We start from the raw sequence: 55,964 nt of genomic DNA on the forward strand, positions 1-55,964 counted from the left end.
CGTCCTCGAACCACTTGATCGAGACCTGGCCCAGGGTGAAATCGGTGTTCTTGATCTTGGTCGGCGCCTTGATCCAGTCCAGACGCTGCGCCTGCTCGGCCCAGAACGCCTCAGGATCCGCAACCGAAGCCGCATACATCTGATCATAACGCGCCGCATCAACGTGGGCCTTGGCCGCGAGTTCGGGCGCGGGCGGATAAACGCGATCGCCGGTTTCGGGTTTGGTCTGTTCGGTCATGAAAGGATCTCCCACTCCACATTAAGCCCGGCGGCACGTTGTTCCCCAACGTCACCGCGTTCAAGAAGGACAATACCTGAAACGGAAAATAATGGAATAATGTTAGCGTTATGAGTGATTTAGCTGTAAATTATTTTCAGAGACAGGTTGAAAATCGTAAACTAATTTGCCTGCCGCACGCTAACCCCCTTGATTTCAATGCCGTATGGTCAATCCGCCGCAGGAGGCAAATCGGGACTTGCCATGGTTCCCGCTCAGATTGTGTTGGTCAAGGCCGGGTGTGACAAAAGGATGCGGTATGCCGTGGCATACAAGCTGTTAGCGCTCGCGTCGCGAATCCCCCGAATCCGTAAAACCCTTGAACCCCGGAGCCATTCCACTACGGTTCCGCCGAGGCGGAAGATACCGCTGCAAAAACAGGGGAGGATATTATGTCCAACATCACAGCAAAGCTGCTGGCGACCGCGGTTGCGGTCACCTTCGTCACCGAAGCCGCGGCAACCGAATGGAATGTGTCGACCTGGGGCTCGCGTCGTGCCTTCACCGAGCACCTCCACAAGATCGCGGAACTGGTCTCGGAAAAGACCGGCGGCGAGTTCACCATGAACATCTCTTATGGCGGTCTGTCGAAGAACCGTGAGAACCTTGACGGTATCTCGATCGGTGCCTTCGAGATGGCGCAGTTCTGCGCGGGCTACCATGCCGACAAGAACCGCGCGATCACGGTTCTGGAATTGCCGTTCCTCGGCGTGTCCACGCTGGAAGAAGAAGTGGCCGTCAGCCACGCGGTCTATGCCCATCCGGCCGTGGCCGAGGAAATGGCGCAGTGGAACGCCAAGATGCTGATGACCTCGCCCATGCCGCAGTACAACCTTGTGGGCACCGGCGATCCGCGTGACGAACTGGCCGAATTCGACGGCATGCGCGTGCGCGCGACCGGCGGTCTGGGCAAGGCCTTTGCCGCCGTCGGTGGTGTGCCGACCTCGGTCACCTCGTCCGAGGCCTATCAGGCGATGGAAAGCGGTGTCGTGGATACGGTGGCCTTTGCCCAGCACGCGCACCTGTCCTTTGGCACCATCAATCAGGCTGACTGGTGGACCGCGAACCTGAACCCCGGCACGGTGAATTGTCCCATCGTCGTGAACATCGACGCCTATGAGTCGCTGCCGGACGATCAGCGTCAGGCACTGGACGAGTCCGTGGACGAAGCGATCGCCTATTACCTCGAGAACTACGGCATGCTGCTGCAGCGCTGGGACGAGGTGCTGGCAGAGAAGAACGTGCAGAAGGTCATGATCTCGGACGAAGAGCTGTCGAAGTTCAGGGAAGTGGCGGGCAAGCCCATTCATGATGCATGGATCGCGGACATGAGCGCACAGGGCCTGCCGGCGCAGGAGCTCTATGATCTTGTCTTCTCGACGCTGGAGAAAGTGCGCGCCTCGAACTGAGGCGCCACGCGTCCCGGCCCGGTGCCGGGCTTTTGCCGGATGTGCGCGTGCGGGGAAACCCGCGCGCGCGACGGCGTACCAAAATCAATAGCGGAGTAAGCCGATGGCCGGACATGCCTCTGTCCTCGAAGACGACAGTCTGCTGTCCAGACTGGACCGATTGCTGTCACGTCTGGAATTGGGGATGGCTTTTGTCTCGGGTGTGTTCGCCTTCGGGCTTATGTGTCTGGCGGTGATCTCGGTCTCTGGCCGCAACCTGTTCAACGAACCGCTGCGCGGTTACGTCGACTGGATCGAGGCGGCGATGCCTTTCATCGCGATCTTCGGGATTTCCTTCGTGCAGCGCGCGGGTGGTCACATCCGGATGGACATCGTCGTGGGCGCTTTGAAGGGGCGGTTCCTGTGGCTGGCCGAGTTTATCACGACTTTCGCGATCCTGATTCTGATGGTGTTGCTGGTCTGGGGGACGTGGGCGCATTTCGACCGAAGCTTCGATTTCAGCGCCCCGAACTGGAGCCGCGACAGCTCTATCGATATCGGTCTGCCGATCTGGCCCGCCAAGCTGGTGGTGCCGGTGGCGTTTGCGGTGATCTGCCTGCGGCTGGTCCTGCAACTATGGGGCTACGGGCGGGCCTTTGTGCTGGGGTTGAGTGAGCCGGTGGCGGTGCCGCTGGTCCAGTCGGCCGCAGAAATGGCGGCGGCGGAAGCCGATCAGGTGCAGGGGCACGACACATGACAAGCATCGAGATCGGGCTTTGGGTGACTGGCGGTATGCTGGTCATGGTGGTTCTGGGCATGCGCGTCGCCTTTGCGGCGGCGATGGCGGGAATGGTCGGGCTGATCTGGATCTTCTGGTCCAAGAAGGGCTACGACCCGGAAGAATTTGGCTGGGCGCTGACCGTGGCGGTCAAGACGGCAGGGCAGGTGCCGCATGGCAAGGTGTCCTCTCAGGCGCTGTCGCTGATCCCAACCTTCATTCTGATCGGCTATCTGGCCTATTACGCCGGACTGACCCGCGCGCTGTTCGAGGCCGCAAAACGCTGGATCGCATGGGTTCCGGGCGGGCTGGCGGTTTCGACCGTCTTTGCCACCGCAGGCTTTGCCGCCGTGTCGGGGGCTAGCGTGGCGACAGCGGCGGTATTTGCCCGCATTGCCATCCCCGAGATGCTGAAGGTCGGCTATGACAAACGGTTCGCGGCGGGCGTTGTCGCGGCGGGCGGCACGCTGGCCTCCCTGATCCCGCCGTCGGCGATCCTTGTGATCTATGCGATCATCGTGGAACAGGACGTGGGCAAACTGCTGCTGGCGGGCTTCATCCCCGGCATGTTCTCGGCGCTGATCTATGGACTGCTGATCATCGGACTGGCCCTGACGATCAAGGGCTTTGGCCCGCCGGTGCGCGGTTTCACATGGCGTGAACGCTTTGTCAGTCTTCCGCCAGCGCTGCCCATCGTGGCGGTTGTCGTGATCATCATCTTCTTTGTCTACAACCCCTTTGGGGGCGACAGCTGGGGCACGCCGACAGAGGGGGGCGCTATCGGCGCGTTCATCGTCTTCCTGATGGCGTTGTTCCGGGGCATGCGCCTGCCAGAGTTGAAAGACGCGCTGGTGGAAACCGCCAAGCTGTCGATCATGATCTTCACGATCATCTGGGGCGTGCTGATCTACGTGCGGTTCCTGGGCTTCGCCGATCTGCCTAGCGCCTTTTCCGACTGGCTGACCGCGCTGCCCTATTCGCCGATGCTGATCCTTGTGTGCATCCTGCTGGCCTATGCGGTCCTGGGCATGTTCATGGATGCCATCGGGATGCTGCTGTTGACGCTGCCGGTGGTCTATCCCGCGATCATGGCGCTGAATGGGGGCGAGTTCGTGTCGGCCGAGGAAAGCGCGTTCGGCATGTCGGGTCCGATGTGCGCGATCTGGTTCGGGATCCTCGTGGTGAAGATGGCAGAGTTCTGCCTGATCACGCCCCCCATCGGGCTGAACTGCTTCGTGGTGGCTGGCGTGCGGCCTGAACTGTCCGTGCAGGATGTGTTCCGCGGGGTGACACCTTTCTTCCTCGCGGACGCGGTGACGATTGCCCTGTTGGTGATGTTCCCGTGGATCGTTCTCTGGCTGCCGTCGCTGGCGGGGTGACAAAAAAGAAAGGCCGCCTGCTGGCGGCCTTTCTCTGTTGAGCTTTGCTCTTAGCCTTTTCCGCCCTTGCCACCGGAGCCGGAACCGCCCTTGCCGCCGCCGCCTTTTCCGCCACCACTGCCGCCTGCGGCGCCACCGCCGGACCCGGCCTTGCCATCGCTGGCCGAGCCGCCCGTTTTGCCAAAGGCATTTCGGGTCAAGACGCCGCGCATTTCAGCCTCGCCGGGGGTGCCGGCGCTTTTGAGTTGATTGGCATCGTGGTTCTTTGACAGCACCGTATCCTCGGCCGTTGCCCAGGGGTTGCCATGGTCGGCCAATGCGGCGCCGCTGCCAAGGGCGAGCGCTGCCGCCGCCACCGTTGCGATCCATTTGTTCAATTCACTGCTCCTCACATCTAAGCCCAGTTGTTCGCGCCCGGGAAAGATATTCATGAAGCGATATATATCAAGGTTGGAATTTAAAGTCGCGGCGGGAAAGCGCCTAAAGTTGTTCCGGCCTCGTCCTGCCTTTGGAACGTCAGGGGCAAAGGCATAGCCAACGCGGCGCTGAGATCGCCGCAGGTCAATATTTCAAGCAGGCTGACAGCTCGGATGTCGAAGTCAGGCGGCGCGGGTCAATTGTGCCCTTGTGGCCGCCGCCAGCCGCCGGATGCCTTCCTCCAGCCGATCCGGCGGATTGAGGGTAAAGTTGATCCGCATGGCGCGGCGGTTCTGGCCCAAAGGGTCGAACACGCTGGAGGGCGAAATGCAGACGCCGTGTTCCAACCCCGTTTCCATCAGCAGGTTGGTGTCGAACGACGGGTCACGCGCCACAGCCCAGACGAACATGCCGCCAGTTGGCACATCCCAGTCAAAGTGATCCGACAGGTGTTCCGTCATCGCGGCGCAGAGCGCGTCGCGTCGGCTGCGATAAAGGGACAGCATGTCCGGCAGTATGCGCCCGGGCAAATCTGCCTCCATCGCGGCAAGGGCGATGCGCTGGGTCAGGCCGCTGGTGAACATGTCGCTGCTCTGCTTGGCCTTGGTCATGGCGGCGATGATCTCGGGGGCCGCGATGGCCCAGCCGACGCGCAGGCCGGGGGCCAGAATCTTGGACACGGTGCCAAGGTAGATCACCGGTCCGGTATAGGGCGCAGAACCATCGGCAGACAGATCAAGGATGCGGGGCAGGGGTGTGCCGTCATAGTAGAGATGGCCATAGGGATCATCTTCCACCAGCCAGGTGCCGGTTTCCTCGGCCGCCGCCAGCAGCGCCTGTCTTTGGTCCAGCGGAACGAGCCGCCCTGAAGGGTTGGAGAAATTCGGCACGGTATAGGCGAATTGCGCCCCGTCAAAGGCCGCGCGGGCGTCGAACCCGTTCTGCTCCAGCAGCATCGGACGGTAGGCCGGTTGCCGCGGTTTCCACGTGTCGATGGCACCGAGGTAGGCAGGCGATTGCGCCGCGATGGTGTCACCGGGGTTCAGCAGGATCTTGCCCGTCAGTTCCAGGGCATGAGAGCCGCCAGTCGTCACGATGACATTTTGCCGGGTCAGGCGGACGGTGTCGCTGCTGTGATCGGTGGCAATGCGGTCACGCAGTTCCGGCAGGCCGTCGATTGGCGAATAAGCCAGTGTATCGCCGGGGTGGTCTGCCACCGCGCGGGCGGCGAACTCCGACAACTCCGCCACCGGCCATGTGGAAGGATCCGGCAATCCGCCGCCCAGATTGACGAGGCCGGGAATGCGACCCGCAGCCAGGAAGGTCTGCGTCACGTCATTGGTGTCGTTCAGCCAATCGGCAAAGGCGCGGCGGTTGCTCATGGGGTCTCTCCAAGTGCCGAGGCGCCCCGGTGGGCGCTGTCACGGCTCCGTAACATGAAAAGGTTACCCAGTGCCAACGGCAGACTGGCTGATCGAAAAACGAATGCGCGATGCGAAAACCTCTTGTTGAAATCCGTTTGCTTCCGTATTTCCGGAAATATGAAAAATGCAGCTCTCACCGCCCTCTCGGCTCTTGCCCATCCCCGGCGTCTGGACGTTTTTCGCCTGCTCATGCGGCGCTACCCGGACAATGTCGCGGCGGGCGAGATTGCCGAGGCGCTGGACCTGCCGGCCTCCAGCCTTTCGGCGGCGCTGGCGCAATTGCGCGGGGCGGGGCTGATCACCCAGACGCGCAGCGGAACATCGCTGCGCTACGGTGCCGACACCCGGGGTGCCGGTTCCCTGATGGACTATCTCTGGGCGGATTGCTGCCGTGGCCGCCCGGAGTTCTGCCTGCCCAATTCTGCTCAGGAGCCCGAAATGGCTGACCGCAAATACAATGTGCTGTTCATCTGCACCGGCAATTCAGCCCGGTCGATTTTTGCCGAGACTCTGCTGCGCGAGATCGCGGGAGACCGCTTTGCGGTCCATTCCGCAGGCACGCGCCCGTTCAGCGAACTGAACCCCGTCGCCCTGCAGGTCCTGCGGGACAAGGGGCATGACATTTCCAACCTGCGGTCCAAGAACGTGGCCGAATTTCAGGGTCAGACCGCCCCGGCACTGGATTTTGTTTTCACCGTCTGTGACCGCGCCGCCAACGAGGAATGCCCGCCGTGGCCGGGCCAGCCGATGACCGGTCACTGGGGGCAGCCTGACCCGGTCAAGACCAGGGGCAATGACGCCGAAAGATTGCTGGCATTCCAGCAGGTCTATGGTGCACTGCGCAACCGTATCATGGCCTTCGCGGCCCTGCCCATCGACACGCTGGACCGCAACAGCTTGCAGGCGAAGATCGATGATATCGCCAAGACGAAGGACAACGCATGACCACCTACGCCATCAACGGCCTTGGCCGGATCGGGAAACTCATCGTCAAGCCGATGCTCGACGCCGGGGATTCCATCGCCTTTCTGAACGACGCTGTGGGGGATCCGGCGATGCATGCGCATCTGCTGGAATTCGACACGGTGCATGGCCGCTGGAACGCGGATTTTTCCGCCGATTCGGACAGCATCACCATCAACGGCACGCGCATCCCGGTCTACGGGAAGCGCAGCCTTGACGATCTGCCGCTGGACGGCGTCGACGTGGTCATCGACTGCACCGGCTACTACAAGACCGCAGACCGCATCGCCCCCTATTTCGAACGTGGCGTGAAAAAGGTCGTCGTCTCTGCCCCGGTCAAGGACGGCGGCGCGGTGAATATCGTCTACGGGGTCAACGACGACATCTACAAGGCGGATGAGCACAGGATCGTCACCGCCGCCTCCTGCACCACCAACTGCCTCGCGCCGGTGGTCAAGGTGATCCACGAAAACCTCGGCATCAAGCATGGCTCGATCACCACGATCCATGACGTGACCAACACCCAGACCATCGTGGACCGGCCCGCCAAGGACCTGCGTCGTGCCCGCTCGGCGCTGAATTCGCTGATTCCCACGACGACGGGCTCCGCCACTGCGATCACGCTGATCTACCCCGAACTCAAGGGCCGCCTGAACGGACACGCGGTGCGGGTGCCGCTGCTGAACGCCTCGCTCACCGATTGCGTCTTCGAGGTCGAACGCGAAACCACCGCCGAAGAGGTCAACGCCCTGTTCAAGGCCGCCGCCGAAGGCGCGCTGAAAGGCATCCTCGGCTATGAGGAGCGTCCGTTGGTTTCGACCGATTACACGAACGACCCGCGCAGCGCGATCGTGGATGCGCCGTCGACCATGGTGATCAACGGCACGCAAGTGAAGATCTATGCCTGGTATGACAATGAATGGGGCTACGCGCACCGCTTGGTCGATGTGGCGCACATGGTGGGCAAGAGCCTCTGACCTGCTTCTTTGGGTTGAAAATACCTCGGGGTGAATTTGTCCCGGACTTGTTCCGGGGCCAACAGGGGCCGCGCCCCTCAATCCCACCCACCCTCCAGACCGGAGCCCGGACATGACAGACTCCGTTTCGCAACGCCCCGAGGGGTTGGCCGCCTATGTTGCGGTCACCGCCGCCTACTGGGCCTTCATGCTGACCGACGGGGCGCTCAGGATGCTGGTGTTGTTGCACTTTCACACGCTGGGCTTTTCGCCTGTGCAACTGGCCTATCTGTTCCTGCTTTATGAATTCGCGGGCATCGTCACCAATCTCTCGGCAGGGTGGATCGCGGCGCGGTTCGGGCTCACCTCGACGCTCTATGCGGGGCTGTCGCTGCAGGTGGTGGCGTTGCTGGCGCTGTCGCAGCTGAATCCGGCCTGGGGTCTGGGGGCCTCGGTGATCTTTGTCATAGCGGTGCAGGGCCTGTCCGGGGTGGCCAAGGACCTGTCCAAGATGTCGGCCAAATCGGCCGTGAAACTGTTGGCGCCGTCGGGGCAGGGCGGATTGTTCCGATGGGTGGCGGTGCTGACCGGCTCCAAGAATGCGATCAAGGGACTCGGCTTTTTGTCCGGCGCGGCGATGCTGGCTCTGTTCGGCTTTGTCCCGGCGGTTCTGGGCATGGCGGCGGTTCTGGGCGCCGTGCTGCTGGTCGTCAGCCTGCGGATGCCGGGCGGCCTGCCCACCGGCAGGAAAGACGCCAAGTTCAAAGAGGTCTTTTCCAAGGACCCCAACGTGAACTGGCTGTCGCTGGCGCGGGTCTTTCTCTTCGGCGCGCGTGACGTCTGGTTCGTGGTCGGCATTCCGGTCTATTTCTACGCGGTGCTCTCGGACGGCTCAGAGGCGGGCAACCGCTTTGCCTTTTTCACCATCGGCAGCTTCATGGCGGTCTGGACGATCCTCTACGGTGCCGTGCAGGCCTATGCGCCCAAGGCGCTGCGCGCGGCCTCTCGGTCCGGGGCAGAGATCGTGGCCGCCGCGCGTGGCTGGGCGCTTTCGCTGACGGTGATACCGGCGGTGCTGGCGCTGCTGGTCTATGTCACCGGCGATCCGGCGACCTGGCTGACGGTGGTGATCATCGCGGGACTGCTGATCTTCGGCGCGCTTTTCGCGGTCAACTCCTCACTGCACAGCTACCTGATCCTTGCCTTTTCCAAGGGGGAGCGCGTGACCATGGACGTCGGCTTTTACTATATGGCAAACGCGGCAGGGCGCCTGTTGGGCACGCTTTTGTCCGGCCTCAGCTATCAGGTCGGCGGCTTGCCCCTTTGCCTTGCGACGGCGGCCGTCATGGTGGCGATCAGCGCCCTGGCGGCGTCCAGACTTCAGGCGGATGGGGCGTGAAGAAAAACCATGGTCGCGATGAGGATTGCCGAGCCGATCCATAGCAAATAGCTTGTAGCCTTAACCGCCGTTAAATGGTTGCCGCGATCTTGCAGACTTCCGGAATATTGTTGATCGGGCACAGCCATGTCGAAGCACTGCGCCTTGCCGAGCAGGAGGCGCCGTCCGGGCGTCTGACCATCCACAATCTCAGCCACCTCGGACGCCGCGGCCTCGTGATCGGGCGTCGCGTGCCAAGATTGCTGCGGGCAATCGCCTTGGGGCTTCGGCCTCACGCGGTGTGCCTGTGCTTGATGGGCAACCAGCACAACATTCACGGACTGTTCGAGCATCCGGTTCCGTGGAGCCTTGGTCCGTTGGGGACGGATACGCCGACGCCGGATGGGCAGTCACGAGTCGTCCTGCCCGAAAGCGTGATGCGTGATGTTCTGGATCGTGAAATCGCCCCTTTGAACAGCCTCGCGCAGATGCTGTTCCAAACCTGGCCGAAAGCGCGCCGCCTGATCCTTGCGCCACCGCCTCCGGTGGGGGCGCTGGGTCGGGAGATCGATCTGCCCAGACATTTCGAAGACCGGGCATCGGTCCGGCTTGCGCCGCGGTCGCTGCATCGTCGGCTCTACGAGCTACAAAACGACCTGTACGGCGAATACGCCAAGACCTGCGGAGCAGAGATCGTGGGCCCGCTGGATCACGTGAAGACGAAGGACGGTTTTCTGGCGCCCGCGTTCTGGGGGCGTGATCCGACACACGGCAATCTGGCCTATGGGCGTGTGATGCGGGACCGTCTTCTTGAAACCGTTAGGGAGGAACCATGACGCATCCGTACAAGGGGCTTCCCGATCATCAATTCTGGAAACGGGCGCCGGGGCTTGCGCAGCCAGAGTTGCTGGACCCCATGATTGCCGCACCTTTCGGGATTTCGCGCACGGACAAGATCGTGACGGCGGGCAGTTGTTTTGCTCAGCATGTGGCGCGGGCCCTGTCGGACGCAGGCTTTGACCACCATGTCACCGAAGCGGCACACCCGCTTGTTGATGAGGAAACCGCGCGCAAGCATCAGTTTGGCGTTTACTCTGCCAGATATGGAAACGTCTACACCGCCCGGCAGTTGCGGCAACTTCTGGAGCGGGCCTTCGGTCAGTTCGAACCGGAAGAAAAGGTTTGGGTGTCCCCTGAGCCCGGAACCGGTGTCGTCGATCCGTTCCGACCGCAGGTGCAGCCGAATGGCTTTACCGATGCGGAGGAATTGCAATTGGATCGCAGGCAACATCTGGCCTGTGTTCGCCGGGCGATCGAAGACATGGATGTCTTTGTCTTCACGATCGGCCTGACCGAGGCTTGGGAAGACCGGCGCGATGGTGCTGTGTTTCCACTCGCACCGGGTGTTGCCGGCGGATCCTATGCACCAGAGCGGTACGGCTTCGTCAACTTTGGGGTCGATGAGTGCCGAAGTGACCTCTTTGCCGCGATTTCCTTGATCCGAGAGCGCAATCCCAAGGTCCGCATCGTCCTGACGGTGTCACCGGTTTCGCTGAACGCGACTTACATGCCCAGGCATGTTCTCGTATCGACGACCTGGTCCAAGGCCGTTTTGCGGATCGTGGTCGAAGACGCGGTTCAGGCCTTTGCCGACACGGTCTACTTCCCCTCTTTCGAGATAATCACCAGCCCGCACTTGCGCGGGCGTTACATCGCGACAGATGGCAGAGAAGTCCTGCTGGAGGGCGTTGATCACGTGATGCGCGTGTTTCTGAAGCACTTTGGCGACGGTAGCAGCGATGCGATCCCGCAGCCCGCGCCGCGGGAGGAAAGACAGGAACAGGGCGACGAGGTCCGCAAATGGGCCGAAGCGCTTTGCGATGAAGAGGCGATTGACCGGAGGTAGCCGTTCGGGCTGGCCCCGGTACTAACGTTCGGAACGGCGACGTGCCCGCGGTCAGGTGTCGTCCAGCAGTTCCTGCAACCCTGCTTCGAAGGCCTCGAAGGCCGCGCCGATCCGGTCCTCGATCTGCTGCTGATAGGCCATGGCCAGGGGCAGCAGGTCCGTCATCAGGGCGCGCCCCTTGTCCGTCAGGGCCAGCCGCACCAGCCGCCGGTCGCCCGAATCCACCGTCTTGGCGATATACCCGGCGGCCTCCAGTCGCGAGGCCGCGCGGCTGACCTTGCTTTTCTCCATCGCGACTCGCGCTTCGATGTCCCGGACCGAAACGGTTGTCGCGCCGTCGATCGGCTGGGCAAGGTGCACCAGAACACGCCATTCCGGGATCGAGACGCCGAACCGCTCGCGATATTGGCGCGCCAGTTCCTCCGACGTCTTTTCGGCAGCAACGGCAAGCCGGTAGGGCGTGAAACGGCTCAGGTCGAAATCGGGCAGGGCAGTGCGGTCTTTCATGGCGGGGCCTCAAAGATCTACGGGCTTTACAACATTAGACTTGACTTCATTGCATTTGCAACGAATAACTGCCGCAACGACAGGACAGGCGATGGGAGGACATCACATGACCCGTTTTGACTTGCCTCAGGGCATGGTACGCGCTGCGAATTACGCTGGCACACAAGAGGGCTATATGCCCGGTTTCGGCAATGATTTCGAAACAGAGGCGCTGCCCGACGCGCTGCCGCAGGGCATGAACTCACCGCAGAAATGCAACTACGGTCTTTACGGCGAACAGTTGAGCGGCACCGCCTTTACCGCCAATCCGCCCGAACGGACGTGGTGCTATCGCATCCGGCCTTCCGTCAAACATTCGGCGCGCTATCAGAAGATTGATCTGCCCTACTGGAAATCCGCGCCCAACGTGGACCCGGACGTGATCTCGCTTGGCCAGTACCGCTGGGATCCGGTGCCGGTGCAGGACGGGCTGACATGGCTGACCGGTATGCGCACCATGACCACGGCAGGTGATGTGAACACGCAGGTGGGCATGGCAAGCCATATCTACCTTGTGACCGAGTCAATGAAGGATGCCTATTTCTTCTCGGCCGATTCCGAACTGCTGGTTGTCCCGCAAGACGGGCGACTGCGCTTTGCCACCGAACTGGGCATCATCGACGTCGAACCCAAGGAGATCGCCATTATCCCGCGCGGCCTAGTCTACCGGGTCGAGGTGCTGGAAGGGCCGTGCCGTGGTTTCGTCTGCGAGAACTACGGGCAGAAATATGAACTGCCCGGGCGTGGTCCGATCGGGGCCAACTGCATGGCCAACCCGCGTGATTTCAAGGCTCCGGTGGCGGCCTATGAGGATCGCGAGGTGCCATCGACCCTGACCGTCAAGTGGTGCGGCCAGTTCCATGAGACGCAGATCGGGCAATCGCCGCTGGATGTGGTTGCGTGGCACGGCAACTATGCGCCCTACAAGTATGATCTGCGCACCTATTGCCCGGTCGGCGCGATCCTGTTCGACCACCCCGATCCGTCGATCTTTACCGTGCTGACCGCGCCATCGGGCGTGCCGGGCACCGCGAACATCGACTTCGTGCTGTTCCGCGAACGCTGGATGGTGGCGGAAAACACCTTCCGCCCGCCATGGTATCACAAGAACATCATGTCCGAGCTGATGGGCAACATCTACGGCCAGTACGATGCCAAGCCGCAAGGCTTCGTGCCCGGCGGGATGTCGCTGCACAACATGATGCTGCCGCACGGGCCGGACAAGAATGCGTTCGAGGGCGCGTCGAACGCCAACCTTGGCCCCGACAAGCTGGACAACACCATGTCCTTCATGTTCGAGACCCGGTTCCCGCAGCATCTGACTGCCTTCGCAGCCAACGAGGCACCGCTGCAGGACGATTACATCGATTGCTGGGACAGCCTTGAGAAGAAGTTCGACGGCACGCCCGGAAAGAAATGAGCACCGCCGCCGCAACCGTTCTGATCCTGGCTGCCGTGGTCTTTTTGTGCCTCATCGGCTGGTTGATCTTCCGCGTTGAAAAGGCAACTCGCCCGGGGGACACCAAAGGACGCGGCGATGGCGGCGCCGTGACGCCCGTTCTTGGCGGGGACTCTCCGCGCAACGCCAATGATGACAAGGAACCCTCGTTCTGGTCGGGCCTGTTCGGCGGCGATGGCGGCGGCTCTGACGGTGGCGGGGGTGGCGGCGACGGTGGCGGCGGCTAAAGATTTATCGCCTGTGCGATCAAACAGACAGACAAGGACGACAGATGCCCCTTCAACGTTCCTGGGTGGAGAGCGCGAACTCCCCCGACACTGATTTTCCCCTGAACAACCTGCCCTATGGGGCGTTCCAGGATGAAAACGGCGAGGCGCATTGCGGCGTCGCCATCGGGGACATGATCCTCGACATCACCGCGCTGGAAAACGACGGGCTGATCCAGATGCAGGATGAGGAAGAGGTGTTCTTCTTCGGCGACTGGACCGAATTCATGGCGCTGGGCCCCGAAGCCTGGGCCGCGTTCCGCGAGACGATCACCGGCATGCTGGCCGAGGATGCACCAGATGCCGAGGCCCTGACCGCCTATATGGTCCCGCAGGCCGGGACCAAGATGCTGATGCCCTTCGCAGTGTCGGAATACACCGATTTCTATGCCTCGAAGAACCACGCCACCAATGTTGGCACCATGTTCCGTGGCCCGGAAAACGCGCTGCCGCCGAACTGGCTGTCGATCCCGATCGGCTACAACGGGCGGGCCTCTTCGGTCGTTGTCTCCGGCACCGACGTGCGCCGCCCCTGGGGGCAGTTGAAAGGGCCGAACGAGGATCTGCCCCGCTTTGCCCCCTGCGCGCGTTTCGATCTGGAACTGGAAATGGGTGCCATCGTCGGACAGGATTCCGAAGGTCCGGTGACCGTGGCCGAAGCGGACGAGATGATCTTTGGTTATGTGCTGCTGAACGACTGGTCCGCTCGTGACATTCAGGCGTGGGAGTATCAGCCGCTGGGGCCGTTTCAGTCCAAGGCGACGGCGACTTCCATCAGCCCGTGGATCGTGCCCAAGGCGGCGCTGGAACCCTTCCGCGTATCCACGCCGGATCGGGACCGGGTGCTTCTGGATTACCTGAAAGAGCCGGGCCCGATGCTGTACGACATTCAGCTTGAGGTTGGCCTTGCGCCCGAGGGCAAGGCAGAGACGGTGATCGCCCGGACCAACTATCGCGAGATGTATTACTCATCCGCCCAGCAACTGGCGCATCACACCACCAGCGGCTGCCCGATGTCGGTGGGCGATCTGCTGGGATCCGGCACCATTTCCGGCCCTGAAAAAGACGCCCGCGGAGCGCTGCTGGAACTCAGCTGGGGCGGCAAGGAGCCGGTCACTCTGGACACCGGAGAGACGCGCAGTTTTCTGGAGGACGGCGATCGGCTGACCCTGCGTGGCGCTGCCATGGGGGACGGCTATCGCGTCGGCTTTGGCGAATGTACCGGTACGGTTCTGCCTGCGCTGGATGATCCCTACGGGGGGCGGGGATGACGCTAGCCGCCCTGTTGCCACTGAAGGATGGACTCCACAGGCCAGAACAACATCAGCACGTTCAGAACCAGACCGTCCCGGATCAGGAAGGCGGTCAGGATCTCCATGCCGATCACGATGGCCACGCTGACCCAGACCGGCAGCACGCGCGCAAGGTAGAACCCGACCACCATCGCAAACAGGTCGAAGACGGAATTGATCACGCTGTCGCCGTTGTAATCCAGCGAGATCGTCACCGCGCGGTAACGATCGATGACCAGCGGCGTGTTTTCGACCACCTCCCAACCGGCCTCGACGATCAGGCTGAGCGCGAGGCGGATGTTCAGATCAAGGCGCCGCGCGACAAGCGCCAGCACGCCGAAAAAGACAAAGCCGTGGATCAGATGGCTGGGCGAATAAAGATCCAGCAGGTGCTGGCTACCCTCGACGGCGGGCGCGCCGGGACCGGCCCAGAAATCCACGCGACCACAGGGGCAGATCAGATCGCGCCCCATCATGAGCAGGATGACCGCCAGTATGATGGCGGTTGTCAGAGTTAATATCGCGGGTTTGGTGATCTTAGTCATGGCCCGCGATGCAACCACAACGGCGCTGTAGCGTCCAGAGACTTGAGAGGTTCGAAATGAACAAGGCCTTTGCCTCTGCCGGCGACATGGCAGAAAAGAAAACGTCTTTCACACAGGTGGGTGAGGGGCTCTATGCCTTCACCGCCGAGGGTGATCCCAATACCGGCGTCATCATCGGCGACGACAGCGTGATGATCGTCGAGGCGCAGGCCACGCCGCGCCTTGCCCGCAAGGTGATCGAGCATGTCCGTTCTGTGACGGACAAGCCGATCAGCCACCTTGTCCTGACTCATTACCACGCGGTGCGGGTGCTGGGCGCCTCGGCCTATGGAGCGCGGGAAATCATCATGTCCGACGTGGCGCGGTCGATGGTGGCCGAACGCGGGCAAGAGGACTGGGACAGCGAGTTCGACCGCTTCCCGCGCCTGTTCCAGGGCCATGAGGAAATCCCCGGCCTGACATGGCCGACCACGACATTCAGCGAGTCCATGACCGTCTACCTTGGCAACCGCCGCGTCGACATCATGCATCTGGGCCGCGCCCATACGGCCGGTGACGCGGTGGTCTGGGTGCCCGATCAAGAGGTCATGTTCACCGGCGACATCGTCGAATACCACTCGGCCTGCTATTGCGGCGACGGGCATTTCGGCGACTGGGAAGACACGCTGGCCAACATCGCCATGTTTGAACCCAAGAGCATCGCGCCGGGACGCGGAGATGCGCTTGTGGGCGAAGAGATGGTCGCCAATGCCATCGCCTCGACCGCCGATTTCGTGAATTCCACCTACAAGCCGGTGGCCAAGGTCGTCGCCCGGGGCGGCTCGCTGAAAGAGGCGTGGGATGCCTGCCGGGCGGAATGTGACCCCAAGTTCAGCGACTATGCGATCTACGAACACTGCCTGCCCTTCAACGTCGCCCGCGCCTATGACGAGGCCCGTGGCATCGACACGCCTCGGGTGTGGACGGCAGAGCGGGACAAGGAAATGTGGAACGCTTTGCAGGGGTGACAAATGGAACTCGGAGACGGCTTGAAGTTCTTGGGCGAGCATCTTGAGCCCAGCGTGGTTGCTCGAATTCTCGAAGCTTGCACCCTTTGGATTGACCCCAAGTGCTACGCTCTGTTGCCCACCTGGTCGCCGTACACCTACCGAAAAGCTCCTCTTTTCAAGGCGAACTGGATAGATCGGCAAACTAACAAGGAAGTTCCAAAGCACGAGGGAAATGTCGCAGCGAGCAAGGCTCAGAATAGGTATCTGGGAATCAAAGGGCGCAACGCGGATACCCGCCCAAACTGGGCATGCTGCCACGTCTGGGGAAATGATGACCCCCGATTTCAAAGTGCTCATGCTGAGGTAAACGACCCACGCTATTTCACTTGCCCAGCCAATATGGTTTTGGTGCCGTCGCCGCTAAAAACGTTTACCGATACGATTCCAGAGGTGAAGGCCGCCCTGAGATATGCAGCCTTCTTGTTGTATGGTTTTGTTCCAGAAGGGCGGGATCCGCCACATGAATTGGAGGCCGGAGACTTTTTGCCGGATGAGTGGCGGGAATTCAGGGAAATAAGGTACGTCCCGATGAGCGCAACTATCGAAGCGAGCATCCGCGCTCGGTACTCGGAGCTTCTGCGTCTTCAGGAGCTGGTCGGCACTCAATACCCCGGCGGGCAAGTGACTGATGTTGCCAATTACTGGAAATTGAAGACCCCTCAGAGCCTTTTCGCCTTGTGGCCCGGTGTTGGGTCAGCTCCTCAAGAACAGTAGTGAGGGAAAATCAGATGATCCACGACCGCTACCAACTGGCGTTCAAACTATACCCTTACGCACGCTCTTCGGATCAGGACGCAGCAAGCCCTGTCCGGCACCCGGTGGTCGTCATGGGCGGCGGCCCCATCGGCATCGCCACGGCGCTGGACCTTGGCCTTCAGGGCATCCCGGTCGTTGTGTGCGACGATCACGAGGGGATCGGGCAGGGCAGCCGTGCCATCTGTTTTGCCAAACGCAGCCTTGAGATCGCCGACCGCTATGGTGCTGGCAAACCTATGCTGGGCAAGGGCGTGGTTTGGAACCTCGGCAAGGTCTTTCACGATGACCGCAAGGTGTTCGAGTTCAACCTGCTGCCCGAGGACGGCCATAAATTCCCGGCTTTCATCAACCTGCAACAGCCCTATTTCGAACGCTTCCTTGTGGAACGCGTAAGGGAGGCGCAGGCGCAGGGTGCGCCCATCGAAATCCGCGGCAAGAACCGGGTCGACAATGTCACCGTGCATGACGACCATGCGGTGCTGGAGATCACCACACCCGAGGGGCCGTATACCGTCGAGGCAGACTGGCTGATCGGCTGTGATGGCGCCTCCAGCCCGCTGCGCAAGATGATGGGACTGGATTTCGAAGGTCGGGTATTCGAGGACAGCTTTCTCATCGCCGACATCAAGATGGTGAACGAGGAGTTCCCGACGGAACGCTGGTTCTGGTTCGAGCCGCACTTCAAATCCGGCGCCTCGACCCTCCTGCACAAGCAGCCCGATGGCGTCTGGCGAGTCGATTTCCAGATCGGCTGGCACGTGGATCGCAAGAAAGAACTGCAAGAGGAAAACGTCCGCGCACGGCTGGATGCGATGTTGCCGGGGGTCGAATACGAGATCGTCTGGACCTCGATCTATACCTTCCAATGCCGCCGGATGAAGAAATTCCGCCACGGGCGCGTGATTTTTGCCGGGGACGCGGCGCATCAGGTTTCGCCCTTTGGTGCACGCGGCGCGAATTCCGGGATGCAGGATGTGGACAACCTGGGCTGGAAGCTGGGGCTGGTGATCGGTGGCAAGGCTCCGGAGGCGCTGCTGGACAGCTATGATGCCGAACGCATCCATGGGGCCGATGAGAATATCCTGAATTCCACCCGCTCGACCGATTTCATCACCCCGAAATCCAAGATCAGCCATGTCTTCCGCAACGCGGTGCTGGATCTGGCCGAGCATTATGCCTTTGCCCGGCCTCTGGTAAACTCCGGTCGGCTGTCGGTGCCCTGCACATACGATGGCGGTCCCCTGAACGGCGAAGATGCGCTGCCCGGTGGACCGGCCCGGACGCGTCCCGGCAGCCCGTGCCCGGATGCCCCGGTGGCGGACGGTTTCCTGCTGGACCGGATTGGCGGTGACTTTGTGCTGCTGGCGATCGGGGCGGATGTTCCCGACAGCCTGCAAGAGGCTGGCTTGACCGTTCGTGGCCTGTCACTGAACGCTGAGGAGGGGCCTGAGGGGGCGTTGGCCGCGCGTTATCTGGGCGAGGCTGCAAGCGCGGTGTACCTGATCCGTCCGGATCAGCATGTTGTCGCCCGCTGGACCGGTTTTGATGAGGCCGCCGTGCGTTGCGCACTGCGCCACGCGATCGGAGTGGAGTGAGAGATGCCCGTGACCCTTGATCCCAATATCGTCGATGCCGACGGTTTCTATGCCCGGCTGATCGCGGCGCATGATGGCCTTTCGGATGAGGAAAGCGCGGCGCTGAATGCGCGGTTGATCCTGATCCTTGCCAATCAAGTGGGCGATGCCGAGGTGCTGGATGCGGCCATGAGCATGGCGAGAAATCCCGGCACGTGATCCTGCAATCCCGCATTCCCTACGACGTCGATGAGACACGGCCGTTGCCGGGCATCCGGCCCATGTCGCGCGACGATTGGCTATGGGTGGACGATGCCTATACCGGGCAGATGGCCGAGCGACGCAACCTGCTGTCGACGCGTCGCGCGGAGGTTCTGGCGCTTGATCTTGCGGCCTTGCCCGCAGCGCAGGAATTGCTTGAAGTTGCGTTGGAGCTGTTGCCGGACGGGCTTTTGCCAGAGGGTGAGGGCGTTCGCTGTGCCGATGGTGCATGGATCGCCACAGACAGGTCGGACCCGCTGGGCACCTTGGGGCGGATGTTCCAGCAGGATTTCTGCCTCATGGAAAAGCGCGGCGATCAGCACGTTCTGACGGGCGCGGTGTTGTGCTTTCCGGCCAGTTGGCGGCTGGATGAGAAATTCCTGCGTCCGCTGACGGGAATTCACGACCCCGTCGAAGACTATGATGCGGACATCGCCCGCCGTGTGCAGAGGCTGTTCGACGGCGTGCAGCCGGAGCGCCCGCTTTGGCGGTTCAACGCCTTGCCCTACGCTGATCCGGCCCTGCACCAACCACGGTCGGAACAGGCGCGCCGCGCCCCGGTGGGCGGCGAGGATGCGCCATTCCTGCGGTCAGAGCGGCAGTGCCTCGTGCGCCTGCCGCGGACAAGGGCGGTGGTCTTTTCGATCCACACCTTCGTGGTGGCGCGTCGCGATCAGGGGATGAAACGGTCGATCACATAGTGCATGTGGCCAGTCGAAGTCAGCACAACCAGCAGGCTGGTGACTGCTGCCATCTGGCTGACACGGCGCAGTCCCAAACCGCCCAGAAAGGCAAGCACGCCCGGTTTCGGTTTTGCTTCGAGGGGCTCTTGCAGTTTGGCGGGAATTTCGGGCTGGACGGGTTCCGGGTAGAGGGCATCGCAGATGTTCTGGGCGGCTTCGGCACTCTCGAATAGGGCATCCTCATCCGCGCTGCTCATCTGGTTGAAGCGGCGCGGGGAAACCAGAGCACGCAGCCGCAGAAAATCCTCCCGGTCGAGCAACACGTCCGGCGCATACCATTCAAGGATATCGGCAGAAGAGTGATTGAGCGCGGCGGCAACGGTTTCCGACAAAAGGCGCGCGGCGTCGTCTTCATCGGCGGCCATGCCGTCCACTGTGACGACTTCCAGCACAACCCGGGGTCCGAAATCGCTTTCCTCGTCGGGAATGACTGCAATGCCAAGGGTCTGGCCCATGACGCAGCCGCCGGTTTCCACCGTAGGGCTGTCCGGTTTGGCCCGTGGATCGAGGCGGGCAAGCACCTCTGCTGCAGTGGTTAGATATGGCGCGGGGTCAAGATCCTGCACGTCCGGCAGGATCAGACCAGCGTAAGGATAGTCAAATGTCATGTCACATTCCTCCGGCGGTTGTGTAGCCGCTGAAGGCAAGCTGCGCTGGAAAAATGTTTGCATTTGGGCGATTTCGCGAAAATACCGCGCAATCGCCCTCATTGTTTCCGTTCAGGAGGTCGAAATCCCCCTTAGCGGTGGATGCGCTCCGCCGCTGCTGCGATGGCCTGCTGATAGACCGTCGCCGCGTTCCATTCGTTCAGAACGCGGAAGTTATGCGTGCCGGGACCCCAGGGCTGACCCTTTTTCCAGCCTTTCTGGCGCAGGAAATTCGCGGTTGAGGCCAGCGCGTCAGATTGATTGTAGAAATCGACCCGACCGTCTCCATTGGCGTCGACGCCGTACTGCATCGCGTTTCCGGGCAGGAACTGGGTGTGGCCCAATTCGCCGTGGAAGGCGCCCTTTTGTCCGGGGGCCAGCATACCGCGATCCACCATCTTGAGCGCCGCGATGGCATGCGGGCGGAACAACTGCGGGCGGCGGCAGTCATAGGCAACCGTCAGGATCGAGTTGATTACAGGCTCTGTCCCCATGGTGCGGCCATAGCCGGTTTCCATGCCGTGAATGGACACGATGATGCCGGCGGGGACGCCGAACCGCTGTTCCAGCGAGTCGTAAAAGCCCTTGTTCTGGTTGATCCGTTTGCGCGCGCCATTTGCGAAGCTGTCCAGCGACCCAAGGCGGATCTTCACGAAGCGGTCAAAGCTGTATTTGACGCCCTTCTGGTTGCGGTCGGCGTTGATCGTCTTGGTCGAATACCGCGCGCCCATCAGCGCGTTGATCCCGCGATCACCGACTCCCGCAGCGCGGGCTTCCTTGGCGAATTCGCCTTTCCAGGCGTCAAAGCCGGATGCTGTGTTGCCACAACCCGCGGCAAAGGCGGGGGCGGCGGTCAGCAGGGCAAGGGCGAGTGCGGGCATGAGGCGGCGCATGAAAAAGACTCCCGAGTTTGATATACTTGACGCAGAGCGTAGCGGCAGCGCCAGAACGAGGAAAGGGGGAACTCGGCGCGACATGGCGCTGTCCCGGAACCCAGCAAGAGACCGCTTGCGAAGGGGCGGCAGCGCGACCCTCTATTGGATCATGATGTTGCTCGGTCGTTCACGCGTCGGTTGATGACTTAATTGTCACGGAGGCGGGGGTCCCAAGAACGGAAGCTGATGGGCCGGTATCAGCAGGCGTGCCTATTTCAAGCCGTTGAGTTTCAGGAGTTCTTCGGCAAAACGCCGTCGGCCGCCGCGCGCCGGTGAGCACCGTGTCCCCGGACGCACTGGCCAGCTTGGTCTCGGCATCGGAAAGCTACGGAGCGAGGAACGCCGCTCCGCCGATCAGCAGGAGGCCGACCGCAAATGTCAGGCCGAACATGGCAATCAGGCGGCCGGGGCCGGAGGCTTTGGTCCGGCCCAAAGTATCGCGTGACAGGTCGGATCCCGGGCCGGTGGACCCGGGCGTGTCCATCGACGGCATGCCCGCGGGCACGCTCCCGTTCTTGGCGTGTATCTTTGCGATCCGGTCTTCAAAGCTGGTGGCCATCTTCCTTGGTCCCTTGGAAATGCAGGCGGGTTTTGACCGCCGATAACGGGTTACGCGGGTTGGCTTCAGAGTGCTGAGCGCTTGGGACAATACCGTGGCAAGAGCGGGGCAATGCGATGGAACGTGACCATTGATTTTCCGCAAAAAGAAACGGGCGCCGCAGGGGCGCCCGTTCCACTGTCGATCCGAAAGGGATCAGCAGCTGTAGTACATCAGGAATTCGACCGGGTGCGGCGTGTGCTCGAACAGTTCGATCTCTTCCATTTTCAGGTCGATGTAGCCACCGATCTGGTCCTTGGTGAACACGTCACCGGCCAGCAGGAACTCGTGATCGGCCTTGAGCGCATCGATGGCTTCGCGCAGCGAGCCACAGACGGTCGGAATGCCTTCCAGCTCTTCCGGCGGCAGGTCGTAGAGGTTCTTGTCCATGGCGTCGCCGGGGTGGATCTTGTTCTTGATGCCGTCGAGGCCGGCCATCAGGAGTGCGGCGAAGCACAGGTAGGGGTTGGCGGACGGATCGGGGAAACGGGCCTCGACGCGCTTTGCCTTCGGGGATTCGGTCCACGGAATACGGACGCAGCCAGAGCGGTTGCGGGCCGAATACGCGCGCAGAACCGGGGCTTCGAAGCCGGGGATCAGACGCTTGTACGAGTTGGTGGACGGGTTGGTGAAAGCGTTCAGGGTCTTGGCGTGCTTCAGGATGCCGCCGATGAAGTAGAGCGCTTCCATCGACAGGTCAGCATACTGGTCGCCTGCGAAGAGCGGCTTGCCGTCCTTCCAGATCGACATGTTGCAGTGCATGCCGGTGCCGTTGTCGCCGTAGATCGGCTTGGGCATGAAGGTGGCCGACTTGCCGTAGGCCTGTGCCACGTTGTGGATGACGTACTTGTACTTCTGCAGTTCGTCTGCCTGCGTGGTCAGCGAACCGAAGATCAGGCCAAGCTCATGCTGGCAGGACGCCACTTCGTGGTGGTGCTTGTCGACCTTCATGCCGATGCGCTTCATGGTCGAGAGCATCTCGGAGCGGATGTCCTGACCGTCGTCGATCGGGTTGACCGGGAAATAGCCGCCTTTGACTCCCGGACGGTGGCCGGTGTTGCCGACTTCGTACTCTGTGTCGGTGTTCCACGAAGCGTCCAGTGCGTCGACTTCGTAGGAGACCTTGTTGATCGAGTTCGAAATGCGCACGTCGTCGAAGAGGAAGAATTCCGCTTCCGGACCCCAGTAGGAGACGTCACCGATACCCGAGGCCTTCAGGTAGGCTTCGGCCTTCTGGGCGGTGCCGCGCGGGTCGCGCTCATAGGGTTCGCCGGTGTCGGGCTCGACCACGGAGCAGTGGATGCAGAGCGTCTTTTCGGCGTAGAACGGGTCGATGTACACGCTTTCGGTGTCGGGCATCAGTTTCATGTCCGATGCTTCGATCGATTTCCAGCCTGCGATCGACGATCCGTCGAACATGAAGCCTTCGTCGAGGAAGTCTTCGTCGACCTGATCGGCCATCACGGTCACGTGCTGGAGTTTCCCGCGCGGATCGGTAAAGCGGATGTCAACGTAAGCGACGTCCTCTTCCTTCATAAGCGCCAGAACTGCGTCCTTGCTCATACTATTGTCCTTCTCTGTCAGGTATTACTTGTCTGCCGCCCGTGCGTTGGGGGCGGAGGCAGATTTGGATTACAGGGCGTCCGATCCGGTTTCGCCGGTGCGGATGCGGATGGCTTGCTCGACATGGCTGACGAAGATCTTGCCGTCGCCGATCTTGTCGGTCTTGGCCGCGCCGACGATGGCCTCGATGGCCGGGTCGACCTGATCGTCATCCAGAACGATTTCGATTTTCACCTTCGGCAGGAAGTCGACGACATATTCGGCACCGCGATACAGTTCCGTATGGCCTTTCTGACGGCCAAAGCCCTTCACTTCGACTACCGAGAGGCCCTGGATGCCCGCGTCCTGCAGGGCTTCCTTTACCTCGTCGAGCTTGAATGGCTTGATGATCGCTTCGATCTTTTTCATAGACCTCGCCTCTCCCTTGCGCTCTCTGTGGCCTTGGCAGATCACTTCTCCTTGTCGGCCACAATCGGATAGGCTGGACTCGGGAAGTTTGCCGCCTGCGAAATCTGACGTGCGATGATTTTTTACGCAAGTGGCATATTAAATGGGCAGTTTTGAATCGAGAGGAAAAATGACCGAACTCCTGACGTCGGCGCAGATGCGCAACATCGAACAGGCAGCGATTCAAAGCGGAAAGGTAACCGGGCTGGAACTGATGGATCACGCCGGCCGCGGTGTGGTCACGTCGATCTTCGAGGAGTGGCCGGAGCTTGAGGTGGCCGATGCGCCCACGGCCGTGGTTCTGTGTGGACCCGGAAACAACGGCGGTGACGGCTATGTCATTGCCCGGGAACTGCAGGCGAGGGGGTGGGGCGTTCGGCTCTGGGCCATGATGCCGCCGTCCGAAGCCAGCCCGGACGCGGTGGTCAGTGCCCGGTCATGGGGCGGGCAGGTCACGGACTGGGCCGAACTGAAGGACGGGCCGATTCCGGATCTGATCGTTGACGCCATTTTTGGAACCGGTCTGACCCGGTCGGTTCCGGAGGAGATCGCGGACATGTTTCGCCATCTGCGGGAGGATTGGCAGCGGCGCGCCGTAGGGGAGGGTAAAAGCCTGCACAGGGTGGCGGTGGACGTCCCGACGGGGCTGTCCTCTGACACCGGGCTGATCCTGCGGCCCGGGGAAGAGCCGCGCAAGGCGCTGTCCGAGGGGTGTCCGCCGTTCATGGACTGGGCCTTTGACGCTGATCTGACTGTCACGTTCCATGTCCCGAAACTTGGTCATTATCTGGACGTGGGGCCTGTGGAGGTGGGCAAGCTGCGGATCGTGCCCTTGCCCGGAGTTGTGCCCTGCGACAGCCCTTGGGAACTGCCGGTGTCGCAGGAGGGACATGTGCGGTTGGTGGCGCCGGAAATCTTCGGGCGTCCGCAAAACGCCGGGCAGTATTTCAACAGCGTGGGCAAGATCGGACAGCACAAATACGATCACGGTCACGCCCTGGTCCTGTCCGGTCCGCCGGGACGTGGCGGCGCGGCGCGGCTGGCGGCGCGCGGGGCGTTGCGTGTCGGGGCAGGGTTGGTCACCATCGGTTGTCCGATGCGGGGAATGGCGGAGCACGCCATGCACTTGAATGCGATCATGGTCCACGGACTTGACGGAACCCATGGCCTGTCAGAACTGCTGGAGGACAAGCGGATCAACGCGCTGTGCCTGGGTCCGGCTCTGGGTCTGGGGCCATCGACGGCCGATCTGGTGCTGGGTGCGCTGCAGGCCGGTCGTGGAACGGTTCTGGATGCCGACGCACTGTCACGCTTTCAGCGTCACCCTCAGGCCTTGTTCGGCGCGCTGCACGAAAACGTGGTGCTGACCCCGCATGGCGGAGAATTTGCACGCCTGTTCCCGGATATCATGGAAAAGCTGACTGCCTCCGAAGAAGGCGGCGCGCCTTTTTCCAAAGTCGATGCGGCGCGAGAGGCCGCCGCCCGCGCCGGGTGCACGGTGCTGTTCAAAGGAGCCGACACGGTGATCGCGGCCCCGGATGGGCAATGCAGCCTCAATGCCGCCGCCTATGACCGGCAGGTGCCTTGGCTGGCCACCGCCGGGGCAGGGGATGTGCTGGCCGGGATGATCACCGGACTTCTGGCGCGCGGGTTTAGCGCGTTCAAGGCCGCCGAGTTGGGCGCCTGGTTACATGTCGAGGCAGCGCGAGCCTTTGGCCCGGGCCTGATAGCCGAGGATTTGCCGGAAACCCTGCCGAGAGTGTTTCGCGAAATGGGCCTTTAGGCGGGAACGGGCGCGGCCGCGGCGAGCTCAAGCCCGTCGGCATAGAGGATCTGAGGTCCGTCGAAGACCAGTTCGACCAATGTCATCCGCTGCACGCCTTCCAGCGTGATGAAATTGCCGTCCACCAGCCGCGATATCGGGGCCAGCGCTTGCCGTGCGCCGAATAGGGTTTCCGCCCGCCAGTCCCGCACAAGAACCTCCTGCGCAGCGGGCAGGGTAATCACCCGATCCGGGCGCATATGGCCAAGCGAACCGGGACGGATCGATACCGTCGGCACACAGGCCGTGAAACTGCGGATGTGTCGCAACACGGCGGTTCCGCTGTTGCGCGTGATCACGCGGTCCCCGGGATTGAGAAACTCCACGGGCAGGATACCATCAAGGGTCATTACCTCGATTCCTGCCGGGAGAGCATTCAGTGGATCGCCATCAGTAACGTGGCGCGCGGGTTTCCCGTTCGCACCACGCGACGCCGCTTGATCGGTCATCGCGTCTTATCCTGTTTTGTACTGCCTCAGTTTTTTCACAGGATACGGCAAGATGAGGTTCATGTCGCGCAAAAATCCGGGCGATTTTATGACAAGTTTCCGCTCGCCTCCGCTCTTGCGCTTTGCTATGCAGCGCCTCGTTGCGGGTGTGGCGAAATTGGTAGACGCACCAGATTTAGGTTCTGGCGCCGCAAGGCGTGGGGGTTCAAGTCCCTCCACCCGCACCACATTGGAGCATCTCAGCAAAATACACGTCGGCTGCGCATCTATCGCAGTTGGACATTCCGATTGGCTGCGTCTGGCCCAGACGTGGTCGCAGGCCGGGCTGTCGTTTTTGCGGCGACCATCGCTCCGCCCAACGGAACGATGGTTAGGCTTCGATCAAACTTTCACCCCTCTTTTTCCGCCTTTGCGACGTTGGCCTTTACGGCCAGGAAACTGTCCGGCGTGACGGAAATCGTATCGATGCCGGCCTTGACCAGCAATCGGGCGAAATCGGGATCGTTGCTGGGCGCCTGGCCACAGAGGCCGATCTTGCGCCCGGCTTTACGCGCCTTGGCGATCGCGGTTTCGATCATCCAGAGCACCGCCGGATCGCGCTCGCTGAACAGCGGGGCCAAGGCTTCGGAATCCCGGTCTATTCCCAGCGTCAGCTGCGTCAGATCGTTGGATCCGATCGAGAACCCGTCGAACCGCTCTGCAAAGGCCTCGGCCTCGATGACGTTCGCGGGGATCTCGCACATCACGTAAACCTGCAGTCCGTTTTCACCCCTGCGCAGACCGTTCTCTGCCATCATCTCCAGGACGCGATCTGCCTCGCCCACCGTGCGACAGAACGGGATCATCACGATGACATTGTCAAAGCCCATCGTGGTGCGCAGGCGGTGAATGGCCTGGCATTCGAGGGCAAAGCCGTCTCTATAGGCGTCTGAATAATACCGCGAAGCGCCTCGAAAACCGATCATCGGGTTTTCCTCGGCGGGCTCGAACTGTCGCCCCCCCAGAAGCTCTGCATATTCGTTGGTCTTGAAGTCGCTCATCCGGACGATAGTGGGGTTCGGATACCAAGTGGCCGCGATCCGCGAGAGACCCATGGCGAGCGTCTCGACAAAATAGTCCGTCCGATCTGCATATCCCTTGGTCAGCCGGTCGATGGCCTCACGGTCCGAGTCCGAAGTCAGTTGGTCGTAACGCGTCAGCGCCAGCGGATGCACCTTGACCTCGTTGCTCACTACGAATTCCATCCGTGCAAGGCCAACGCCGTCGACCGGCAGGCGCCACCAATGCGCAGTTGCCGCCGGATTGGCCATGTTGAGCATCACCTTGGTCCGGGTCTGCGGGATCTGGTCCAGATGGGTTTCCTCGACAGACACCTCCGCCTTGCCAGCATAGATCGTGCCCTCGTCGCCCTCGGCGCAGGAAACGGTGATCAGCTGTCCGTCGTGCAGGATTTCCGTGGCATTGCCGGTGCCGACGATTGCCGGAACCCCGAGTTCGCGGCTGATGATTGCCGCATGTGAGGTGCGCCCTCCGTGATCCGTCACGATGGCGGCTGCGCGTTTCATGATCGGCACCCAATCCGGGTCCGTGGTCGAGGTGACAAGCACGGAGCCGTCAACAAACCGGTCAATATCGGCGGCGCTTTCGATCAGGCAAACTTCGCCCGTCGCCACCGCGCCGCCGACGCTGAGACCGTTGAGCAGTTTCTCACCTGTCGCGCCCAGCCTGTAGGTCTTGAAGGCCCCCACCTCGACCCGGGACTGCACCGTTTCGGGGCGCGCCTGAACGATGTACATCAGTCCGGTCTCACCGTCCTTTGCCCATTCCATGTCCATTGGCTGACCATAGTGCTGCTCGATCAGTGCGGCGGCGCGGGCAAGTTCGAGGATCTCATCGTCCGACAAAACGAATTTCGCGCGTTCCGCCCGAGAGGTCGGCACATTGCGCGTCGCCGCGTTTGTACCGGTGCCGTAGACCATCTTGATTTCCTTGGCGCCCAGCGACTTGTGCAAGATGGGCAGCAAGTCCTTGCGGCTGAGGAACGGTTTGTAGACCTGATATTCATCCGGGTCGACGGCGCCCTGAACCACGTTTTCACCCAGGCCCCAGGCCGCGTTGATCAGGACCAGATCCTCAAACCCGCTTTCCGTATCGAGCGAGAACATGACACCTGATCCGCCCACATCAGAGCGCACCATCAACTGCACGCCGATGGAGAGCGCCACCTGAAGATGGTCAAACCCCTTGAGTTGGCGATAGGTGATTGCCCGGTCAGTGAACAGCGACGCGAAGCAGCGCCTGCACGCGGCCAGCAGCGCCTCTTCGCCGCGCACGTTCAGGAATGTCTCTTGCTGACCCGCAAAGCTGGCGTCCGGCAGATCCTCGGCGGTTGCAGAGGAGCGGACGGCGACAGCAGGCTCGGATTGGCCAACGCGCTCTCCCAACTGCCGGTAGGCCTCGCGAATTTCGGTTTCGATTTCGATTGGCCAAGTTCCGTCAACGATATGGGCGCGCATTTCGCGACCTGCCTCGGCCAATGTCAGGCGATGAGTGTCGAGCCGTCCGAGAATATCGCGAAGCCTGTCGCCCAGATCGTTGGCTGCTATGTAGCGGCGATAGGCGGATGCTGTTGTTGCAAAGCCGGGCGGGACGCGTATCCCGCGTGCCGCAAGCGCCTGCAACATCTCGCCGAGCGAGGCGTTCTTGCCGCCCACTTTGGGCACGTCATCGCGCCTCAATTCCTCAAGCCAGATCAGGTCCCTTTGGTCTTCGTCCCGTTGCAGTTCCATGAATTCCTCCCCTGCGTGCAGAGGCAGGATAACCCAAAAAATCGGCCTGACGTTGATCGGGGTCAACGTCGCGAACGCGACGTGTGGCGATAGGGGCGGTCAGGTTGACCTGAGGTGTCACCCTGTCACAGCTTCCAGAATTCAGCGGGAATGACCGCGGTCGGTGCGCCCTCATCCTCCCCAAAATGCGGAGAGACAACCGGGACGTTTCCCTTGTCCGCTTTGATCCTTGTCATGGTGCGAAGCTTTGTCTCCTCCAACACTGTTCGCGGGGAGGGCCCAACAATGGCCTTGGAGATCATCGAAAAGTCGCCGCAGGAACGCGGTCAGGCCGTCCTTGGCAATCCGGATGCGGTCCGAAACACTTTTAGCTGGGACGAGGCGCGCGAAAAGCTCGACGGCACGCCGGGCGGTGGCTTGAACATCGCGTTCGAAGCGCTTGATCGCCATGTTCTGCACGGGGACGGAGACAAGCTGGCGCTGCGCTGGTTCGGCAAGTCTGGAGAGGCACGCGAGTTCACCTATGCCGACCTGACCAGAGCGACGGCGCAGTTCGCCAATGTGCTGTTGGAACAGGGATTGTCACCCGGCGACCGGGTCTATTCGCTCATGGGGCGCGTGCCCGAACTGTACATTGCGGCCCTCGGCACGTTGAAGGCCGGGCTGGTCTTTTCGCCGCTCTTTTCGGCCTTCGGACCAGAGCCGATCAGGACGCGCATGGAGATCGGCGAAGCCAATGCCGTTGTGACCACCGCATCCATTTACCGGCGCAAGCTTGCCGCATGGCGTCACGAATTGCCGTCGCTGCGGACCGTGTTCATCGTGGACGCGGATGACGCGCCCGAAGGCTGCGTGGCGCTTGGGCCTGCTCTTTCCGGGGCGTCGGACCGGTTCGATACCGCGCCAACGGACCCCGAGGACATGGCCCTGATCCACTTCACATCCGGGACGACAGGCCGGCCAAAAGGCGCGGTCCACGTTCATGGGGCCGTGGTTGCACATGCTGCGACGGGCCAGTTCGCCCTCAACATGCGGCCGGGTGCGATCTACTGGTGCACGGCGGATCCCGGATGGGTCACGGGCACGTCCTACGGGATCATCTCTCCACTGGTGAACGGGGTGACCATGCTGGTCGACGAGGCCGAGTTCGACCTTGAACGGTGGTACGGGATGCTCGAACGGGAGCGGGTGGAAATCTGGTATACGGCCCCGACGGCGATCCGGATGATGATGCGGGCGGGCAAGGAGGTGGCGCGCGGCTACGACTTTTCCAATCTCCGGTTCCTTGCCAGCGTCGGCGAACCGCTCAATCCGGAAGGTGTCGTCTGGGGCAAGGAGGTCTTTGGTCATCCGTTCCACGACAATTGGTGGCAGACCGAAACCGGCGGCATCATGATCGCCAACACGGCGGCGATGGACATCCGGCCCGGTTCGATGGGCAAACCCCTGCCGGGTATTCAGGCAGGTGTGGTCGATACCGAAGGCGACGTCCTTCGGGAATGCGCTGACGGCGAGGTCGGGGAACTGGCGCTGCGTCCGGGCTGGCCGTCCATGATGCGCGCCTACCTGCATGAGGACGCCCGCTACGCAAAGGCGTTCCGCGACGGTTGGTACCTGTCGGGCGACCTCGCGATGCGCGATGGTGATGGTTATTTCTGGTTCGTGGGGCGCGCCGACGACCTCATCAAATCCTCCGGCCACCTGATCGGGCCTTTCGAAGTGGAAAGCGCGTTGATCGAACATGACGCGGTGGCCGAAGCCGGTGTCATCGGGCTTCCGGATGAAACGGCGGGCGAGGTGGTCAAGGCCTTTGTCGCGTTAAACCCGGGGTTCGAGCCTTCGGAAGAGCTTGAACGGGACATCCGGGGACATGCGCGCAAGACGCTTGGTCCCGCCGTTGCCCCGCGCGAGATCGTGTTTCGCAAGACCCTGCCGAAAACCCGCTCGGGCAAGATCATGCGGCGCTTGTTGAAAGCGCGCGAACTGGGGCTGCCCGAAGGTGACATTTCCACGCTGGAGACGGATGAATCATGACGGACGCTGGACGTATCCGACTGTCGCGCGAGCATGTGCTCGACCTTCTTGGCGCCATGCTGCGCATCCGCAAATTCGAGGATAAATGCGCCGAACTCTACACGCAGGAAAAGATACGCGGGTTCCTGCATCTCTATGATGGGGAAGAGGCCATCGCCGCCGGCGTCATTCGGCACCTGAACCCCGAGGACCGGGTCGTGGCGACCTATCGCGAACACGGGCATGCGTTGATCCGCGGCGTGCCGATGAAGACGGTCATGGCCGAGATGTTCGGCAAGGTCACAGGCTGTTCGGGGGGGCGCGGCGGTTCGATGCACCTGTTCGACCGCGACACCAATTTCTATGGCGGCAATGCAATCGTCGGGGGCGGGTTGCCGCTGGCTGGCGGGTTGGGGCTTGCCGATGCGCTGCAACGGACCGGTGCCGTGACCGCCTGCTTTTTCGGCGAGGGTGCCGTGGCAGAGGGCGAATTCCACGAGACGATGAACCTTGCCCAGCTGTGGCAGGTGCCGGTGTTGTTCGTCTGTGAAAACAACGGCTACGCCATGGGCACGGCGCTGGGGCGATCCGAGTCCGAAACCGATATCCGGGCAAAGGCCGCCTGTTATGGCATACCCGCCGAAACCGTCGACGGCATGGATGTTATCGCCGTCGAGACAGCCGCGCGACGGGCCCTGGCCGCGATCCGCGAAAGCGCGAGTCCCTATTTCCTTGAGTGCCGCACCTATCGATTCCGCGCGCATTCCATGTTCGACGCTCAGCTGTATCGCGACAAGCAGGAGGTCGAGACCTGGCGCAAGAAGGGCCCGATCATCCGGCTGCGCGATTGGGCCCTTGGCGCTGGGTTCGTGCATGACAAAGACCTTGATGATCTGGAGAAACGGCTGGACGCAGAAATCGCCGAGGCCGTGGCCTTTGCCGAACAGTCGGATTGGGAACCGGCCACTGATCTGTTGAAGCATGTCGTATCGGAGGATCGACCGGATCCGCCCGCCTCGGCCACGCCGTCAGGCGAAACCGAAGAGACTACCTATCGCGAAGCGATCAAGCAGGGCATCCGTGACGCGATGCAGCGCGATGAGCGCGTGTTCCTTATGGGCGAGGACGTGGGGACCTACGGCGGCTGCTACGCCGTTTCAAAGGGCCTGATGGCCGAGTTCGGAGAGGAGCGCATCCGCGACACGCCGCTGTCCGAGTCCGGCTTCACCGGTTTCGGCATCGGGGCGGCCGCGGCGGGGATGCGTCCGATCGTCGAACTCATGACGGTGAATTTCAGCCTGCTGGCGCTTGACCAGATCATGAACACCGCCGCCACGATCCGGCACATGTCCGGCGATCAATTCGGCGTCCCGCTTGTGATCCGCATGGCCACTGGGGCGGGCAAGCAACTGGCCGCGCAGCATTCGCATTCGTTGGAGGGCTGGTACGCGCATATCCCCGGTCTTCGGGTTCTTGCTCCCGCGACGCTTGAGGATGCACGCGGTATGCTGTGGACGGCGCTTGAGGATCCCGATCCGGTGCTCATTTTCGAGAACGTCATGCTCTACAACCACAGCGGTTCAATGGACAAGGCGGCGGGGCCTGTCGATATCGACAAAGCGGCGGTGCGTCGGCCCGGGCGCGATGTCACGCTGATCACCTACGGAGGCTCCCTGTTCAAGACGCTGGAGGCCGCAGAAACACTCTCTGCCGAGGGGATTGAGGCGGAGGTGATTGACCTTCGCGTGCTGAGGCCGCTCGACGATGCGACGGTCATGGCCTCTGTCGCGCGCACGCGCCGCGCGGTCGTGGTGGACGAGGGCTGGCGCTCAGGCTCGCTTTCGGCAGAGGTCGCGGCGCGGATCGGTGAACAGGTCTTCTGGCGTATGGATGCGCCGGTTGGCCGGGTCTGCTCGGCCGAAGTACCCATCCCCTATCCCCAGCACTTGGAACAGGCGGCAATCCCGCAGGCTGCGGCGATTGTCGCCGCGGCGCGCGCCGCGATGGGGAAGGGCTGAACAATGTCGGTCTTTCGGATGCCATCGCTCGGCGCGGACATGGAAGAAGCCAAACTGGTCGAATGGCTGATCCATCCGGGAGACACAGTAAAACGTGGCGACGTGGTGGCGGTGGTCGAGACGCAAAAGGGGGCCATAGAGATCGAGGTTTTCGAGGACGGGGTCGTTGAACGGATCGATGCCGCCCTTGGGCAGACGCTGCCTGTCGGGGCTGATTTGGCCGTGATCCGGAGCGCGGAGGAGGGCGCTAATAACCTCCAAGAAATCGAACCCCCAATGCCTCTCGACTCTCCAAAGCCTGCCGCCAAGCCGGAAACTGTCAAACCTGAACGCGTGGAGACCACGGATCGGCCTTTGATGGTGAGCTCCGACGATGTGGTGGCGGCCTCTCCGGCGGCTCGGTCACTAGCGCTCAAGACCGGGATCGACCTTGCCACGCTGACCGGCAGTGGACCGCAGGGGGCGGTTCTGTTGAAGGATGTCGAGGAACGAAGCAAATCGCTGCCGGAAAAGCCTACCGTCAAAGCGGTCGACTTCGGGGCCATGCGGGAAGCCATCGCCGTCGCGATGTCACGATCGAAACGCGAAATCCCGCACTACTACCTCGAACATGAAATCGACCTGCAGAGCACCAGCGACTGGCTGGCGGAGCGCAATGACCAGCACCCCCCTGACGAACGTATCCTGATGGGCGCGCTGTTTGTCCGCTCGGTCGTGTTAGCGGCCGAAAGCGTCAAGGGCTTGAACGGCATCTATATGGATGGCGCTTTCACGGAAACAGGCGGGGTCAATCCCGGCGTGGCCATTTCCATGCGGGGCGGCGGTCTGATTTCTCCCGCCATCTTGGGGGCAGAGACGCTTGATCTGGCCGGGACGATGAAAGCCATGCGCGACCTGGTCGCCCGGGCGCGAAGTGGTCGCCTCCGGGGGTCAGAAATGACCCAAGGCACGATCACCATCTCCAGTCTGGGTGAGGGTGGCGTCGATGGCATGACCGGCGTAATCAATCCTCCGCAGGTCGCTCTCGTCGCCTTTGGCACCCCAAGGGCGCTGCCACGGGTTGTCGATGGATCGGTTGTCGCCCGGCACTGTGTGCGCGTCACCCTCGCGGCGGACCACCGGGTGAGCGACGGCAAGCGGGGCGCGCGCTTCCTCGGCAAGATCGAAACACTTCTGAACAGCCCGGAGAGTTTATGACACAGGACGAAATCAGGCGCGCATTCCTCGATGCGATCACGCGTGTCGCACCGGATCTTGATGCGGCGGACATTGGTGAAAACGATCATATCCAGGACGATCTGGAACTGGATTCCATGGATGTCCTCAACCTCGTCACGGCTCTGCACGACAGGTTGCAGATCGACATTCCTGAACGCGACTATGTTCGCATCGAGACCTTGGGCAAGGCCATTGCATATCTAGCAGAGCGGACGGCCTGACAGCCGGTTGCCGGACCCGGACGCCAGTCGGGGCATATGACCCGCAGTGTTGGCGGGCGTCGCCAGATAACAAGAGCGATGCGATTGCCGCGCGCTAAGGCGTGGCGTTGAAATGGTCATGCCGTCGGAAACCCTTTGCGGTGGTCTGACACCTCTTCGCCTTTGGTCGATGTGGTCACAGTTCAACTTGCCGGCGTGGTTGGCTGCACATCCACAGCACGCTTTGCCCGGTACATTTCTCAAGCCAAACGTAGGAAGTTGGTCATTCCCGACGCACCGGAACGGTCCTTGGCCGTAACCGGACAGGTGACCTGTTCTTTCGGATAGGCGGCGGTCCCGAGAGTGGGGGGGGGCTATCCACAGAGGACGCCGACTATCCGGTCACGGGGATGCGGACCCTTGTATTCCCCATGATAGCTCGACCTTGGGTGCTTAATTCACTCTCAGTGATGAACGGGACCCAAAAGACTCGGGGGCGTTGTACAAAGGACGGAACAACTATGGCGACAGCAAAAAGAGTTTTGGTAATTGGTGGCGATGGGTTCTGTGGTTGGCCGACGGCCCTGCACCTGTCCGAGCAAGGACATCAGGTGGTAATCGCGGACAACCTGTCACGGCGCGCCATCGATGCCGAGTTGGGGGCGGAAAGCCTGACCCCCATTGCCTCGATCGAAGAGCGGATTGCGGCGTGGAAAGAGGTCTCCGGCAAGACCATCGGCTTTTCCCAGATCGACGTTGCCAAGGATGTCACCGCCTTGCGTGCCTTACTGGAGGACTTGCGCCCTGATACCGTCATCCACTTTGGTGAACAGCGCGCCGCGCCCTATTCGATGAAGGGGCTGGAGCAGAAACTATACACCGTCGACAACAACATCAGCGCCACGCACAACTTGCTGGCCGTGATCTCGGAGACAGGGATCGACCCGCATGTGATCCATCTCGGGACGATGGGTGTCTATGGCTATGACGGCGACGGTCTGGAAATCCCCGAGGGATATCTGTCGGTCTATGTTCCGGGCAAGGATGTGATGTTCAAGCGGGACATCCTGTATCCGACGAACCCGGGCAGCGTGTACCACATGACCAAGTCGATGGATCAGTTGCTGTTCCAGTTCTACGCCAAGAACGACCTGATGCGTATCACGGACCTGCATCAGGGCATCGTCTGGGGTACGCAGACAGAGGAAACCCGCCGCGATGAGCGCCTGATCAACCGGTTCGACTATGACGGTGATTATGGCACCGTTCTCAACCGCTTTCTGATGCAGGCTGCCGTGGGTCATCCGTTGACCGTGCATGGCACCGGCGGCCAGACCCGCGCCTTTATCCATATTCAGGATACGGTGCGCTGTATTGCGCTGGCCGTGGCCAACCCTGCGGAACGGACCGGCAAGGTGAAAATCCTGAACCAGATGACGGAAACCCACCGGGTGCGTAATCTGGCCTACATGGTTGCCGACATTGCCGATGCCGAGGTCGCGCTGGTGGACAATCCTCGCAAGGAAGCCGCCGAAAACGAGCTGAAGGTGTCCAATGCCACCTTCATCGACCTCGGGCTGAAGCCGATCACGCTGGCCGACGGCCTGCTGCAGGAAACCGTCGAGATCGCGACCAAGTATGCCCACCGCTACAAGCGGGAAACCGTGGCCTGCGTGTCCACATGGACCGACCAGCAGCAGCCGGGTGTTCTTCGTGAAAACGACGTTTTGCCTTTTCCGGGCAAGGTGGCCTGACCACAGGTCTGAAACGACGGGGGCAGGGCGGGCAGATACCCGCCCTGCCGCGAACCATTTCAGGGGGAAAGACATATGCGTCTCGTCGGAGTTCTTGCGACCTGCTTTATCCTTCTTGCGGCACTGATCTACGGATTTCAGCACCGCAAGGAATTCGGGCTACGGATTGCTGACCGTGTTGAGGAAATGCTGCCTCCAGATGTGGCGGAGGTGGATGCATTCCGCTTGCCCGTCGCCTCCAGTGTCAATCAGGCCATCATCCCCATGCGCGAAGCGGGGCGCCTGAATGCACTTGCCGGGTTCCCCGGCTTTGCAAAGGCGACATTCGCCCTTCCGCGCGTCGCCAGCGTCCGATCGGGAATTCTGATCCTTGAACTGAGCGGCGAGGTGGACAATGGCGCCAAGGGCGTTTTGCGTATCGCGGTCAATGGTGTCCGCCGTACCGAAATTGTCGTGGATGAGGGGCGTCTGCGCCGCCGTATCATGGTTCCGTTGAACACGCGCGACCTGTCCGGCAAGGATTTGGTAGTCAACCTTGTCTCCGAAGGCCGTGTTCCCCAGGTGGTGTGTACCGAGGAATGGAGCGGCGGTATCGTCGCGCAAATCATGCCGATTTCGCATCTCAAACTCGAACTGGCGAGCCCGATTACCGATCCGGTGGATGTTCTGCTGAGCAAAACGGCCCCGCTCAAGCTGGACTGGCCCGAGGATGCCACTTTGCAAGCCGCGACGCTGAAGGCCGCGCACGTCTGGCCGGTAGAGAACGGCGACGTGATCTTTGCACACGACGGTCAAGGCGGTCTGGCGATCGATCATGCCATCCTTGCCGCGATGGAAGCGCAGGGGGTCGCCTTGAAAATGCCGGAAGCGTTTGACCTCGATCTAGTTGCGGACATCGGTCGCAAAAGATCGCTGACGTTCCATGACGAGGCGCAATGGCGTTTCGGTTTCGATCGTCGACACTTTGCGTCGGGCAGCGTTGCATCCGAACTGGACCTGCGGATGAAATATGCCACCGCCGGTGACGATGCCGGCTGGCTTTTGTCCGTGCGATTGAATGACCGCCTGGTGCATGCCGAGGAACTTGACGCGGCCTCGGGCGAGATTGCGCGAAAACTGGCCCTGCCCGTGGACGATCAGCCTTTGCTCAACGACCTGCGCGTAACGCTGACGAGCGCACAAAAGCTCCCTGGCGGCTGCGAGTCCGGAATGAGCCCTCGCCCTGCGACCGCTGACATCGAACTTGCACATCTGACGTTGGAAGTTCCGGTGGCGTCCTCGGAATGGCCGAAGGTCCTGGAAGTACTGGCAGGCGACATTCACCTGGCGGTCCATCACGGGCTGGATGCGAATGGTGCGCAGATCGCCCATGATCTGCTCAATTCCATCGACGGCGGCAAGGGCCTGTCATTGAACACCGGCATGTCGGACTCCGCAAAGCTGCCTTTGATGACCGTGGTGGCGGGCCATGAACTGGATCAGTTTCTGACCCAGGTCCGGGAAACCGACACCTGGATCTTTGCGGCGAGCGAGTCCTCCAACGACGGAGTTCATCTTGTCCGGGTGGCGGATCTTGAAGGGCCGGTTGGCGCCTCTGCCCCGCGCGCAGTTCTGGTGATCGAGGCCCGTCCTCACTATAGCAGTGTGGACGCCCGGCAATGACCGATCCGTCGGGCACGCCAGAACAGGCGGCGCAGGACGGGCGCGCGGACGTTCAGTTCTGGTCGGTGGACAGCGCCCCGCGCCGTTTTGCCAGCCCGGTGCCGCAATACGTGGCGCCGGTGATGTTGGTTCTGTTTTCGGCGGTCAGCTTTGGCCTGCTCTGGGCCATCAATCAGATCCCGGTGCTGAACGCGGCCTTTCCGTACAACGATTTCATCCTTGCCCCAGCGCATGGCAGTCACGCCGTTGCGGTACGGATTTTTGTTATTTCTTTCCTGACAGCCTTTGCGCTGACCTGTGACCGCTCTGTACTGCGTCGGGCGGGGGTGTTCCTGGACATGGTCGGCACGTACGTCGCCCTATGTCTGTTGATGGATTTGATGGCGCAGCTCTTGCTGTGGCAGACGAATATCGTCCTGTCGCTGCACGTGATCGAGATCGCCTCTGGTCTGATCGGCTTTGCAGTCTTTTCCTTCAAGCTGCTGGAGCGGGGCGAAATGCCCTCTCGCATCCGTCTTCAGATCAACACGCGCAAGACCAACCGCATCGCGATGCGCCTGATCGTTGCGGCGCAGGTTGCGGCCGGGATCGCGTGGTACGTCTCCTCGCTGGATCTCTGGCTGGAACAGGCGCTGCGCAGCATGACCCTGTTGGGCGGGATTGGACCGGGCGTCTTTCTGTTTCTGCCCACTTTTTTCATGCTTCTCTACTTGGGTGCCTGGGTCGAGGCGCGCATGGCGCCCTTGGCAGAGTTCTCGCCCGACCTGACGGTTTTTGTGCCCGCCCATAACGAGGAATACATCATCGCCGACACGATCCGCGCGATGGATATTGCCACCGTGCGCTATGGCGGGCGGGTCAGGCTGCTGGTGATGAACAACAATTCATCGGATGATACGGCGCGTGTCGCAACAGAGGCGCTGGCCTCCTGCTGCGCGCTTCGGGGCGAAGTCATCGACGTGCCGAAGCCGGGCAAGGCCAACGCGCTGAATGCCGGGCTGGATGCGGTCCAGACCGAGTACTGTGTGCGCCTGGATGCCGATACACAGCTAGGGCCAGACGCCCTGCGGCAAGCGATGCGCCACTTTACCGACAAGAAGGTGGGCGTCGTCGGGGGTGTGCCGCTGCCACCCGGCGGCGGGCTGTTCGACCGGGCGCGGTTTCTGGAGGTGGCGGTCAAACACGCCTTTTATTCGGTGGCGTTCAGCACCATCGACTCTGTCGTTGGCATTCCGGGCATGTTTTCTGTCTACCGCACCGAATTGCCACGGCATCTGGGCGGTTTCGTCGAAGGCATGAACGGCGAGGATACGGATATTTCACTGCGCGCAGGCGAGATGGGGTATCGTTTGGTTGTCGACCCCAAGGTGCAGTATATTTCCGAGGTTCCGGCCACCTACAGGCATATGCGCGAACAGCGGACGCGCTGGTTCCGGTCGACCTTTCATATCTCGTCGCGCTGCCGGGATCTGATCTTCTCGCGCCATGCCACCGTGCGGGGCAAGATCGTGCTGCCCTACATGCTGATCAATTCGGCGCGACGTTCGATGATGCTGCCGCTGTTGCTGTTCGGCGTCATCGAATTTGCCACAGATTTCGCCAGCTTCAACACCTTGCTCTGGCAATCCGTCATCGCCCTGACAGTTGGCGCACCGGCACTGATGGCGATATTCTGTGCGCTTCTGATGAAGTCGCCCAAAGCCATCCTGTACCTGCCCGAATATCTGGTTTTCAGGGTGATGCGCGCCTATTTCACGCTGGAGTCGATGCTGTCGATCAACATCCGTGCGTTTGGCGAACATCCCTATTCACGCAGGGCTCTGTCGCGTCCGGTGCCGGATTCTGTCCGGGTTGCCTGACGCACTTCACTTCCCGATTTCCGGCTGTGCGGCCAGCGCCTCGGTCACTGCGCGGATCGTGTCGGTCTTGCGAGGGCCTTCGCGGCACTGATCCAGAATGCCCTGATCGCGGCAAAACCGTTGATGAGCGGCGATTGTCGAAGAGGTCAGCCAACCGTTGACCCGTCCGCGGTAATAGCCCTGTGCGCGAAGCTCCCTTTGCAGGATGCGCACATAGGCGTTGGGGGAGATGCGATAGGCCGTCAGGGCGGCGCGCGGAAATTCTTCGCGTGGCGTGGTGGCGATGATGCGGTCCGCCTCGCGAAAGAATTGGGTTGGCAAGGTATCGGCAGCCAGAAGCATGCGTTCCGAGGCAAGGATGCTTTCGCGAATGCCCTCCACGGCAATCAGCGCCTGCCGCCGGTCGAGGCTGCCACGGGTAAATCGTTCTGCCTTGGTCAGGTAGACCAGTGCCGCCTCGGCAGAGGGGCCGTCCCCGGCCAAGCCGTCTGCCTCGACCATTTGCACCAGACGCGTGGGCGCGGGCAGAGGCAGGCGGTTCCAGGTGTAGCGCAGGAGCAGCGGGCGCGCCGCGACGCGGTCGCCGCCATCGATCAAACCCATCAGGATGTTCAGGCCGCGCGACGGGTCGGAGCGGCGTCCAAGCTGTTTGTCGATATGGGCAAAGCCCAATTGCCGTTCGGCACCGGGCATGCCCTTTTCAATCGCGCTGTGCAGCAAGGCATAGGCTGCCTCGCCATTGCCAAGCGCGGCCTCGGTCCGGGCGAGCGGGGCTAGCGCATAGTCCCGTCCCCCCGCAACCGCCCGTTCGTACCAAAGTTTTGCCAACGGCAGGTCAACCGATGTTCCTGTCCCTTGTCGGTAGAAGGTGCCCACCTGTTGCTGCGCCTTGGGGTCTCCGGTTTCGGCCAGGGCAATCATTTGCGTCAGCGCTTGGTCCGGGGCGGTCCCTGACAGCGCCATGATCGCCTGAAACCCCGCATCCCGCTGGTCCGGCGACTGGGGGCGCGCCGGTGTTTGCTGTGCCGGCTGGATCTGGGGATCAGGCGCGTCGTTGTCCTGTGCCCGCGCGGGAGCGGGGCAAACGCAAAGGAACAGGGCAGTCGCGCGGAGAGCGGGAAACAAGGCGATGGTCATCGCGGAACTTGAACCTGTGCTATTCGGACAATGGAGAGCCATTTGGATAATGGCAGACTGCCGCAAGACATCAAGCCAAGGGGCGTGACGTCAGCCTCCGGTTCTTGCAGTTTCAGCGGGTGGCAATTGTCCTGCCTCGGCTGCTCTCACAGATCGACGACGCAACGTCACGTGCCGGGCGGTGCGCGGGCCGAGAATGGCTCAAGGCATTGATTTTGTGGACAGGGCAAGGGCGTGCCAGGCGGGACGTCTGCCTCGGTTTGACTGCCGTGCAACCCTGCCATCCGATTCTGGCTGATCCCGGTGTCTTGCCCTTTTCCGCAGGCTCTGAAAGGGTTTTCGACCAAGAGGGGGCTTCATGACCATTCGGTTGCGCGACATCTTCTGGCTCGGTTTTTTCGCGCTGGTGCTGCTGGCGTGGGGCTGGCTGTACCTCATGAACCTGAACGCCGGGGTCAGCCTGACCGGGCGGCCCGGCTTGTGGATGGAAACGCTGCGCACCCTGTGCAACGGGCCGGGGGCGGGGGCCGCCGGATTTGCCGCCATCTGGGCGATGTGGGCGGGCATGAGCGTGGCGATGATGCTGCCGACCTTTCTGCCGGTGCTGACCGCGCATCAGAAACTGTCGAACCAACTGCCTGCGCCGATGGAATCGCGGCTGGGGCTGGTGGGCGGATACCTGTCGGTCTGGCTGGCGGTCTCCGTAGTGGCCGCCCTTGCGCAGATTTCACTGTCCCGCGCGGGACTGCTGGATCAGCTGGGTGCGGTGCAGAGCGCGCTGTTGCAAGGCGGGTTGCTGTTGCTTGCGGGTCTCTGGCAGTTCACGGACGCCAAGTCCCGCTGCCAGAGCGTCTGCCTTACGCCCATGTCGTATTTCCTCGGTCGTTTCCGGCCCGGTCTGACCGGAGGCCTGCGCATGGGCGCCGAACTGGGGCTGGCCTGTGTGGGATGCTGCTGGGCGATCATGGCGCTGGGCTTTGTCGGCGGGGTGATGAACCTTGTCTGGATGGGGCTGGCGACATTGTTCATGGTGTTCGAGAAATTGCCCGCGGTCGGAGGCATGCTGCGCCTGCCCGCGGGGATCGCATTAACATTTGCGGGGTTGGCCGTTTGGCTGGCCGCCGTGGTCTGAAGGAGGAGACATGGCCTTGAACCGACGCCCAGAGGCAGACCGCCTGCCGGTCAGTCAACGCATCGACCAGCGGATGCCCAACCCCAAACGTCGCCAGATGCGCCCGACAAACTGGGCCATCAAGGGGGAGTTGTTCCTCAACTGCAATTGCGAGGTTTTCTGCCCCTGCGTCGTCAGCCTGGGCCAGCATCCGCCAACTTATGGAAGCTGCAAGACATGGATGGCCATTGCCATCGACGAGGGCCATTTCGAAGGTGAAAGCCTGTCCGGGATCAACGTGGGCCTGATGGTCGAAATCCCCGGCAAGATGGCCGAGGGCGACTGGAAGGTGGCCGTCTACATCGATGACAGTGCGACGCCCGCCGCGTACAACGGCTTGCTCAAGATCCTGTCCGGCGAGGCCGGCGGAACAACCGGGCTGTTTACATTGCTGGTCTCCGAAATCATCGGGCACGAACGTGAAAAGGTGGTGATCAAACGCGAAGGTCGCCGCCGCAGCCTGCAGATCGGGCGCAAGATCCAGGGTGAAATCGAGATGGTCGAGGGCGGATCGCCGGATGAGCCCATCGTGATGAAGAACACCAAGTATTGGATGGGGCCGGACATCATCGTCGCGCGCGGGTTGAAGAGCAAGGTGCGCGACTACGGCCGCATCTGGGACAACTCAGGCAAGTCGGCAGAGATCTGCGCGATCGACTGGAAAGGATCGGCCAAGTGATCGTGACGCCGGACTACTGCGTGATGATGGCGCGTTACAACGGCTGGCAGAACCGGCAGTTGAAGGCGGCCTTTGCCAAGCTGGACACGGCGGAACCGAAACAGGATCGCGGTGCCTTTTTCGGCTCTATCCTTGCAACGGCGAACCATTTGCTGTGGGGGGACCGGATATGGATGTCGCGGTTTGCGGGCTCTGCACCGCCTGCGGGCGGGATCACCGAAACCACCGACCTGACCGCCAGCGGCCCGGCGTGGGAAGTGGAGCGGTTCCGCACCGATGGCGAGATCATGCTCTGGGCGGAACGTCTGCGCGCCGTGGACCTTGCCGGGGATCTGACGTGGTATTCGGGCGCCGCAGGGCGCGAGATGGCTGCCCCCTTGGCGATGTGCGTCGTCCACATGTTCAACCACCAGACCCATCATCGCGGACAGATCCATGCGATGCTGACCGCCGCCGGGGTCAAAGCCCCGGTGAGCGATCTGGCCTTCATGCCCACTGAAGGGCCCTGGATCTGACGGCCAAGGGACGGAGGGACGCTGTCGGCTGCGCCGAGGCGCCCCGCCCACCGTCCCTTGGCCGTGCCGCAGGACGAAACAGGAATACAAGGAGATTACCATGTTCAAGGCACTGATCGTCGACAAGGACGAGGAAAGCGGCAAGACCTCTGCTGCGGTCAAGGAGATCGGACTTGATGATCTGCCCGACGCCGAAGTGACGGTCGCCATCGATTATTCGACGGTGAACTACAAGGACGGGCTCTGCATCGGTCCGGGCGGTGGTCTTGTGCGCAAGTACCCGCATGTGCCCGGTATCGATTTTGCCGGAACGGTCGAGACCTCGTCCGATGACCGCTACAAGCCGGGCGACAAGGTCGTATTGACCGGCTGGCGCGTGGGTGAGGCGCATTGGGGCGGCTATGCGCAAAAGGCGCGGGTCAAGGCGGATTGGCTGGTGCCGCTGCCTGATGGGTTGGACGCGCGGCAGGCCATGGCGGTCGGCACGGCGGGTTTGACGGCGATGCTGGCGGTCATGGCGCTGGAGGATCACGGTCTGAAACCCGGCCACGGCCCGGTGCTGGTGACGGGTGCCGCAGGTGGCGTGGGATCGGTCGCCACGGCGATCCTTGCCAATCTGGGACATGAGGTTGCCGCCGTGACCGGGCGTCCGGAGCAGGGGGATTACCTGCGCGGCCTTGGCGCGACTGAGATCGTCGCGCGCGAAGACCTGACCGAGGTGACGCGCAAGCCGCTGGAAGGCGAACGCTGGGCCGGGTGCATCGACGCGGTGGCGGGGGCCATGCTGGGCCGCGTGCTCAAGCAGATGAAATACGGCACTTCCGTTGCGGCCATTGGCCTGGCGGGCGGGGCGGCCATCGAAGGCGCGCTGATCACTCCCTTCATCCTGCGCGGCGTGAACCTGCTCGGCATCGACAGCGTCATGCAGCCCTATGACAACCGCCTGCGTGCGTGGCAGCGCATCGCGCAGGATTTGCCGATGGACAAGTTGGAGGCCATGGTACAGCCCGCAACCCTTTCCGACCTGCCGCAACTGGGCAAGGATATCCTGAAAGGGCAGGTCAAGGGCCGCGTAGTGGTGGATGTGAACGCATGAGCTATGACGATCAGAACATCTTTGCCAAGATTCTGCGCGGCGAAATCCCCGCGACGAAGATCTACGAGGATGACGATACGTTCTGCTTCATGGACATCTTTCCGCGTGCGGATGGCCACAGCCTGATCATCCCCAAGACACCGTGCCGCAATCTACTGGATGCCTCGGCCGATCAGCTTTCTTCCGTTGTCGCAACCACGCAGAAGGTGGCGCAGGCCGCAATGCGGGCGCTGCAGGCCGATGGCGTCACGGTGCAGCAGTTCAACGAGGGACCGGGCGGGCAGGAGGTGTTTCACCTGCATTTCCACGTTCTGCCGCGCTGGGAGGGGGTAAGCCTGCGCCGACCGGGGCAGCCCGGCGATATGGCGCAAATCTCAGAGATTGCCGACAAACTGCGCACTGCGCTGAACTGACCGCCAGACCGTTAAAAAACTATGGCCCCGCCGATGGAACAATCGGCGGGGTTTTCTGTTGTCTCGTCAAAGGTTTTGCGACAGGTGATGTCGGTTTCGGATGATGATGCGTCCTGCGGGCGTGTTCATTCGGGCAATTTCAGGTTAGGCTTGCGGGGATCAGAGGGGCGCGAACAGCCCCCTGCAATCGAAAGCGCCGGGAAGACGGATCCCCTTGGATGCGCGGACCCGGCCAATAATCGAAAGGAGTGGGACGTGTTCAAACGGATCATGGTGCCGGTTGACCTTCGGCATGCCGATCGCCTTGAAAAGGCGCTTGGCTGTGCGGCGGACCTGGCACGAAATTACAAGGCGACGCTGGTCTATGTCGGCGTTTCTGCGGCGGCGCCGAGTTCCATCGCACATACGCCAGCGGAATTCGCAGACAAGCTCAAGGCCTTCGCCGACGCGCATGGCGCGGACTACGGCATATCTGTCGAGGCACATGCGGTGACCAGTCATGACCCATCTACCGATCTGGACCCGGCGCTGCTCAAGGCGGTGGATGAGACCGGTGCCGACTTGGTGGTCATGGCCAGCCATGTGCCCAACATCACCGATTACATCTGGCCATCGAACGGCGGCACGATTGCCGGTCACGCCAAGGTCTCCGTCATGGTGGTGCGCTAGCGGTTGGCCACGGCCCGGAACAGGGACCGGACAAAGGAAACGCTGAAATACAAGGAGGCCTGACATGGCTGACAACACAAACGATCAGGGGATACGCGAGCCGGAAGGCGCCGCGGACCTGATCGAAACCGATTACGAGATCGGTCAGGACAACATCGAAACACAGATCGGCCCGTTCGGATTGGACATTCACAACCCGGTCTTCATGATCTCGGGTCTGTCGATTGTCGCCTTCGTTTTTGGGGCGCTGATCTTTCCGGAATCTGCCGAAACCTTTTTCGGATGGCTGCGACCGGCGCTAACCAGCACCTTTGACTGGTTCTTCTTGATGGCGGCCAACATCTTTGTCCTATTTTGCCTGCTTCTGATCGTGTCGCCTATGGGCAGCGTGCGTCTGGGCGGGGCGGACGCGCAGCCCGATTACGGTTACGCAGGCTGGTTCGCGATGCTCTTTGCCGCGGGCATGGGGATCGGCCTCATGTTTTTTGGCGTCCTTGAGCCCGCGTATTACTTTGGCACGCCTTGGGGCGATGAACCTCTGGGTGTGGTACGCCCCTTTGCCGAAGACGGCAGCCTGATTGAAGCGAACGTGCAGGAAGCGCGCCGCATGGCGCTGGCCGCCACATCCTATCACTGGGCGCTGCACCCGTGGGCCATCTACGCCATCGTCGCTCTGGCGTTGGCCTTGTTCTCCTACAACAAGGGGCTGCCGCTTTCGATCCGCTCTGCCTTTTACCCGATCCTGGGCGATCGCGTCTGGGGCTGGTGGGGTCACATCATCGATACGCTGGCGGTTTTTGCGACGCTCTTCGGCCTTGCCACATCTCTTGGGGTCGGCGCGCAACAGGCCAATGCCGGGCTGGATTACATCTATGGCATTCCGTCCAGCGTCACGGTGCAGGTCATCCTCATCATCGGGATCACCGCCATCGCGCTGATTTCGGTGCTTCGCGGACTCGATGGCGGGGTCAAGATCCTGTCCGAAATCAACATGGTGATTGCAGCGGCGCTGTTGTTGTTCGTGTTGTTTGCGGCCGGAGCGGGAACGATCATAACTGAATTCGTTGCGGGTCTTGGCGCCTACGGACAGGAAATCTTTGCTCTGTCCAACCCCTTCGGACGCGAAGACACGGGATACATGCAGGGCTGGACGGCCTTCTACTGGGCGTGGTGGATTTCCTGGTCGCCCTTTGTGGGCATGTTCATCGCGCGCGTCAGCCGGGGGCGGACGGTCCGGGAATTCGTGATCTGCGTTCTGATCATCCCGTCCTTTGTCTGCGTCTTCTGGATGGCGACCTTCGGAGGCTCGGCAATCAGCGACATGATCGCCAACCCGGAAACGAGCTCGGTCAAGGCCAATGTGATCGATGCCTACAAACCCGAATTGTCGCTCTTTGCGATGCTCGACGGTTTGCCGCTGTCGGGGATCACCTCGACCATCGGTATCGTGCTGGTGATCGTATTCTTTGTGACCTCGTCGGATTCCGGTTCACTGGTCATCGATACGATCACCGCCGGCGGCAAGATCGACGCGCCGGTCCCGCAGCGGGTGTTCTGGTGCACATTCGAGGGGCTTGTCGCCATTGCGCTCTTGCTGGGCGGCGGGCTGACCTCTCTGCAGGCCATGGTGATCTCTACCGGGTTGCCGTTCACCTTGATCCTTCTGGTCATGTGCGTCGCGATCTGGAAAGGGCTGCGGTCCGAACAGGCCAATACCTGATCGGGCTCCGACCCTCTTCAAAGGCCCCGGCACAGCGCCGGGGCCTTTCGCGTTTTCGGGGTCAATCGCCGGGTTGACGCCGCCGGTCCGGCGGGCATTGTCGCAGGATCATCAGTGCAAAGGGGCCATCATGCTGGATGTCGATTTCGTGCGGGCGCAGTTTCCGGCCTTTGCCGAGCCTTCCTTGCAGGGGCAGGCCTTCTTCGAGAACGCGGGCGGCTCTTACGCTTGCGCGCCCGTGGTCGATCGGCTGAGCCGCTTCTACCGCGAACGCAAGGTGCAGCCCTATGCGCCCTTCGCGGCCAGTCAGGCCGCCGGTGCGGAGATGGATGAGGCGCGGGCGCGCATGTCCGCGCTGCTGGGGGTGGCGCGGGATGAACTCAGCTTTGGGCCCTCGACGACGCAGAACACCTATGTGCTCGCGCAGGCCTTTCGTCAGTTCATGCAACCGGGAGAGGCCATCGTCGTCACCAATCAGGATCATGAGGCCAATTCCGGCCCGTGGCGGCGGCTGGTGGCGGACGGCATCGAAATCCGCGAGTGGATGATCGACCCGCATACGGGCCATCTTGACCCCGAAGAGCTTGAACCGCTTCTGGACGAAAAGGTGCGGCTGGTCTGTTTCCCCCATTGTTCCAACGTGGTCGGAGAGATCAACCCGGTGACGGAAATCACCGCGCTGGCCCATGCTGCCGGGGCCTTTGTCTGTGTCGATGGCGTCAGCTATGCGCCGCATGGCTTCCCCAATGTCGGAGAGCTTGGCCCCGATATTTACCTCTTCAGCAGCTACAAGACCTTCGGCCCCCATCAGGGGCTGATGGTGGTGCGCCGGGCACTGGCAGAGGTGCTGCCCAATCAGGGGCATGTCTTCAACGCCGGGTCGCTGACCAAGCGGTTTACGCCCGCTGGGCCGGATCATGCGCAGGTCGCGGCCTGCGCCGGGATGGCCGATTATGTCGATCAATTGGCCGCGCATCACGCCGTCGAGGCGCATGAGGTCCATGACCTGATGCGCGCGCATGAGATTTCCTTGTTGCAGCCATTGCTGGATGCGGTGGCAAACCGTGATGGAGTGCGTCTGCTGGGCCCGGATGAGGCATCGCGCCGCGCGCCGACGGTGGCTCTGGCCCTGAACAGAAACGCCGAACAGGTCGCGGCGCGGCTGGCCCAGCATGGCGTCATGGCGGGCGGTGGCGATTTCTACGCGGTGCGCCCCTTGCAGGCCATGGGCATCGACCCAGCAATGGGTGTGCTGCGGCTGTCCTTTGTCCATTACACGACCGCGGAAGAGGTCGCGCAGGTCATCGATGCGCTGGACGCCGTGCTCTGACCCTTGTCCTATGCCCGAACGCGCTATCTGCTTGACGGGCAACACAAAGGCAGGAGAGCCCCTTGTCCGAGACCTCCCCGATCCTCGTCTGGTTCCGGCGCGACCTGCGCCTGTCCGACCATGCCGCGCTCAGCGCTGCCGTAAAAACCGGACGGCCGGTGATTCCGGTGGTGATCCGCGACGGGCTGGTCGACGGACTGGGAGCCGCGCCCAAGTGGCGCTGGGGCTTTGGGGTTGGCCATCTGGCCGAGCGTCTGGCCAAGCGCGGCTCAAAGCTGATCCTGCGGTCGGGCAAGGCGGTGGATGTCCTGACACAGCTTGCCCAAGACACGGGGGCAGGGGCCGTCTACTGGATGCGGGCCTATGACCCCGACAGCGTTTCGCGTGATACGGATGTGAAATCTGCACTGAAAGAGGCGGGGCGCGACGTGCAGAGCTTTGCCGGGCACCTGATGTTCGAACCCTGGACGGTGGAGACCAAGCAAGGCCAGTACTACAAAGTCTACACGCCGTTCTGGAAATCGGTCCGGGACCGCGAGGTGGCAGAGCCGTTGCCGATCCCAGGCAAATTGCCCGCGCCGGCGGCTTGGCCCGCAAGTGAGGACCTTGACGATTGGGCGCTGGGCCGCGCCATGGATCGCGGTGCCGCCGTCGTGCGCCCCTATGTCCGGCTGGGCGAAGAGGCCGCACAGGACCGGCTGGCCGAGTTCATCGACAACAGCGTCGGGCAATACGACGAAAGGCGCGACCTGCCGTGGACCGACGGCACCTCTTGCCTGAGCGAAAACCTGGCGGTGGGGGAAATCACACCCGCCCAGTGCTGGCACGCGGGGCGGCGCAAGATGGAAGAGGGCAGCAAGGGGGCCGAAACCTTTCTCAAGGAGTTGGTCTGGCGCGAGTTTGCATATCACCTGCTGTGGCACACCCCCCGCATCGCCACCGACAACTGGCGCGAGGAATGGGACGCCTTTCCGTGGAACACGGACGAGCGCCTGAAAGAAGTGCGCGACTGGAAGCGCGGTTGCACGGGGATCCGCTTTGTCGATGCGGGCATGCGCGAAATGTACGTTACGGGCCGCATGCACAACCGGGTGCGCATGGTCGTGGCGTCATACCTGACCAAGCACCTGCTGACCCATTGGAAGGTGGGGATGAAGTGGTTCGAGGATTGCCTGATCGACTGGGACCCGGCCTCGAATGCGATGGGATGGCAATGGTCGGCCGGGTCCGGGCCGGACGCGACACCCTATTTCCGGGTGTTCAACCCGGTCACCCAGCGCGAGAAATTCGATCCGAAACGCCGCTACGTCGACCGTTGGATCGCGGAGGGGCAAAAATCCCCGTCCGACGAGGCGCTCAGCTATTTCGACGCCATTCCCCAAAGCTGGACCATGCAGCCGGGGGATGACTACCCCGACCCGATTGTCAGCGCCGACGAAGGCCGCAAGCGGGCGCTTTCGGCCTATGAGAACCGTGGGTTCTGATCTGCGGGCGCGGTCAGTTGGAAACGCCGCCCATGCGATCCATCTTGACCCAGCCGCTGGAAGAGCCCGCATAGGCGATCTTGCACACCGGCTTGGCATCCGAGCAGGTTTCGACAAAGCCGCCCGAACCGGGGGCGAGCGTGGCGACCTTCTGGGTCAGTTCCATGTCGCTGTAGATCGCGACCGGCAGGGCCGACATGTTGTAATAGGGAATGTCGCGCGCCACGTTGCGCTCCCACGAACCACCGGTTACCTGCGGCGCGGGCTGAACCTGACGTACGGGTTCGGAAAGCGACAGCGGCGCCGGAGAAGGAGCGGCGGACGCTGCGGGGGCCTGCGTTTCGGCCTTCTGGAGCCCCACGAAGCTCATCATCTTGCCGCAGCCGGACGTTGCAATCGCCAGCAGGCATACTGCCGTGAAATGTATTTTCATCTGTCCTCTCCCGTTTCAAGGGAATGTTTCGTCCCGGACTACCTACAGGAAACACCATGTTTGCCGGATTCCAAAGCACAAATCCTTGTCAACAAGACCTCGCGCCATAAACTTTCCACGAATTGATCCAAGGCAGGGATGCTCATGCTCCTCACTGATACGCACGGCCAAGCCAATCTTCCGCGATACTTCGCGCGGGTCTTCGAGATGGCGAACAGAATGGAGCGCGGGACACTGGACTTTGTCCTGGACGACGGGCGGGTGTTTCGCGCCCGTGGGCGCGCTGCCGGACCGGTCGCCGAGCTTCGTCTGCACGACGACGACGTGTTTGCCCGCCTGATCCGCGAGGGCGACCTTGGGTTCTGTGAGGCTTACCTCGATCAATGGTGGTCAACGCCGGATCTGATCGGTTTTCTGGACCTTGTGCATGCCAACGAAGAGATGTTCGACGGCTATCCCGGCGGCGGTCTGGTGCGTGCCTTTGAACGCTTTCGCTTCTGGTTGCAGTCCAACAGCAAGCGGCAGGCGCGCAAGAACATCTCGCACCACTACGATCTGGGAAATGATTTCTACCGGCTTTGGCTGGATGACACGATGACCTATTCCTCGGCTCTGTTCATGACCGGTCAGGAGAGCCTCGAAAAGGCGCAGGAGGCGAAATACGCCTCTATGGTGGACCAGATGGGGGCGCAGCCGGGCGACCACGTGCTGGAAATCGGCTGTGGTTGGGGCGGGTTCGCGGAATATGCCGCCAAGGAGCGCGGGCTGCGCGTGACCGGCCTGACCATCAGCAAGGAGCAATTCAATTACGCGCAGGAGCGCATCGCTCGCGCCGGGCTGTCGGATCGCGTCGATTTCAAACTGCAGGATTACCGCGACGAGCGTGGCACCTATGACGGGATCGCGTCCATCGAGATGTTCGAAGCGGTGGGCGAAAAGTACTGGCCGGTCTATTTCGACGCCGTCAGGGCACGGCTGAAACCGGGCAAGACGGCGACGCTGCAGATCATCACGGTGCAGCACAAGCGCTGGGAAATTTATCGGCGGGGCGTGGATTTCATCCAGAAATACATCTTTCCGGGCGGCATGTTGCCTTCGCCAGAGGTGCTGCGGGCCGAGGTGGAGAAAGCCGGCCTGCACGTGGTGCGCAGCCTGGAATTCGGCGAAAGCTATAGCCAGACGCTGCGCCGCTGGCACGAAACATTCAACGATCGCTGGGACGAGGTGGCCTCGCTTGGCTTTGACGACCGGTTCCGCAGAATGTGGAATTTCTACCTCGCCTCTTGCGCGGCGACCTTTCACAGCGGTAACTGTGATGTGACCCAGATCACAATAGCAAAGCCAAGCTGACAGATGCCCAACGCCGCGAAACTCTTTGCTGCCCTCAGTCTCGCGCTGGTGGGATGGATCGCGTCGGACATGATCAAGCCCTTGCTGCCCTTCAGTGTCGACTTTGGGTGGTTCAATTATGTGAACGCGACGATCGGCTTTCTGGTGGGATGGCTGTTCCTTGGCCCGCGCGCGGGACAGGGGCCGACGGCAGTGATCAACAACGGCATCACCTCGGCGGTGGTCATGGTGGTTGTCGGTCTTTTCGTTCAGGCCACCAATGAAATGGTGCGCCTGTCTTTTGCCCGTCGCTATGACGACCCGTTCGAGGCGGTCGCCGCGATTTTCGAGATTGTCATCGAATACGCGGTTATCCTTTGGGACGTGCAGTTGATCATTGTCCTGCTTGCCGGGGGGATCATCAGTGCCTTCGTGTCCGAAGTTGTGGGCAAATTCTGGAGGTAATCCCCTGTCTACGCTGTTTTTCTACGGCACGCTGCGGTACGCGCCGCTGCCGGAGCTGATCCTCGGGCACATGCCTGACATGGAACCGGCGCGTCTGCCCGCTCACGCTGCGGTCTGGGCCGAAGGGCAGGCCTTTCCGATGATCGTCGCCCGCGAGGGTGCCGAGGCCGAGGGGCTGCTGGTCCGCAACCTGAGCGACGAGGACCGCGCGGCGCTGGATTATTATGAGGGCGGGTTTGTCTACAAGACGCGGGTCATGACGGTGCAGACCCATGATGGCCTGGTCGAGGCGGGGGTCTTTTTCCCGGAAACGGACAAGTGGCAACCGGGGGCCGCGTGGTCGTTGGACGACTGGGCCGAAAAATGGGGCGGCGTCACTCTGGGGGCTGCGCGTGAGTTGATGGACCGGCGCGGGGCTTATTCCGCGCAGGAGGCGGCGGGGATGCTGCCGTTCTTCCGCGCCCGGGCATGGGCGATGCAGATCGCCGCGACCGGGGCGCCGCAGACGTTGCGGCGCAAGAACGCGCCGGAGGATGTGGAGTATCAGGGTCTGCGCGGACAGCCCTACAAGGGGTTCTTCCGGATTGATCCGTTTCGGCTGCGCTATCGGCGCTTCGATGGGGAATGGAGCGCGCCGCTGGAGCGGGAGTGTTTCATCGCCTTCGACGTGGCTTTGGTGCTGCCCTATGATCCGGTGTTGGATAAGGTGCTGCTGATCGAGCAGATGCGCTTTGGCCCCATCCATCGCGGCGATCCGGCGGCTTGGGTACTGGAGGCGGTGGCCGGGGTGGTCGACGCGGGGGAGACGCCGGAAGAGGCGGCGCGGCGCGAGACGGTTGAGGAAGCGGGCGTGGAGGTCCGTGAATTGAGGCTGGCGGCGCGGGGCTATGCCTCTCCCGGGTATACGACCGAATTCTATCACTCTTACGTGGGGCTCTGCGACCTTTCCGGCCGGGACAAGGGCATGGGCGGTCTGGATGAAGAGCATGAGGATATCCGCAGCCATGTGGTGTCTTTCGATCATGCGATGGAGCTGGTGGAGACGGGGGAGATCAACGCCCTGCCGCTGGCGATGCTGATCAATTGGGTGGCAGCGCGGCGGGATCAGTTGCGGTCGGCCTGAGGGTGTGTCCACGCGTGGACAGCTTAGGGGGAATGCAGAATCAATGGGTTACAGAGGCGGTTTTACCTTTTGGTAACGTTCGGGCGGGCCGTGAAACGGCGCGCGTCCCGGTCTGGACGGCCGGAACATGGCTGCGCCCGGCGTCCCCTGCCGTTGGAGCGGTCAGCCGTCAAGCAGCGCCGCCAGCGCGCTCTGGGGCCGCACCACATCCGCCAGTGTATAGCCGTCCAGAGTGGCAAAGAACGCCTCTTGTGCCTGCGCCAGCGGCCCTCGCAACCCGCAGGCGGGCAGGATCAGGCAGGAGGTGTTGGCCCCGAAACACTCTGCTACCGGATCATCGCGTTTCATCGCCCGCACCACGTCGCCAATGCGGATCAGCTCTGCACTGCGGCCAAGGGTCAGCCCGCCGTTGCGCCCGCGTTCGGACCGCGCAAAGCCCTCTGCCACAAGCTGTGTCGCGACCTTGGACAGGTGATGGTCCGACAGGTCAAAAAGTGCGGCGATCTGCGATGTCGGCACGCGGTCAGGCGACCGCACGGCCAATGTCATCAAGATCCGCAAGGCGTAATCGGTGAATTTGTCCAGTTGCATGGCCTTTATTTAGCATTTGAAATGCGCATTTGACAGTGCTAGATAATGCGCATCAAAAATACCAAATAAAGGCGATTCCCATGACACTCTCTGATGCCTTCCTGTGGCCAGGAACCAAGGTCTGCGAAAAATTGGGCGTCGACCCGGAGGGTGAGGCCGGATTGCTGCGCTGGATGGTCAACACGCTGGTCTATCTGGTGCTGAGCCTGACCGTTGTTTGGGTGCTGGTGGTGTGACCATGCCGCCGCGCATTCCCGTCACCGTGGCGCAGATTGAAACGGTTGTGGCCCGGTTCTACGCCCGCGTGCGCGTCGACCCGGTGCTTGGGCCGGTGTTTGCCGCCCATGTGGACGACTGGCCGCCGCATGAGGCCAAGATCGTGCGGTTCTGGCGCAACGCCCTGTTGTTGGAGCGCTGCTATAACGGCAATCCGATGCAGGTGCATGCCGCTGCGGGCAATGTCAAAAGCACGCATTTCACGGTCTGGCTGTCGTTGTTCGATAGCGTTCTGCAAGAGGAACTGCCGCCGATGCTGGCCGCGTCTTGGTCGGCGCTGGCCCATAGGATCGGACGCGGGCTGAGCTATGGGCTGCCGTCGTCCTGCGGTGCGGAGATGGTGCCCGATCTGGGCTGATTTCGGCCAAGCCTGACGCCGCACGGTTGCCGACTGTCGCGGCCCCTCATGTCTTTATTCTGAAAAATGTGCCGGGCGGTGCAACCCGGCAGCCGGTTTGCGCGTTGACGCGGTCAATGGGACCGCGATGGCGCGTTGCCCGGGCCGACCCGTACAGGCGGAGCCGGCCCTGCGGCGCGCGTCATCGGCTTGAGTTCCCCCCACCTCGGCCCTACACCAAGGGAATTAGGTTTCGAAAAGGACATGTCTCATGCGTAACTCGCAGGATCTCGCACAGGCGGTCGGCCAGACCCCGCTGATCAAGCTCCGCAAGGCATCGGAAATGACGGGCTGCGAGATCTGGGGCAAGGCCGAGTTCATGAACCCGGGCCAGTCGGTCAAGGATCGCGCGGCGCTGTACATCATCAAGGATGCCATCGCCAAGGGTCAGCTGGAGCCGGGCGGCACCATCGTCGAAGGCACCGCCGGCAACACCGGCATCGGTCTTGCGCTGGTTGGCGCGTCGATGGGGTTCAAGACGGTGATCGTCATGCCCGAGACCCAGAGCCAGGAAAAGAAGGACATGCTGCGGCTGGCCGGTGCCGAATTGGTGCTGGTGCCTGCGGCGCCCTACAAGAACCCCAACAACTATGTGCGCTATTCCGGTCGTCTGGCCGAGGAGCTGGCCAAGACGGAACCGCATGGCGCGATCTGGGCGAACCAGTTCGACAACGTGGCCAACCGTCAGGCGCATATCGAGACGACCGGCCCCGAGATCTGGGAGCAGACCGGCGGCAAGGTCGACGGGTTCATCTGCGCGGTGGGGTCGGGCGGCACGGCGGCCGGTGTCGGCATGGCGCTGCAGCCCAAGGGCGTGAAATGCGGCATCGTCGATCCGATGGGGTCGGGGATCTACACGCTGTATACCCAAGGTGAGGCCAAGGCCGAGGGCAGTTCGATCTCCGAGGGGATCGGGCAGGGGCGGATCACCGCCAACCTTGAAGGGTTCAAGCCCGATTTCCTGACGCAGGCCACGGACGAAGAGGCGCTGCCGATCGTGTTCGACCTGCTGTCCGAAGAGGGGCTGTGCATGGGCGGATCCACCGGCATCAACGTCGCGGGCGCCATCCATATGGCGCGCGAGATGGGGCCGGGCCACACCATCGCGACCGTGCTGTGCGACTATGGCACGCGCTACCAGTCCAAGCTGTTCAACCCGGACTTCCTGCGCGACAAGGGCCTGCCGACCCCGCCCTGGATGACGCGCGGACCGTCCAGCATTCCCGGCGTATTCGAGGACGCATGACCCTAATTCGCACTGCTTCGCAGGCGCTTCTGGCGCTTTTTCTGGCTGTTTCGCTCTGGACCGGCGCTGTTTTCGCGCAGGTTTCGGTTGAGGACTATTCGCGTTGGGAAACCATCGCGTCCCGCGCCGAATCCATGGTGGACGCGGGACGCGCCGAGGACGAGCGGTTCGAGGCCATCCGCCAGCAGGTGGCAGAGTGGCGGGAACAGTTTCTGGCGGCACAGCGGGCCAATGCCTCGCGCATCCAGACGCTGCAGGCGCAACTGAGTGCGCTGGGTGATCCACCGGCGGAAGGCACGGAAACGCCGGAGATTTCCGAGCAGAGAAAGCTGCTTAGTCAGCAATTGGCCGAGCAGCGCGCGCCCGTCGTGCGGGCCGAAGCGGCCTATTCGCGGGCCAATGCGATCATCTCTGAGATCGACAGCATCATCCGAGAGCGTCAGACCGACGCGCTGCTGGAACTGGGCGCATCCCCGGTGAACCCGGTGTTGTGGCCCGCGGCGCTGACCGAGATTCAGGGCACCCTGACGTCGCTCTGGAAGGAAATCACCGACAATAT

General features: G+C 62.1%; 55 protein-coding genes and 1 tRNA gene (1 of these 56 running past the window's edge). 41 read left to right on the forward strand and 15 right to left on the reverse strand.

The features are described from left to right. Positions 1–238: acetyl-coenzyme A synthetase N-terminal domain-containing protein (locus tag ACTXGA_RS17460; protein WP_443395888.1), on the reverse strand; the 238-nt coding region annotated here is incomplete at its 3' end. A 431-nt stretch (positions 239–669) separates the two neighbouring features. Here ACTXGA_RS17460 and dctP point away from each other — a divergent pair. From dctP to ACTXGA_RS17475, 3 genes are all read left to right on the forward strand, one after another. Continuing rightward, entirely contained in the window at positions 670–1,686 is a 1,017-nt protein-coding gene (gene dctP / locus ACTXGA_RS17465; protein WP_443395889.1) for a TRAP transporter substrate-binding protein DctP, read from the forward strand. Positions 1,687–1,789: 103 nt separating this feature from the next. Next, a complete protein-coding gene (locus ACTXGA_RS17470) occupies positions 1,790–2,422 on the forward strand; it encodes a TRAP transporter small permease subunit (protein WP_443395890.1) in 633 nt (210 codons plus the stop codon). Continuing rightward, complete coding sequence (locus tag ACTXGA_RS17475) at positions 2,419–3,822, forward strand: TRAP transporter large permease (protein WP_443395891.1); 1,404 nt, start codon at positions 2,419–2,421, stop codon at positions 3,820–3,822. The genes ACTXGA_RS17470 and ACTXGA_RS17475 overlap by 4 nt, the downstream gene beginning before the upstream one ends. Positions 3,823–3,872: 50 nt before the next feature. Here ACTXGA_RS17475 and ACTXGA_RS17480 read toward each other — a convergent pair whose 3' ends face one another. Both ACTXGA_RS17480 and ACTXGA_RS17485 read right to left on the reverse strand, forming a co-directional pair. Beyond that, positions 3,873–4,199, reverse strand: a complete 327-nt coding sequence (locus ACTXGA_RS17480; RefSeq protein WP_443395892.1) for a hypothetical protein — start codon at positions 4,197–4,199, stop codon at positions 3,873–3,875. A 222-nt stretch (positions 4,200–4,421) separates the two neighbouring features. Further along, positions 4,422–5,621, reverse strand: coding sequence for an aminotransferase-like domain-containing protein (locus tag ACTXGA_RS17485; RefSeq protein WP_443395893.1), 1,200 nt, complete (start codon positions 5,619–5,621; stop codon positions 4,422–4,424). Between the two features lie 159 nt (positions 5,622–5,780). Here ACTXGA_RS17485 and ACTXGA_RS17490 point away from each other — a divergent pair, with 159 nt between their 5' ends. From ACTXGA_RS17490 to ACTXGA_RS17510, 5 genes are all read left to right on the forward strand, one after another. Continuing rightward, on the forward strand, positions 5,781–6,608 hold the full coding sequence (locus ACTXGA_RS17490) for an arsenate reductase/protein-tyrosine-phosphatase family protein (protein ID WP_443395894.1): 828 nt from the start codon (positions 5,781–5,783) through the stop codon (positions 6,606–6,608). Beyond that, entirely contained in the window at positions 6,605–7,603 is a 999-nt protein-coding gene (locus ACTXGA_RS17495) for an ArsJ-associated glyceraldehyde-3-phosphate dehydrogenase (RefSeq protein ID WP_443395895.1), read from the forward strand. The genes ACTXGA_RS17490 and ACTXGA_RS17495 overlap by 4 nt, the downstream gene beginning before the upstream one ends. A gap of 112 nt (positions 7,604–7,715) precedes the next feature. After that, positions 7,716–8,981, forward strand: coding sequence for an organoarsenical effux MFS transporter ArsJ (arsJ, locus tag ACTXGA_RS17500; protein WP_443395896.1), 1,266 nt, complete (start codon positions 7,716–7,718; stop codon positions 8,979–8,981). A 110-nt stretch (positions 8,982–9,091) separates the two neighbouring features. Then, positions 9,092–9,796 (forward strand): hypothetical protein, encoded by a 705-nt coding sequence (locus ACTXGA_RS17505; RefSeq protein ID WP_443395897.1) that lies wholly within the window; start codon positions 9,092–9,094, stop codon positions 9,794–9,796. Beyond that, positions 9,793–10,866 (forward strand): GSCFA domain-containing protein, encoded by a 1,074-nt coding sequence (locus ACTXGA_RS17510; protein WP_443395898.1) that lies wholly within the window; start codon positions 9,793–9,795, stop codon positions 10,864–10,866. The genes ACTXGA_RS17505 and ACTXGA_RS17510 overlap by 4 nt, the downstream gene beginning before the upstream one ends. Before the next feature lie 51 nt (positions 10,867–10,917). Here ACTXGA_RS17510 and ACTXGA_RS17515 read toward each other — a convergent pair whose 3' ends face one another. Next, a complete protein-coding gene (locus ACTXGA_RS17515) occupies positions 10,918–11,373 on the reverse strand; it encodes a MarR family winged helix-turn-helix transcriptional regulator (protein WP_443395899.1) in 456 nt (151 codons plus the stop codon). Between the two features lie 106 nt (positions 11,374–11,479). Between ACTXGA_RS17515 and hmgA the strand changes: the two genes are divergently transcribed. The 3 genes from hmgA to fahA are packed head-to-tail and all read left to right on the forward strand — an operon-like array spanning position 11,480 to position 14,408. Further along, positions 11,480–12,832, forward strand: a complete 1,353-nt coding sequence (gene hmgA, locus ACTXGA_RS17520; protein ID WP_443395900.1) for a homogentisate 1,2-dioxygenase — start codon at positions 11,480–11,482, stop codon at positions 12,830–12,832. After that, positions 12,829–13,098, forward strand: coding sequence for a hypothetical protein (locus ACTXGA_RS17525; RefSeq protein WP_443395901.1), 270 nt, complete (start codon positions 12,829–12,831; stop codon positions 13,096–13,098). The genes hmgA and ACTXGA_RS17525 overlap by 4 nt, the downstream gene beginning before the upstream one ends. Positions 13,099–13,142: 44 nt before the next feature. Next, the gene (gene fahA, locus ACTXGA_RS17530) at positions 13,143–14,408 is read left to right on the forward strand and encodes a fumarylacetoacetase (RefSeq protein WP_443395902.1); all 1,266 of its coding nucleotides are present in this window, start codon (positions 13,143–13,145) and stop codon (positions 14,406–14,408) included. Between the two features lie 2 nt (positions 14,409–14,410). Here the strand turns inward: fahA and ACTXGA_RS17535 are convergent, their stop codons facing one another. Next, a complete protein-coding gene (locus tag ACTXGA_RS17535) occupies positions 14,411–14,974 on the reverse strand; it encodes a DUF2585 family protein (protein ID WP_443395903.1) in 564 nt (187 codons plus the stop codon). Between the two features lie 56 nt (positions 14,975–15,030). On the opposite strand from ACTXGA_RS17535, the gene ACTXGA_RS17540 reads away from it, so the two are divergent. From ACTXGA_RS17540 to ACTXGA_RS17560, 5 genes are read left to right on the forward strand one after another with little or no spacing between them, the layout of a single operon-like run. Beyond that, positions 15,031–15,981 carry an MBL fold metallo-hydrolase gene (locus ACTXGA_RS17540; protein WP_443395904.1) on the forward strand — a complete coding sequence of 317 codons (951 nt, stop codon included), beginning with the start codon at positions 15,031–15,033 and terminating at the stop codon, positions 15,979–15,981. Between the two features lie 3 nt (positions 15,982–15,984). After that, positions 15,985–16,737 carry a hypothetical protein gene (locus ACTXGA_RS17545; protein WP_443395905.1) on the forward strand — a complete coding sequence of 251 codons (753 nt, stop codon included), beginning with the start codon at positions 15,985–15,987 and terminating at the stop codon, positions 16,735–16,737. A gap of 14 nt (positions 16,738–16,751) precedes the next feature. Further along, positions 16,752–18,374 (forward strand): FAD-dependent oxidoreductase, encoded by a 1,623-nt coding sequence (locus tag ACTXGA_RS17550; protein ID WP_443395906.1) that lies wholly within the window; start codon positions 16,752–16,754, stop codon positions 18,372–18,374. Positions 18,375–18,377: 3 nt separating this feature from the next. After that, positions 18,378–18,572, forward strand: a complete 195-nt coding sequence (locus tag ACTXGA_RS17555) for a DUF2783 domain-containing protein (RefSeq protein WP_443395907.1) — start codon at positions 18,378–18,380, stop codon at positions 18,570–18,572. Continuing rightward, positions 18,569–19,315 carry a heme-dependent oxidative N-demethylase family protein gene (locus ACTXGA_RS17560; RefSeq protein ID WP_443395908.1) on the forward strand — a complete coding sequence of 249 codons (747 nt, stop codon included), beginning with the start codon at positions 18,569–18,571 and terminating at the stop codon, positions 19,313–19,315. The genes ACTXGA_RS17555 and ACTXGA_RS17560 overlap by 4 nt, the downstream gene beginning before the upstream one ends. Here ACTXGA_RS17560 and ACTXGA_RS17565 read toward each other — a convergent pair. The 5 genes from ACTXGA_RS17565 to ACTXGA_RS17585 form a co-directional block, all read right to left on the reverse strand. Further along, positions 19,288–19,965, reverse strand: a complete 678-nt coding sequence (locus ACTXGA_RS17565) for a hypothetical protein (RefSeq protein ID WP_443395909.1) — start codon at positions 19,963–19,965, stop codon at positions 19,288–19,290. The two genes, ACTXGA_RS17560 and ACTXGA_RS17565, sit on opposite strands and share 28 nt — an antisense overlap. Positions 19,966–20,096: 131 nt before the next feature. After that, a complete protein-coding gene (locus tag ACTXGA_RS17570; RefSeq protein WP_443395910.1) occupies positions 20,097–20,897 on the reverse strand; it encodes a lytic murein transglycosylase in 801 nt (266 codons plus the stop codon). Positions 20,898–21,264: 367 nt separating this feature from the next. After that, positions 21,265–21,498, reverse strand: a complete 234-nt coding sequence (locus tag ACTXGA_RS17575) for a hypothetical protein (RefSeq protein ID WP_443395911.1) — start codon at positions 21,496–21,498, stop codon at positions 21,265–21,267. Positions 21,499–21,693: 195 nt separating this feature from the next. Continuing rightward, on the reverse strand, positions 21,694–23,100 hold the full coding sequence (glnA, locus tag ACTXGA_RS17580) for a type I glutamate--ammonia ligase (RefSeq protein WP_443395912.1): 1,407 nt from the start codon (positions 23,098–23,100) through the stop codon (positions 21,694–21,696). Between the two features lie 69 nt (positions 23,101–23,169). Then, complete coding sequence (locus ACTXGA_RS17585) at positions 23,170–23,508, reverse strand: P-II family nitrogen regulator (RefSeq protein ID WP_443395913.1); 339 nt, start codon at positions 23,506–23,508, stop codon at positions 23,170–23,172. A 169-nt stretch (positions 23,509–23,677) separates the two neighbouring features. On the opposite strand from ACTXGA_RS17585, the gene ACTXGA_RS17590 reads away from it, so the two are divergent. Next, on the forward strand, positions 23,678–25,330 hold the full coding sequence (locus ACTXGA_RS17590) for an NAD(P)H-hydrate dehydratase (protein ID WP_443395914.1): 1,653 nt from the start codon (positions 23,678–23,680) through the stop codon (positions 25,328–25,330). Here ACTXGA_RS17590 and ACTXGA_RS17595 read toward each other — a convergent pair. Further along, entirely contained in the window at positions 25,327–25,818 is a 492-nt protein-coding gene (locus ACTXGA_RS17595; RefSeq protein WP_443395915.1) for a Hint domain-containing protein, read from the reverse strand. The genes ACTXGA_RS17590 and ACTXGA_RS17595 overlap by 4 nt on opposite strands. Before the next feature lie 142 nt (positions 25,819–25,960). On the opposite strand from ACTXGA_RS17595, the gene ACTXGA_RS17600 reads away from it, so the two are divergent. Then, a tRNA-Leu gene (locus ACTXGA_RS17600) sits at positions 25,961–26,045 on the forward strand. A 162-nt stretch (positions 26,046–26,207) separates the two neighbouring features. Here the strand turns inward: ACTXGA_RS17600 and ppsA are convergent. Continuing rightward, entirely contained in the window at positions 26,208–28,607 is a 2,400-nt protein-coding gene (ppsA, locus tag ACTXGA_RS17605) for a phosphoenolpyruvate synthase (protein WP_443395916.1), read from the reverse strand. A 285-nt stretch (positions 28,608–28,892) separates the two neighbouring features. Between ppsA and acsA the strand changes: the two genes are divergently transcribed. The 7 genes from acsA (at position 28,893) to ACTXGA_RS17640 (ending at position 39,331) form a co-directional block, all read left to right on the forward strand. Further along, positions 28,893–30,641 carry an acetate--CoA ligase gene (gene acsA, locus ACTXGA_RS17610; protein ID WP_443395917.1) on the forward strand — a complete coding sequence of 583 codons (1,749 nt, stop codon included), beginning with the start codon at positions 28,893–28,895 and terminating at the stop codon, positions 30,639–30,641. After that, positions 30,638–32,638: a pyruvate dehydrogenase (acetyl-transferring) E1 component subunit alpha gene (pdhA, locus tag ACTXGA_RS17615; protein ID WP_443395918.1), complete on the forward strand. Its 2,001-nt coding sequence runs from the start codon at positions 30,638–30,640 to the stop codon at positions 32,636–32,638. The genes acsA and pdhA overlap by 4 nt, the downstream gene beginning before the upstream one ends. 3 nt (positions 32,639–32,641) lie before the next feature. Next, positions 32,642–33,835: a dihydrolipoamide acetyltransferase family protein gene (locus ACTXGA_RS17620; RefSeq protein WP_443395919.1), complete on the forward strand. Its 1,194-nt coding sequence runs from the start codon at positions 32,642–32,644 to the stop codon at positions 33,833–33,835. After that, entirely contained in the window at positions 33,832–34,077 is a 246-nt protein-coding gene (locus ACTXGA_RS17625; protein ID WP_443395920.1) for an acyl carrier protein, read from the forward strand. The genes ACTXGA_RS17620 and ACTXGA_RS17625 overlap by 4 nt, the downstream gene beginning before the upstream one ends. A 500-nt stretch (positions 34,078–34,577) precedes the next feature. Beyond that, positions 34,578–35,810 (forward strand): NAD-dependent epimerase/dehydratase family protein, encoded by a 1,233-nt coding sequence (locus ACTXGA_RS17630; RefSeq protein ID WP_443395921.1) that lies wholly within the window; start codon positions 34,578–34,580, stop codon positions 35,808–35,810. 75 nt (positions 35,811–35,885) lie between these two features. Beyond that, positions 35,886–37,472 carry a hypothetical protein gene (locus ACTXGA_RS17635; RefSeq protein WP_443395922.1) on the forward strand — a complete coding sequence of 529 codons (1,587 nt, stop codon included), beginning with the start codon at positions 35,886–35,888 and terminating at the stop codon, positions 37,470–37,472. Next, the gene (locus ACTXGA_RS17640) at positions 37,469–39,331 is read left to right on the forward strand and encodes a glycosyltransferase family 2 protein (RefSeq protein ID WP_443395923.1); all 1,863 of its coding nucleotides are present in this window, start codon (positions 37,469–37,471) and stop codon (positions 39,329–39,331) included. Before ACTXGA_RS17635 ends, ACTXGA_RS17640 begins: the two co-directional genes overlap by 4 nt. 6 nt (positions 39,332–39,337) lie before the next feature. Here ACTXGA_RS17640 and ACTXGA_RS17645 read toward each other — a convergent pair whose 3' ends face one another. Next, positions 39,338–40,468, reverse strand: coding sequence for a hypothetical protein (locus ACTXGA_RS17645; protein ID WP_443395924.1), 1,131 nt, complete (start codon positions 40,466–40,468; stop codon positions 39,338–39,340). Between the two features lie 358 nt (positions 40,469–40,826). Between ACTXGA_RS17645 and ACTXGA_RS17650 the strand changes: the two genes are divergently transcribed. From ACTXGA_RS17650 to ACTXGA_RS17690, 9 genes are all read left to right on the forward strand, one after another. Next, a complete protein-coding gene (locus tag ACTXGA_RS17650; RefSeq protein WP_443395925.1) occupies positions 40,827–41,600 on the forward strand; it encodes a DUF2182 domain-containing protein in 774 nt (257 codons plus the stop codon). Positions 41,601–41,610: 10 nt separating this feature from the next. Further along, on the forward strand, positions 41,611–42,318 hold the full coding sequence (locus ACTXGA_RS17655) for a DUF1326 domain-containing protein (protein WP_443395926.1): 708 nt from the start codon (positions 41,611–41,613) through the stop codon (positions 42,316–42,318). Beyond that, on the forward strand, positions 42,315–42,833 hold the full coding sequence (locus ACTXGA_RS17660; RefSeq protein ID WP_443395927.1) for a DinB family protein: 519 nt from the start codon (positions 42,315–42,317) through the stop codon (positions 42,831–42,833). The genes ACTXGA_RS17655 and ACTXGA_RS17660 overlap by 4 nt, the downstream gene beginning before the upstream one ends. Before the next feature lie 100 nt (positions 42,834–42,933). Then, positions 42,934–43,929, forward strand: coding sequence for an acryloyl-CoA reductase (gene acuI, locus ACTXGA_RS17665; protein ID WP_443395928.1), 996 nt, complete (start codon positions 42,934–42,936; stop codon positions 43,927–43,929). After that, entirely contained in the window at positions 43,926–44,342 is a 417-nt protein-coding gene (locus tag ACTXGA_RS17670) for an HIT family protein (protein ID WP_443395929.1), read from the forward strand. The genes acuI and ACTXGA_RS17670 overlap by 4 nt, the downstream gene beginning before the upstream one ends. 255 nt (positions 44,343–44,597) lie before the next feature. Beyond that, complete coding sequence (locus tag ACTXGA_RS17675; protein ID WP_443395930.1) at positions 44,598–45,011, forward strand: universal stress protein; 414 nt, start codon at positions 44,598–44,600, stop codon at positions 45,009–45,011. Between the two features lie 64 nt (positions 45,012–45,075). Then, entirely contained in the window at positions 45,076–46,731 is a 1,656-nt protein-coding gene (locus ACTXGA_RS17680) for a BCCT family transporter (RefSeq protein ID WP_443395931.1), read from the forward strand. Positions 46,732–46,858: 127 nt separating this feature from the next. Continuing rightward, the gene (locus tag ACTXGA_RS17685) at positions 46,859–48,061 is read left to right on the forward strand and encodes an aminotransferase class V-fold PLP-dependent enzyme (protein WP_443396011.1); all 1,203 of its coding nucleotides are present in this window, start codon (positions 46,859–46,861) and stop codon (positions 48,059–48,061) included. Positions 48,062–48,123: 62 nt separating this feature from the next. Then, positions 48,124–49,545 carry a cryptochrome/photolyase family protein gene (locus ACTXGA_RS17690; protein WP_443395932.1) on the forward strand — a complete coding sequence of 474 codons (1,422 nt, stop codon included), beginning with the start codon at positions 48,124–48,126 and terminating at the stop codon, positions 49,543–49,545. 13 nt (positions 49,546–49,558) lie between these two features. On the opposite strand, the gene ACTXGA_RS17695 is transcribed toward ACTXGA_RS17690, so the two are convergent. After that, positions 49,559–49,978: a hypothetical protein gene (locus ACTXGA_RS17695; protein ID WP_443395933.1), complete on the reverse strand. Its 420-nt coding sequence runs from the start codon at positions 49,976–49,978 to the stop codon at positions 49,559–49,561. Between the two features lie 144 nt (positions 49,979–50,122). On the opposite strand from ACTXGA_RS17695, the gene ACTXGA_RS17700 reads away from it, so the two are divergent. From ACTXGA_RS17700 to ACTXGA_RS17710, 3 genes are read left to right on the forward strand one after another with little or no spacing between them, the layout of a single operon-like run. Further along, complete coding sequence (locus ACTXGA_RS17700) at positions 50,123–51,328, forward strand: class I SAM-dependent methyltransferase (protein ID WP_443395934.1); 1,206 nt, start codon at positions 50,123–50,125, stop codon at positions 51,326–51,328. Between the two features lie 3 nt (positions 51,329–51,331). Next, complete coding sequence (locus tag ACTXGA_RS17705; protein ID WP_443395935.1) at positions 51,332–51,772, forward strand: TrgA family protein; 441 nt, start codon at positions 51,332–51,334, stop codon at positions 51,770–51,772. Continuing rightward, entirely contained in the window at positions 51,732–52,895 is a 1,164-nt protein-coding gene (locus ACTXGA_RS17710) for an NUDIX domain-containing protein (RefSeq protein WP_443395936.1), read from the forward strand. Before ACTXGA_RS17705 ends, ACTXGA_RS17710 begins: the two co-directional genes overlap by 41 nt. Before the next feature lie 162 nt (positions 52,896–53,057). Here the strand turns inward: ACTXGA_RS17710 and ACTXGA_RS17715 are convergent, their stop codons facing one another. After that, positions 53,058–53,486 carry an RrF2 family transcriptional regulator gene (locus tag ACTXGA_RS17715; RefSeq protein WP_443395937.1) on the reverse strand — a complete coding sequence of 143 codons (429 nt, stop codon included), beginning with the start codon at positions 53,484–53,486 and terminating at the stop codon, positions 53,058–53,060. A gap of 80 nt (positions 53,487–53,566) precedes the next feature. On the opposite strand from ACTXGA_RS17715, the gene ACTXGA_RS17720 reads away from it, so the two are divergent. The 4 genes from ACTXGA_RS17720 to ACTXGA_RS17735 all read left to right on the forward strand — a co-directional run. Beyond that, complete coding sequence (locus ACTXGA_RS17720) at positions 53,567–53,722, forward strand: hypothetical protein (RefSeq protein ID WP_170940954.1); 156 nt, start codon at positions 53,567–53,569, stop codon at positions 53,720–53,722. A gap of 2 nt (positions 53,723–53,724) precedes the next feature. Beyond that, positions 53,725–54,120, forward strand: a complete 396-nt coding sequence (locus ACTXGA_RS17725) for a group III truncated hemoglobin (protein ID WP_443395938.1) — start codon at positions 53,725–53,727, stop codon at positions 54,118–54,120. A 250-nt stretch (positions 54,121–54,370) separates the two neighbouring features. Then, positions 54,371–55,405 (forward strand): cysteine synthase A, encoded by a 1,035-nt coding sequence (locus ACTXGA_RS17730; RefSeq protein ID WP_443395939.1) that lies wholly within the window; start codon positions 54,371–54,373, stop codon positions 55,403–55,405. Continuing rightward, positions 55,402–55,964, forward strand: the 5' end (the start) of a protein-coding gene (locus tag ACTXGA_RS17735; protein WP_443395940.1) for a DUF3772 domain-containing protein. Its footprint extends 1,858 nt past the window's final position; the window shows 563 of its 2,421 coding nt (coding positions 1–563); its start codon is at positions 55,402–55,404; its stop codon lies off the right edge, out of view. Before ACTXGA_RS17730 ends, ACTXGA_RS17735 begins: the two co-directional genes overlap by 4 nt.

Source organism: Antarctobacter jejuensis, from assembly GCF_052266595.1.
GTDB lineage: Bacteria > Pseudomonadota > Alphaproteobacteria > Rhodobacterales > Rhodobacteraceae > Antarctobacter > Antarctobacter jejuensis.

What these genes read in the sequence shown, in the direction of transcription:
- ACTXGA_RS17585 (WP_443395913.1), bottom strand. Translation starts at nt 23,508, where the DNA reads ATGAAAAAGATCGAAGCGATCATCAAGCCATTCAAGCTCGACGAGGTA.
- ACTXGA_RS17490 (WP_443395894.1), top strand. Translation starts at nt 5,781, where the DNA reads ATGAAAAATGCAGCTCTCACCGCCCTCTCGGCTCTTGCCCATCCCCGG.
- ppsA (WP_443395916.1), bottom strand. Translation starts at nt 28,607, where the DNA reads ATGGAACTGCAACGGGACGAAGACCAAAGGGACCTGATCTGGCTTGAG.
- ACTXGA_RS17555 (WP_443395907.1), top strand. Translation starts at nt 18,378, where the DNA reads ATGCCCGTGACCCTTGATCCCAATATCGTCGATGCCGACGGTTTCTAT.
- dctP (WP_443395889.1), top strand. Translation starts at nt 670, where the DNA reads ATGTCCAACATCACAGCAAAGCTGCTGGCGACCGCGGTTGCGGTCACC.
- ACTXGA_RS17510 (WP_443395898.1), top strand. Translation starts at nt 9,793, where the DNA reads ATGACGCATCCGTACAAGGGGCTTCCCGATCATCAATTCTGGAAACGG.
- ACTXGA_RS17640 (WP_443395923.1), top strand. Translation starts at nt 37,469, where the DNA reads ATGACCGATCCGTCGGGCACGCCAGAACAGGCGGCGCAGGACGGGCGC.
- ACTXGA_RS17515 (WP_443395899.1), bottom strand. Translation starts at nt 11,373, where the DNA reads ATGAAAGACCGCACTGCCCTGCCCGATTTCGACCTGAGCCGTTTCACG.
- ACTXGA_RS17730 (WP_443395939.1), top strand. Translation starts at nt 54,371, where the DNA reads ATGCGTAACTCGCAGGATCTCGCACAGGCGGTCGGCCAGACCCCGCTG.
- ACTXGA_RS17630 (WP_443395921.1), top strand. Translation starts at nt 34,578, where the DNA reads ATGGCGACAGCAAAAAGAGTTTTGGTAATTGGTGGCGATGGGTTCTGT.
- ACTXGA_RS17655 (WP_443395926.1), top strand. Translation starts at nt 41,611, where the DNA reads ATGGCCTTGAACCGACGCCCAGAGGCAGACCGCCTGCCGGTCAGTCAA.
- ACTXGA_RS17550 (WP_443395906.1), top strand. Translation starts at nt 16,752, where the DNA reads ATGATCCACGACCGCTACCAACTGGCGTTCAAACTATACCCTTACGCA.
- ACTXGA_RS17475 (WP_443395891.1), top strand. Translation starts at nt 2,419, where the DNA reads ATGACAAGCATCGAGATCGGGCTTTGGGTGACTGGCGGTATGCTGGTC.
- ACTXGA_RS17650 (WP_443395925.1), top strand. Translation starts at nt 40,827, where the DNA reads ATGACCATTCGGTTGCGCGACATCTTCTGGCTCGGTTTTTTCGCGCTG.
- ACTXGA_RS17725 (WP_443395938.1), top strand. Translation starts at nt 53,725, where the DNA reads ATGCCGCCGCGCATTCCCGTCACCGTGGCGCAGATTGAAACGGTTGTG.
- ACTXGA_RS17495 (WP_443395895.1), top strand. Translation starts at nt 6,605, where the DNA reads ATGACCACCTACGCCATCAACGGCCTTGGCCGGATCGGGAAACTCATC.
- acuI (WP_443395928.1), top strand. Translation starts at nt 42,934, where the DNA reads ATGTTCAAGGCACTGATCGTCGACAAGGACGAGGAAAGCGGCAAGACC.
- ACTXGA_RS17570 (WP_443395910.1), bottom strand. Translation starts at nt 20,897, where the DNA reads ATGCGCCGCCTCATGCCCGCACTCGCCCTTGCCCTGCTGACCGCCGCC.
- ACTXGA_RS17525 (WP_443395901.1), top strand. Translation starts at nt 12,829, where the DNA reads ATGAGCACCGCCGCCGCAACCGTTCTGATCCTGGCTGCCGTGGTCTTT.
- ACTXGA_RS17545 (WP_443395905.1), top strand. Translation starts at nt 15,985, where the DNA reads ATGGAACTCGGAGACGGCTTGAAGTTCTTGGGCGAGCATCTTGAGCCC.
- pdhA (WP_443395918.1), top strand. Translation starts at nt 30,638, where the DNA reads ATGACGGACGCTGGACGTATCCGACTGTCGCGCGAGCATGTGCTCGAC.
- ACTXGA_RS17575 (WP_443395911.1), bottom strand. Translation starts at nt 21,498, where the DNA reads ATGGCCACCAGCTTTGAAGACCGGATCGCAAAGATACACGCCAAGAAC.
- ACTXGA_RS17540 (WP_443395904.1), top strand. Translation starts at nt 15,031, where the DNA reads ATGAACAAGGCCTTTGCCTCTGCCGGCGACATGGCAGAAAAGAAAACG.
- ACTXGA_RS17705 (WP_443395935.1), top strand. Translation starts at nt 51,332, where the DNA reads ATGCCCAACGCCGCGAAACTCTTTGCTGCCCTCAGTCTCGCGCTGGTG.
- hmgA (WP_443395900.1), top strand. Translation starts at nt 11,480, where the DNA reads ATGACCCGTTTTGACTTGCCTCAGGGCATGGTACGCGCTGCGAATTAC.
- ACTXGA_RS17590 (WP_443395914.1), top strand. Translation starts at nt 23,678, where the DNA reads ATGACCGAACTCCTGACGTCGGCGCAGATGCGCAACATCGAACAGGCA.
- ACTXGA_RS17700 (WP_443395934.1), top strand. Translation starts at nt 50,123, where the DNA reads ATGCTCCTCACTGATACGCACGGCCAAGCCAATCTTCCGCGATACTTC.
- ACTXGA_RS17595 (WP_443395915.1), bottom strand. Translation starts at nt 25,818, where the DNA reads ATGACCGATCAAGCGGCGTCGCGTGGTGCGAACGGGAAACCCGCGCGC.
- arsJ (WP_443395896.1), top strand. Translation starts at nt 7,716, where the DNA reads ATGACAGACTCCGTTTCGCAACGCCCCGAGGGGTTGGCCGCCTATGTT.
- ACTXGA_RS17695 (WP_443395933.1), bottom strand. Translation starts at nt 49,978, where the DNA reads ATGAAAATACATTTCACGGCAGTATGCCTGCTGGCGATTGCAACGTCC.
- ACTXGA_RS17680 (WP_443395931.1), top strand. Translation starts at nt 45,076, where the DNA reads ATGGCTGACAACACAAACGATCAGGGGATACGCGAGCCGGAAGGCGCC.
- acsA (WP_443395917.1), top strand. Translation starts at nt 28,893, where the DNA reads ATGGCCTTGGAGATCATCGAAAAGTCGCCGCAGGAACGCGGTCAGGCC.
- glnA (WP_443395912.1), bottom strand. Translation starts at nt 23,100, where the DNA reads ATGAGCAAGGACGCAGTTCTGGCGCTTATGAAGGAAGAGGACGTCGCT.
- ACTXGA_RS17645 (WP_443395924.1), bottom strand. Translation starts at nt 40,468, where the DNA reads ATGACCATCGCCTTGTTTCCCGCTCTCCGCGCGACTGCCCTGTTCCTT.
- fahA (WP_443395902.1), top strand. Translation starts at nt 13,143, where the DNA reads ATGCCCCTTCAACGTTCCTGGGTGGAGAGCGCGAACTCCCCCGACACT.
- ACTXGA_RS17565 (WP_443395909.1), bottom strand. Translation starts at nt 19,965, where the DNA reads ATGACATTTGACTATCCTTACGCTGGTCTGATCCTGCCGGACGTGCAG.
- ACTXGA_RS17625 (WP_443395920.1), top strand. Translation starts at nt 33,832, where the DNA reads ATGACACAGGACGAAATCAGGCGCGCATTCCTCGATGCGATCACGCGT.
- ACTXGA_RS17635 (WP_443395922.1), top strand. Translation starts at nt 35,886, where the DNA reads ATGCGTCTCGTCGGAGTTCTTGCGACCTGCTTTATCCTTCTTGCGGCA.
- ACTXGA_RS17620 (WP_443395919.1), top strand. Translation starts at nt 32,642, where the DNA reads ATGTCGGTCTTTCGGATGCCATCGCTCGGCGCGGACATGGAAGAAGCC.
- ACTXGA_RS17715 (WP_443395937.1), bottom strand. Translation starts at nt 53,486, where the DNA reads ATGCAACTGGACAAATTCACCGATTACGCCTTGCGGATCTTGATGACA.
- ACTXGA_RS17470 (WP_443395890.1), top strand. Translation starts at nt 1,790, where the DNA reads ATGGCCGGACATGCCTCTGTCCTCGAAGACGACAGTCTGCTGTCCAGA.
- ACTXGA_RS17485 (WP_443395893.1), bottom strand. Translation starts at nt 5,621, where the DNA reads ATGAGCAACCGCCGCGCCTTTGCCGATTGGCTGAACGACACCAATGAC.
- ACTXGA_RS17720 (WP_170940954.1), top strand. Translation starts at nt 53,567, where the DNA reads ATGACACTCTCTGATGCCTTCCTGTGGCCAGGAACCAAGGTCTGCGAA.
- ACTXGA_RS17670 (WP_443395929.1), top strand. Translation starts at nt 43,926, where the DNA reads ATGAGCTATGACGATCAGAACATCTTTGCCAAGATTCTGCGCGGCGAA.
- ACTXGA_RS17535 (WP_443395903.1), bottom strand. Translation starts at nt 14,974, where the DNA reads ATGACTAAGATCACCAAACCCGCGATATTAACTCTGACAACCGCCATC.